This is a genomic window from Microbacterium sp. (assembly GCF_047606385.1).
Lineage (GTDB): Bacteria > Actinomycetota > Actinomycetes > Actinomycetales > Microbacteriaceae > Microbacterium.
This window is the reverse complement of record NZ_JASGEL010000102.1, coordinates 1-42,336: the sequence shown is the minus strand read 5'-3', so window position 1 is coordinate 42,336 and position 42,336 is coordinate 1. Positions and strand designations below refer to the sequence as shown.

Genomic DNA, 42,336 nt, shown 5'->3' with positions numbered 1-42,336 from the left:
GGTGCGGGCCGGCATCCGGCAGCCCGACCCGGGCGAGCAGCCCCTCGGCCCGCGCCGCGGCGGCCCGCCGGTGCACGCCGTGCACCCGCAGTCCGAACGCGACGTTCTCGCGCGCGCTCAGATGGGGGAACAGGCGCGGATCCTGCCCGAGCAGCACGGTGTCGCGGCGGGCCGCATCCACCGTCCCGTCGGGCGTCGACAGCTCGCGGTCGCCGAGCCGCACGTGCCCCTCGTCGAGTCCCACCTGTCCCGCGAGCGCGCCGAGCAGCGTGGACTTTCCCGCGCCGCTCGGCCCCATGACCGCGACCGTCTCGCCGGGTTCGGCGCGCAGCGAGGCGTCGAGCGTGAACCTCTCGCCCCGCCGGACGACGACCCGCGCGTCGAGGCCCCGCGCATCCTCATCGGATGCCGCGCTCACCGCACGGCCTCCGGCCGCCAGGCGCGCACGAGCAGCAGCACCGCGATCGCGGTCACCAGCAGCATCAGCGACAGCGCGACGGCGGTGCTCTGCGACACCCCGCTGCCGTTGAACGCGGTGTAGATCGCCAGCGGCATGGTCTGCGTGACCCCGGGAGAGTTGCCCGCGAACAGCGCCGTCGCACCGAACTCGCCGATCGCGCGCGCGAAGCACAGCACGGTCCCGGCGATGAGCCCGGGAGCCGCCAACGGCAGCGTGACCCGGCGCAGGATGGTCCAGCGTCCGGCGCCGAGCGAGGCGGCCGCCTGCTCGTACCCGGTTCCGGTCGAGCGCAGCGCGCCTTCGACCGAGAGCACGAGGAACGGCAGCGCGACGAAGGTCTGCGCCATCACCACGGCGGTGGTCGTGAACGCCAGCCGGATGCCGACGGCGCCGAGCGCCTCCCCGATCCAGCCGTTGCGCCCGAACAGGAACAGCAGCGCGACGCCGCCGACCATGGGCGGCAGCACGAGCGGCACCGTCACCAGCGCGCGCAGCACGGACGCGACACGCGATCCGCTCCGTGCGATCAGCAGTGCGAGCGGCACCCCCAGCACCACGCAGACGAGCGTCGCGCCGATCCCGGTCACGAGCGAGAGCCAGAGCGCCGACAACGACTCCGGCGCGGTGATGTCCGCCCAGAGCGTGTCCCACGACACCCGGCCGACGAGGGCGGAGAGCGGCAGGAGGAGGAAGGCGAGCCCGATCACCGCGGGCACGGCGAGGACGCGCGGCGCGTAGCCGCGCATCCCGCCGGCACGGCTCACGGCTTCGCGAAGCCCAGCTCGGACAGGATCGCCTGGCCGTCCTCGCCGAGCACGTACGCCACGAAGGCCGCGGCGACCTCCGCATCCGGCGCGTCGTCGAGCGCGACGATCGGGTAGTAGTTGACGACGTCCGCCGCGCCTTCGGGCACGATCGACTCGACGTCGTCGTCGCCGATCACGTCGGTGGCGTAGACGAGGCCGGCGTCGGCCTCGCCGGCGGCGACCTTGGTGAGCACCGCCGTGACGTTCTGCTCGTAGCTCGCGGCGTTCACCGTCAGCCCCGCGTTCGACAGCAGCGTCTGGGCGGCGGTCCCGCAGGGGACGCCGACGGCGCACAGCACCACGGTGTTGTCCGGGTCGGCGAGGTCGGCCAGCGAGGTGATCCCGGCCGGGTTGCCCTTCGGCACCGCGATCACGAGCGTGTTCGAGGCGAACAGCTGGGCGTCTTCGGCGAGCCCGGCGTCGGTGACCTTGGCCATGTTGGCCTCGTCGGCCGAGGCGAACACGTCGACGGAGGCGCCGCCGAGGATCTGCGTGGCCAGCGTCGACGACCCGTCGTACGAGATCGGCTGCACGGTGACGCCCGGGTTGTCCTCTTCGAACGCGTCGGCGATCTCGTCGAACGCGGTCTTCAGGGATGCCGCGGCGTAGACGGTCAGCGTGCCGCTGAGGGCCGACTCGGTCGCCGACGACGAGCCGCCGGTGACGGTCGGGCTCGTGGTGTCGGTGCCGGAGCAGCCGGCGAACAGGGCGGCGGCGGCGAGTGTCGCGGCGATGGCGACGGCGCGGCGTGCGGTGAGGCGCATGTGTTCAGTCCTTCGGGGTCTCGATGATGACGGTCGTGGCCTTCACGACGGCCACCGCGAGCGATCCGGGCTCCAGCCCCAGATCGCGCGCCGCCTCGGCCGACATGAGGGAGACGACACGGTGCGGGCCGGACTGGATGTCCACCTGCGCCATGACGCCGTCCACCTGCACTCGCGTGACGAGTCCGACGAACCGGTTGCGCGCGCTGGAGAGCACATCGGTCGGATCGGCGACGGAGGCAGCGATGTCCACAGCGCGCTGCGCGAGCGCGGCTCCGGGGATCTCGGTCGGACTCGCATCCGTGACCGGGAGGATCCCCTGATCGACCCAGCGACGCACGGTGTCGTCGCTGACACCGAGCAGGCGGGCCGCCTGCGACACCTTGAAGCTCTGCATCTCGTCACTCTATCGCCGCGGGTGCGCACCGAAAGTTGCGATCGTGCCGCATCTGCGTTTCCGGCGCCGCACACTCGACAGACGCCGGGTGTGAGCGGATCCACGGTGGACAACGCCGGGCTAGCCTGGATGGATGCCACTGCCACCGCTGGTCGAGCCCGTCGCCGCGCTGTCGCCGGCCGAGCGCGAACGAACTGCGCGGCACACGACGCTCGCCGGCTTCGGCGAGCTCGCCCAGCGCCGGCTGGCGGCCTCCCGGGTCGCGATCGTGGGCGCCGGCGGACTCGGCTCGCCCGCCGTGCTGGCCCTCGCCGCCGCCGGGGTCGGCGAGCTGATCGTCATCGACGACGACGACGTCGAGGTGTCCAATCTGCAGCGGCAGGTGATCCACCGTCGTCGGGATGCCGGATCCCCCAAGGTCGACGGTGCGGTGCGCGCGGCGTCCGATCTGTCCCCGGAGACGGTCGTACGGCCGGTGCGCGAACGGCTCACGGCCGCGCGCGCCGCCGACCTGCTGTGGGGCGCCCACCTCGTGCTCGACGGCACCGACACCTTCGAGACGCGGACCGTCGTCGCCGCCGCCTGCGAGGCGCTCGGCGTGCCGCTGGTGTGGGGCACGGTGCAGGAGTTCGATGCACAGGTCACCGTGTTCTGGTCGGATCCCCCCGCCGGCGTCGAGCCGGTGGTGCTCGCCGACCTGTACCCGCCGCAGGCGGTCGGCACGCTGCCGACCTGCGCGGAGGTCGGGGTGCTCGGAGCGCTCTGCCTGCAGGTCGGATCGCTCATGGCGACCGAGGCGATCAAGCTCCTGACGGGTGTCGGCGAGCCGCTGCTCGGTCGCGTGCTGCTGATCGACGCGCTGCGCGCGCGGACGCGGGAGGTGCCGCTGCGGCCGAGCCTCGCCACCGGAGCGGAGCCGCACCGCGAGCGGCGCGCCGTGCCGGGCGTCGGGGATGCGGGCGACCCGGCCGTTCCGCACCTGCCGGCCACCGAGTTGTCCACCGCTCTCGCGACGGGCCTGACCGTCCTCGACGTGCGGGAGCCCGCCGAGACCGCCGCCGGCACGATCGCGGGCGCGCTGCGGCATCCGCTCGCCGAGGTGCTCGCCGATCCGGGCGCGCTCGGCACCGGCCCGTTCCTCGTCGTGTGCCAGGCGGGCGTCCGCGCCGAGCGCGCCGCCCGCGCGCTCATCGCGGCCGGGGTCACGGCGACCGTGCTCGAGGGGGGCATGGACGCCCTCCCCCACCTCCAGGACGGAGCGCACGCGTGCTGAGCGTCGAGGAGCAGCAGGCGGTCGTGCTGGCCGCCGCCGGCACGACGGAGGATGAGACGGTCGCCATCCCGGATGCCGCCGGCCGCACCCTGCGTGCACCGCTCACCGCGCGCGTGGACATCCCGGTGTTCGACAACTCCGCGATGGACGGCTTCGCCGTCCGCTACGAGGACGTCGCCGCCGCCTCGCCGGAGAACCCCGTGCCCCTCACGGTCGTCGCGGACCTGCCCGCGGGCAGCGGCCTCGACCCCGAGCTCGGCCCGGGACAGGCCGCCCGCATCATGACCGGCTCCGCCGCGCCGACCGGCGCCGACGCGATCGTCCCGTTCGAGGACACCGCCGCAGGGCTGGCGGACTCGCTCGGCGAGATCACCGTGCTCATCGCCCCCCGGCCCGGCGCGCACATCCGCCGGCGCGGCGAGGATCTGCGCACCGGCGACGTGGTCGTCCCCGCCGGCGTGCTGCTCACGCCGCTGCAGCTGAGCGCGGCGGCCGCCGCCGGTGTCACGCACGCCGTCGTCGCCCGTCGCCCGCGGGTCGCCGTCGTCTCCACCGGCGCAGAGCTGGTGCCGCCGGGACGGCCGCTGCGACGCGGGCAGATCCCGGAGTCCAACGGCGAGCTGCTCGCCGGGCTCGTCCGCGACGCGGGCGCGGAGCTCGTGCTGCGCACCACGGTCGACGACACGGACGCCGCCTTCCTCGCCGCGCTCGAGCGGGCACGCGCGGCGGGCGCCGAGATCGTCGTCACGAGCGGCGGCGTCAGCGAGGGCGCGTTCGAGGTCGTGCGAGGCGCCCTCGCCGGCAGCGACGTCTCGTTCGTGAAGGTCGCGATGCAGCCGGGGAAGCCGCAGGGCTTCGGCCGGCTCGACTTCGGCGCGCTGCTGTTCGGCCTGCCCGGGAACCCCGTCAGCTCCGGCGTCTCGTTCGAGGTGTTCGTGCGGCCGGTGATCCTGCGGATGCTGGGGCGCACCGGCATCCATCGCCCCCTGCTGCGCCTGCCGGCCGCGGTGGCGTGGAAGACCCCGCCGATCCGCCGTCAGTACCTGCCGGCGGCGATCGACCGCTCCGACCCCGGCCGGTGGACCGTGCGCCCGGCGACCGCCGGCGGATCCGGCTCGCACCTGGCCGGCGGCCTCGCCCACGCCGAGGCGTATGCGGTCGTACCGGGCGAGATCGACCGGGTCGAGGCCGGCGACCTCGTCGATGTCATGCTGGTCTCATGAGCTTCACCCATCTGGATGCCGCGGGCCACGCCCGGATGGTCGACGTGACGGCGAAGCAGCCCACCGTCCGCGCCGCCACCGCACGCGGGTTCGTGCGCTGCGCGTCCGAGGTCGTGGCGGCCCTGCGCGACGGCAGCGTGCCCAAGGGCGACGTCCTCGCCGTCGCGCGCATCGCCGGCATCCAAGGCGCCAAGCACACGCCCGCCCTGCTGCCGCTCGCGCACGTCATCGGCGTGCACGGCGCGGTGGTCGACCTCGCCGTGGTCGACGACGGGGTCGAGATCGAGGCGACGGTGCGCACGGCGGACCGCACCGGCGTCGAGATGGAGGCGCTCACGGCCGTCAGCGTCGCCGCCCTCACCGTGGTCGACATGGTGAAGGGCATGGACAAGGGCACCTCGATCGAGAACGTCCGTGTCGTCCGCAAGGAGGGCGGTCGGTCCGGCACCTGGACCCGCCCCGGCGAGGAATGACTCCCTCCGCCGTGTCGTCCTCCCCCGGCTCTCCGCCCCCTTCGGCGGTAGATGTCCCACTTCGGCGCGGTAGATGTCCCACTTCGGCGCGGTATGGATGGCTCATACCGCGCCGAAGTGGGACATGCTCACGACACCGGGCCCGAACACCCCGGACATGCCGGACGAGGACCTGCCGGGTGGAGCGATGACCCTCGGCGCGATCCTGCTCGCGGGGGGCCGCGCCACCCGGGTCGGCGGCGCGGACAAGGCGCTGTTCGAGGTCGGCGGACGGACGCTGATCGAGCGCGCGGTGACGGCGGTGACGGATGCCGGCGCGACCGGCATCGTCGCGGTCGGACCGGCGCGGGATGCCGACCTGCCCGGCGTGCGCTGGGTGCGCGAGGACCCGCCCTTCACCGGCCCGGCCGCAGCGATCGTCGCCGCCCTCGACGCCGCCGCGGCGAGCGAGTGGACGCTGGTGCTGGCCTGCGACCTGGCCCGGCCGGATGCCGCGGCGGCGCGTCTGGTCGCCGATCTCCCTCTGCTGCCGGCCGACGCCGACGGTGTCTGCCTGGCCGACAGCACCTCGCGTCCGCAGTGGCTGACCGGCGCCTACCGGACCGCAGCCCTGCGGCGGGCGGCCGCTGCCCTCCCCGACGCCGCGCGCCAGGCCTCGGTGCGGGCGCTGCTCGACGACCTCGCGATCGCGGTCGTGCGCGTGCCCGATCCCGTGGTCGCCGACGTCGACACGTGGGAGGATCTGGAACAGGCGCGCGCCGCCCACCGGCGCAGCGAAGGAGAAGAGACATGAGCGAGCACCTTCCCCCGGAGGCCCTCGACGAGTGGGGGGCGGTCCTGCGCGAGCGCCTCGGGCTGGGACCCGACGACCTGCCGATCGACGTCATCCTCGACCTCGCCGCCGACGTGGCGCGCGGCGTCGCACGTCCCGCGGCCCCCTTCAGCGCCTTCGCGGCGGGGCTGGCCGCCGGCCTGGCCGGCGGCGGAGCGGAGCACATCCGCGACGCCGTGGCCGCCGTGACGCAGCTGGCCGCCGACTGGCACGCGTCCTGATGGCGCGAGTGCGCTATTTCGCGGCGGCCGAGGAGCTGGCCGGCCGTGCCGAGGAGACGCGCGCCGAGGCGACGCTCGGCGGGCTGCGCCGGGCGCTGGCCGCCGAGCATCCCGGGCTCGGCGGCATCCTGCCCCGGTGCGCCGTGCTCGTCGCCGGCTCCCGCGTCGACGACGACACGGCGCTGGACGCCGACACGCTCGTCGACGTGCTGCCGCCGTTCGCCGGCGGGTGACCGCCGCCCCCTTCGGTTTCATCTCCGTGGAAGGGCACGGCGCGACGTGTCGCACACGCATGTCGACGGAGACGAGCCGGGTCAGCCCCCGAGTCCCTTCCAGGCGGTCGTGCCGTCGGCCTCGACCTGGCGCTTCCACACCGGCAGGGATCGCTTGATCTCCTCGATGACCTCGCGGCACACGGCGAACGCCTCGCCCCGGTGGCCGGCGGCCACGGCGATCACGACGGCCGCGTCGCCCACGGACAGACGCCCGATCCGATGGCTCACCGCCACCCGCGCGCCGGTGTCCCCGATCGCCCGCGCGGCGAGCTCGCCGAGGACCCGCTCGGCGTCGGGATGCGCGGAGTACTCCAGCGCGACGACGGCGGACGCCGCATCCGGATCGTGATCGCGCACCCGGCCGACGAAGCTCGTCTCCGCCCCGCAGGTCGCGTCTGTGACGAGCCGCAGATGCGCGGCGAGGTCGAGGGGCTCCGCGGTGATCGCCACCTGCACGACCGGCATCAGTGATCGCCCCCGGCCAGCTGTGAGACGACGTGACCGGCGATCGACAGCACCACCGGGACGCCGGATGCCACGGCCGCGGGCGATCCGGGCAGGTTCACGATCAGCGCGCCGCCGGCCACGCCGGCGAGCCCGCGGGAGAGCATGCCGGCGGGCTTCTCCGCCGCGCCGATCCGCCGCAGCTCCTCTGCGATGCCGGGCACCGTGCGTCCGATGACGCGCGCCGTCCCCTCCGGGGTCTCGTCGCGCGGCGAGAGCCCGGTGCCGCCGGTGGTCACGACCAGCTGCGCGCCTGTCGCGAGCACCGCTCGCAGCGCGGCCTCCACGCTGTCGGCGCCGTCGGGCACGACGACCGCGTCCGGGCATTCCCACCCGGCATCGCGCAGCAGCGCGACCGCGGCGGGTCCCGACGTGTCCTCGCGCCTGCCCACAGCCGCGCGGTCCGAGACCGTGATGACCGTGGCGAGCCGCATCGCTCCAGCCTAGGCCGTGTCATAACTCCGCCTCTCCCAGCGAACCGGCGCGCGAACCGCCGTGATCCCGCCGCGCCCCGCACACACGACGGCGTCCAGGAGGAGTTATGACACGCCTCGCGCCGCCGCCTCGGCGGCGCGGGTGATCCGCAGCGCCATGCCGCGGAAGATGAGGCCGTGGAACGGCAGCACGCTCCACCAGTACAGCCGCCCCGCGAGCCCGCGCGGGAAGAACACGGCACGCTGCTCGTACACCGATCCGTCGCCCTCCGGCCGCACCCACAGCTCGAGCCAGGCCAGGCCCGGAACGCGCATCTCCGCCCGCAGCCGCAGAGACCGCCCCTCGTCGAGAGCCTCGACGCGCCAGAAGTCCACAGCGTCGCCGACGGTGACGCGGGAACGGCTGCGACGTCCCCGCCGCAGCCCCACGCCGCCGACGAGCCGGTCCATCCATCCGCGCAGCGCCCACAGCACCGGCGGCGAGTACCAGCCGTTCTCCCCGCCGATGCCGACGATGACCGACCACACCCGCTCGGGCGGCGCGGTCGTCTGCTGCGTCCGCACATCCGTGAACACCGTGCGCCCGGCCCAGTCCGGATCGCTCGGCAACGGATCCGAGGGCGCACCGCCGACCTCGGCGTCCTGCCAGCTCGTCTCCACGTCGTCGGCCTCGACCCTGCCCAGCGCGAGCCGCACGGCGCGGTCGTAGGGGGTGAGTCCGCCCTCCGGTCGCGGGATCAGGGCGTCGACGTCGTGGTCCGTGATCACGCACTCGTTCTCCAGCGAGGCGATCAGCGGCCGGGCGATCGCGGCGGGCACCGGCGTCACGAGTCCCACCCACAGCGAGGCGAGCCGCGGCGTCAGCACCGGGAGCGCGGCGATCGCCCGCTGGCGCAGGCCGGCGGCGAGCGCGTACCCGTTCATCATCTGCCCGTAGCGCAGTACGTCGGGACCGCCGATGTCCACCGCGCGGTCGACATCGGCGGGCACACGCGCCGCTCCCAGCAGGTAGTGCAGGACGTCGCGCACGGCGATCGGCTGGATGCGGTTGCGCACCCACCGCGGGGCCGGCATGTACGGCAGCACCTCCGTGAGATGCCTCACCATCTCGAACGACGCCGAGCCCGATCCGATCACGACCCCGGCCTGCAGCACGAGCGCGGGGACGGGGCCGCGCAGGAAGACCTCGCCGACCGCCACGCGCGAACGCAGATGCGGTGACAGCCGCACCCCGTCGGGGTGCAGGCCCCCGAGATAGACGATCCGGCCGACGGTCCCGGCCGCGGCGGCGCCCTCGGCCACGGTGACGGCGATGCGCAGGTCGGTCTCCTCGAACCCGCGTCCGGCGCTCATCGAGTGGACGAGGTAGTACACGACGTCGACGTCCGCGACCGCGCGGGCGACGGCATCCGGGTCGTCCGCGGACCCTTCGATCGTCTCGACCCCGTCGTGCCACCCGAACGCGGCCACCCGCGCGGCGTCGCGCACGAGCACGCGCACCCGGTAGCCGGCGGCGAGCAGGCGCGGCGTGAGGCGGCCGCCGACGTATCCGGTCGAGCCGATGACGAGCACTCGCGGCGTGACGCCGTCGGCGCCCGCCTCGGCACGCAGCTCCGGTTCGACACCCGTGGGCGCGCTGAGAGTGGTCATCCGCCCACGCTAGGCGGTGTCCCGTGACGGCTCAGGGGGCTTGCGCTCCGCGCGACGAGACGCTCAGGCGTGGATCGGCGACCGCTCCAGGCGCACGATCACGCCCTTCGAGGTCGGGGTGCCGGAGACGTCGGCGACCGAGTCCAGCGGGACGAGCACGTTCGTCTCCGGGTAGTACGCCGCGATGTTGCCGCGCGGCGTGGCGTAGGCGACGAGCCGGAACACGTCGGCACGCCGCTCCTGCAGCCGCCCGTCGGGCCCGGTCCACTCCGAGACGAGGTCGACCATGTCACCGTCGGCGAAGCCGAGCGCGGCGATGTCCTCGGCGCTGATCAGCACGACACGGCGGCCGTCGTGGATGCCGCGGTAGCGATCGTCCTTGCCGTAGATGGTGGTGTTGTACTGGTCGTGCGAGCGCAGCGTCTGCAGCAGGAGACGACCGTCGGGGATGCGCGGATACTCCAGCTCGTTGACGGTGAACCGCGCCCTGCCGTCGCTCGTGGCGAACCGGCGGCCGTCGCGCGGGCCGTTGGGCAGGAAGAACGTGCGGCCCTTGTCGATGCGCCGGTCGTAGTCCTCGAAGCCGGGGATGACGTTCGCGATGTGCGCGCGGATGAGCGCGTAGTCGTTCTCCAGCGCCGCCCAGTCGGCGTGCGGGATGTTGGCGGGATGGGTGAGATGTGCGGGATCGGGGAGCCCGGTAGCGTCCACCGGGTCGCGCTCGACCTGGTGCCTGTCGACGTCCCCGCCGTGGGAGACGGCGGAGTCGGGCACCCGACCGGAGTCGCCGAACAGCAGCCCGCAGATGCGGGTGATGATCGCGACCTCGCTGAGCAGGTCGCCCGGGGGCGGGCTGAGCCGCCCGCGCGAGGAGTGCACCGCCCCCATCGAGTCCTCGACCGAGATGCGCTGCTCCTTGCCGCCGCGCACGTCACGGTCGGTGCGGCCGAGCACCGGAAGGATGATCGCGCGCTTGCCGGTGACGACGTGCGAGCGGTTGAGCTTCGTGGAGACCTCCACCGTGAGGTCCAGCTTCGCCCGCGACCGTTCGACCACCTCGGTGTCGGGGGTGGCGGAGACGAAGTTGCCGCCCAGCGCCATGAAGAACCTGGCCCGGCCGGCATCCATCGCCCGGATCGCGGCGACCACGTCGTAGCCGTGCTCCCGCGGCGACGCGAAGGAGAACTCCGCGTCCATCGCCTGAAGGAACGCCTCTGACGGCTTCTCATAGATGCCGACGGTGCGGTCGCCCTGCACGTTGGAGTGGCCGCGCACCGGGCAGACGCCGGCGCCCTCGCGGCCGATGTTGCCCTGCAGGAGCAGCACGTCGACGACGTCGCGCAGCGTCGGCACGGAGTGCTTGTGCTGGGTCAGGCCCATGGCCCAGCACACGATCGTCGACGGCGAGGTGCGCACGGCTTCCGCGATCTCGCGCAGCTCCGCCTCCGCCAGCCCGGTCGCCTCCTCGAACGAGGCCCAGGACGCCGCGGCCATCGCCCGCCGATATGCGTCGAAGCCGCTGGTGTGCGCGGCGATGAACTCACGGTCGAGCACTCCGCCGGAGCTCTCCTCGACCTCGAGCAGGTGCTTGCCGATCGCCTGGAACAGGGCCTGGTCGCCGCCCAGCCGGATCTGCACGAACCGGTCGGCGATGGGGGTGCCGCCCAGCAGCGCGCCCTTGACGGTCTGCGGGTTCTCGAACCGCATGAGACCCGCCTCGGGCAGCGGGTTCACCGCGATGATCGTCGCGCCGTTGTTCTTCGCCTTCTCGAGCGCGCTCAGCATCCGGGGATGGTTCGTGCCGGGATTCTGCCCGGCGACGATCAGCAGCTTCGCGTTGTGGATGTCCTCGATCGAGACGGTGCCCTTGCCGATGCCGATCGTCTCGGTCAGGGCCGACCCGCTGGACTCGTGGCACATGTTCGAGCAGTCGGGGAGGTTGTTGGTGCCCAGCCCCCGCACCAGCAGCTGGTACATGAACGCCGACTCGTTGGAGGCGCGGCCGGAGGTGTAGAAGATCGCCTCGTCCGGGTCGTCGAGGCCCCGCAGCGTGTCGGCGATCTCCCGCAGCGCATCGTCCCAGGAGATCGGGCGGTAGTGGGTCGCCCCCTCGTCGAGGATCATCGGGTGCGTGAGCCGCCCCTGCTGACCCAGCCACCAGTCGTCGTGCTGGCGGAGCGCGGCGATCGAGTGCTCGGCGAAGAACTCGGGCCCGACCCGGCGGAGGGTCGTCTCCTCGGCGACGGCCTTGGCCCCGTTCTCGCAGAACTCGGCGATGTGCCGGTGGTCGGTCTCCGGCCACGCGCACCCGGGGCAGTCGAAGCCGTCCTTCTGGTTGACGCGCAGCAGGGCGCGGGCGCTGCGCACCACACCGGCCTGCTCGTAGGCGATCTCCAGCGCATGCATGACGGCGGGGATGCCGACGGCGACCTTCTTCGGGTCGCCGACGCGGAGCTTGCCCTCGTCGATGTCGTGGGTCGGTGCCTTCATCGCCATGCTCCGATGGTATGCCGGCGGCGGCCTGCCTCGGCGGTGCGAAGAACGCAGAAGCTGCCGCCTTACGATGCAGCGTGGTCCGCGGTGCCCGACCCGGACCGGCGCGCGAACGCCGCCGCGACCGCCAGCGCCACCCCCGCTCCCACGAGCGCGCCGCCGAGCGTGTCGCTGGCCCAGTGCGCATGCAGGTAGGTGCGACTGAGCGCCATCGCCACCACCCACACGGTGCCGAGCAGCAGCACCCACCACCGGCGGAGCAGCACCACGGCGACCGTCGCCAGCGTCGCCGCCGCCGCGGTGTGCCCGGACGGGAACGACCCGTAGTCGCTGAGCACGAGGATGTCCTCGGGCCGCGCCCGCCCGAACAGGTGCTTGAGCACCTGCACGGCGAGCGCCGAGCCGGCCTGCGCCGCCATGAGGTACAGCGCCGCGCGGAACCGGTGCCGGACGGCCAACGCGATCGCGCCGAGCAGCGTGACGACGAGGCCGCTGACCCAGAACCCGCCGACGAGGTTCAGCGCGTCGGCGATGACGTCGAGCGCAGGATGCCGCCAGTCGCCGGCGACCGCGTTCCACCAGACGTCGACGACGAACGGCTCCGCACCGCGGGCGAGCGTCCATGCGCCGAGCGCGAACGCGAGGCCGACCAGCACCAGCCCGGGCAGCAGACGCCGCAGCGGGCGGGCGAGGGCATCCATCGCCTCATTCTGCCCGCGACGGGTCACGGGGTGAGCAGGGCGACCGTCCGCGGGCGCACGATGAGCCACAGCGCCAGCACCGCGATGACCGCGCAGCCGACCATGACCGAGGCCATCGAGGTGGCCGTGATCCCGGCATCCGCGGCGAGCCAGCCGACGAGCGGCGAGACGAGCCCGGCGACGCCGAAGTTGACCGCGCCGACGATCGACTGGGCGGTGCCGGCGGCGTTGCCGTGCCGGTCCAGGGCGAGAACCTGCACGCACGGCATCGTGAACCCGCAGCCGGTCATGAACACGAACAACGGCACGATCGTGCCCCACAGTCCCCAGCCCGCCTGGTCGGCGACGATGATGACGGCGCCGGCGACACCGAGCGCCACGGTCGAGAACGCGAGCACCCACTGCGGGCCGAAGCGCGCGGCCAGGCGCGCGGCGCTCTGCACGCCGATGATCACGCCGACCGAGTTCGCCGCGAACAGCAGCCCGTACTGCTGCGCGTCGAAGCCGTACGTCTCCTGGAACAGGAACGAGGACGCCGACAGGTAGGAGAACAGTCCGGAGAAGGCCATTCCGCCGATCACGAGCACGCCGACGAACACGCGGTCGCTGAACACGCTGCGGTATCGCTGCCAGACGGTGGTCGTGCCGCGTTCGCGTCGGCGCGCCTTCGGCAGCGTCTCGGGCAGCAGGACGATCGAGCAGGCGAGCATGAGCGCGCCGTAGACGGCGAGCACGACGAAGATGCCGCGCCACGGCATGACGCCCAGCAGCCACGACCCCACCAGGGGCGCGAGCACCGGGGCGACTCCGGTGACCAGCGCCAACCGCGAGAGCATGACGACCAGACGCTTGCCGCCGAACAGATCCCGCACGATCGCGGCGGCCACGACGCCGCCGGCGGCGGCACCGGCACCCATGAACACGCGAGCGATCCCCAGCAGCAGCAGGTCCGGGGCGATCGCCGCGGCGACGCTGGCGAGGATGTGCAGCGCGGTCACCACCAGCAGCGGCATGCGTCGCCCGATCTTGTCGCTGAGCGGGCCGACGATCAGCTGCCCCACGGCGAAGCCGATCATCGTGCCGGTCAGCGTCAGCTGGATCGCCGCGGCAGTCGTGTCGAAGTCGGCCTGCAGCACCGGGAACGCGGGCAGATACAGGTCCGTCGTGAACGGCCCGAGCGCGGTGAGCGTTCCCAGCAGGACCACCGAGACGACCCGGCGCCACGTCGGCATCGCGTCACCGGGATGCAGCATGATCGGCGCGGTCCGGGGGTTCGCGCCGAGGGTGCGGATCGCCCCGGTCACGGGGCGCGGGGCGGATTCGAGCACGACGAACACCATTCGGAAGCAGCGGGCGGAGGAGCGGTCGAAACGATTCGACAATACATCTCCGATGCTACCCGATCGCGCGCTAGGGTGGTCGCGTGACCGGGGACGAACGCCGCCGACGGCCCGTCGTGGTGACTCTGGCGGTGATCCTGGTGACCATCAGCGGCGTCATCGACACCGGCATGGGCATCCTCATCCTGCTCAGTCGTTACCAGGTGGACGCAGACGACGTGCTGACCGTGTCGCTGCTCGGGGCTGGCGTCATCCTGTTCGGCCTGCTCACCCTCGCGGTCGCATCCGGCATCGCTCGCGGCAGCCGGCTGTCACGCCTGCTGGTCACGCTGTACCTGGCCGTCGAGCTCCCGCTCCACCTGATCACGATCATCGCGACCGACCCGTGGGACTGGTCCTCGACGCTCGACATCGTGCTCGATCTGGCGCTGCTCGCTCTGCTGTGGGTGCCGCCGGGCTCACGTCACTTCACGTCTCGCGCGCCGGCGCCCGATCCGCTCACGGCCTGATCGCCGCGAGCGCGCGCCGCACGAAGCGGAGGTGGAGCAGACGCACCACCTCGATCAGCGCGATGGCCAGGATCGTGTAGCCGGTCAGTGCGTACGCCGCCGGTTCGCCGGGGTCGGTGAGCTGGAAGAACACTGTCGCCAGCGGGATCGTGAACAGCGCCGTCAACGCGATGAACATGCCCCCGATCACGATCACCTTGTAGCGGTTGAGGGGGCGGGACAGGATCGAGAGGATCCAGATCCCCACGATCGCCAGGATGATCGTCGACCCGGTGCGCAGCTGGTCCATGTCCACGTCGAGCGAGCGAGCCGTCAGCGTGTACGCCGTCAGCGTCAACGCGATGACGACGCCCGCGGGGATCGCGAACGACAGCGACCGCCGCAGGAACCCCGGGATGTACCGCCGCGCGTTCGGCATGAGCGCGAGGAAGAACGCGGGGATGCCGATCGTCAGGCCGTCGGTGATCGACAGCTGTCGCGGCAGGAACGGGAACTCCAGCACCAGCGCCCCGAACAGGATCGCGAGCCCGGTCGCGTACGCCGTCTTGGTCAGGAACAGCATCGAGACCCGCTCGATGTTGGCGATGACCTGGCGCCCCTCGGCGACGACGTCGGGCAGGTGCGAGAACCGGCCGTCCAGCAGCACGAGCCGGGCGACGGCCTTGGTGGCCGCGGCCCCGGAGTTCATGGCGATGCCGATGTCGGCGGTCTTGATGGCGAGGGCGTCGTTGACGCCGTCGCCGGTCATCGCCACCGTGTGGCCGCGGCTCTGCAGAGCGGTGACCATGTCCTTCTTCTGCTCCGGCGTCACCCGGCCGAACACGGTGTGGGTCTCGAGCACGTCGGCGAGGGCTTCCGGGTCGGCGGGCAGCGTGCGGGCGTCGTATCCCTCGTCGACCGCCACGCCGACCTGCCGCGCGATGGCTGCGACCGTACGGGGGTTGTCGCCGGAGATGATGCGGATGCCGACCCCCTGCGCGGCGAAGTAGGCGAGCGTCTGCGCCGCGTCGTCACGCACCTGCTCGCGGAAGGTGACGACCACGGCGGCCACCGTGCCGGGCGGCAGCCGCTCGGCCGCCACGTCGTCGTCGGTGAGCTCCGCCGGGCTGTGACCGAGAACCAGCGTGCGCAGCCCGCTGGCGGCCAGGACGGTGACGGCCGCACCCAGCGGGTCGCCGGGGACGGTCGCGCGCGCGCCGAAGACCATCTCCGGCGCACCGAGCACCCAGGTGCCGACGCCCGCGAACGACACCGCGCTCCACTTCCGCGCCGACGAGAACGAGATCGTGCGCACCGTGGCCAGCCCGGGGTCGGCGAACCCGTCGCGCAGGCAGCGCGCCGTCGCGTTGGCGTCCGGAGCGGCCCCGTACCAGCCGAGCACGTCCCGCCAGCCGGCCGTCGCACCGGGGAGCTCGTGCGTGTCGTCGAACTCGATGTCGCCACGGGTGAGCGTGCCCGTCTTGTCCAGGCACACGACGTCGACGCGGGCCAGCCCTTCGACGGCGGGCAGCTCGTTCACCAGCACCTTCTTGCCCGCGAGCTTGGCCGCCCCGACCGCGAACGCGATCGAGGTCATGAGCACGAGGCCCAGCGGGATCATCGCGGTCAGCGAGGCGATGGTGTTGACGACCGCCTGCACCCACGTGCCGTCGGCGAACACGCGCTGCCAGCCGCCGGCCACCTGCACCTGGGCGTTGAGCACCAGCAGGCCGATCGGTCCGATCCCCCAGCTGACCCACCGCAGGACGCGGTTGATCGAGGTGCGCAGCTCGCTGCCGACCATCGAGAACCGCTTGGCCTCCGCCTGGAACGCGTTCGCGTAGGAATCGGCGCCGACACGGATCACCCGCGCCGTCCCCTCGCCGGCGACGACGACCGAGCCCGACAGCGCCTCGTCGCGGGGTCGTTTGTCCACGGCATCCGATTCGCCGGTGAGCATCGACTCGTCGATCTGCAGGCCGTGCGAGTGCACGACCTGGGCGTCGGCGGGGACCTGATCGCCCGCGCGCAGCACGAGCAGATCGTCCATGACGACCTCTGCGGGGGCGATCTCGGTCTCCGCGCCGTCGCGGCGCACCCGCGCCTGCGGAGCGTTCAGCAGGGCGAGCCGGTCGAGCGCGAGCTTCGCGCGGAACTCCTGCACGCTGCCGATGATCGCGTTCGCGACCGCCGACAGGCCGAACAGCGCGTCCTGCCACCGGCCGACCAGCAGCAGCACGAGGAAGCACGCCCCCACGATCCCGTTGAACAGGGTGAACACGTTCGCGCGGACGATGCTGCCGATCGAGCGGCTGGTGTCCGAGCGGAACTGGTTCGTCCGCCCTTCGGCGGTGCGAGCCGTCACCTCCCCCGCGGTCAGGCCCTCGGCGTCCGCATCGGTCGTGCGCACCCCGGCCGACTCCCCCGCACCCATGCGCACACCCTATCCAACGACCGGGACGCCGCCCTGGCGGCCCTCGCCGCTGCGACGGGGACGCCGCGTCTCAGCCCTTCGTCGCGCCCGAGAGCAGACCGCGCACGAAGAACCGTTGCAGCGCGAAGAAGACGATCAGCGGCACGACGATCGAGATGAACGCGCCCGCGGACTGCAGGTACCACTTGTTGCCCCACGATCCGGACAGCGAGTTCAACGTCTGGGTCAACGGCAGCGACGAGCTCGGCGCGAAGATCGTGGCCACGAGCAGGTCGTTCCACACCCACAGGAACTGGAAGATCGCGAACGAGGCGATCGCCGGCATCGCCAGCGGCACGATCATGCGGAAGAAGATCTGGCCGTGGCCGGCGCCATCGACGCGCGCCGCCTCGATGAGCTCGCCCGGGATCTCGCGGATGAAGTTGTGCAGCAGGAAGATCGCCAGCGGCAGCGCGAAGATCGAGTGCGCGATCCACACGGTGGCGAAGCTGTGGTCGACGTCGCGCAGCCCGAACCCGGGGAAGATGTTGACGTCGCCGATCGTCAAGCCCTTGGAGAACAGGCTGAGCAACGGCACGAGCGCCATCTGGATGGGCAGGATCTGCAGCGCGAAGACCGCCACGAACAGGAAGCTGCGGCCGCGGAACGGGATCCAGGCGAACGCGTAGGCGGCGAGGGACGCCAGCGCGATCGGGATGACCGTGGCCGGGATCGAGATCGCCAGCGAGTTGATGAACGACTGACCGAGCGTCAGCGCGGTGCCGCCGGCGGTGAGGGCGTCGACGTAGTTCTGCAGCGTGAAGCTGGGATCGACGAAGACCGTCCACCACCCCGTCGAGTTGGAGTCGGCGCCGGGGCGGAAGGAGGTGACGAACAGCCCGAAGGTGGGAATCGTCCACACGACCGCGATGATGACCGCGATGAGGGTCGCACGCCTGGAGGTGAGCCGCTTGTGCGCCTCGCTCTCGCTGCGGCGCGCGCGCCGTGCCTCGTCGCGGACGGCCTTGCGGCCGAGCGTGGGGACGGTGTCGATGGAGGCCATCAGCGGATCTCCTCTTGCTTGCGCATCTGGCGCACGTTGTAGACGATGAGCGGCACCACGAACAGGAACAGCACCACGGCCAGCGCCGAGGAGTGCCCGTAGCTCTGGTAGCGCTGCTGCTGGTTGACCATCTCGAACGCCAGCACCGTGGAGTTGGAACGCCCGCCGGTCATCACGGCCACGATGTCGTAGACCTTCAGCGAGGCGATGGTGATCGTGGTCACGACGACGATCAACGACGAACGGATGCCGGGGACGGTGACGCTGCGGAACCGTTCCCAGGCGTTGGCGCCGTCGAGCTGCGCCGCCTCGAGCTGCTCCGTGGGCACCGCCTTGATGGCCGCCGACAGCACGACCATCGCGAAGCCGGTCTGGGTCCAGATGAACACGGCGAGCAGGCAGAAGGTGTTGATGAGCGGCTGCGCGTCGAGCCAGCCGACCGGCTGCCCCCCGAACATCGTGATGATCGCGTTGAGCAGGCCGATCTGCTGGCCCTGCCGGTAGTCGTAGATGAACTTCCAGATGATGCCGGCGCCCACGAAGGAGATCGCGTACGGCATGAAGACGAAGACCTTCAGCACCTTCTCCCCTCGGGCCCGGTCGATGAAGGCGGCGTACGCGAGACCGATCGTGGTCGAGAAGACGGGCGCGACCACAGCCCAGATCAGCGTGTTGATGACCGACCAGAAACCGTCGGCGTTGGTGAAGGTCCAGATGTAGTTGTCGAGCCAGACGAAGGTCGATCCGGTCTTGTCGAAGAACGACTGGAAGATCGTGGAGATCGCCGGATAGATGAGGCCGACCAGCAGCAGGGTCGCCGCGGGGGCGAGGAAGACGATCAGCTGGAACACGTAACCCGCTCCGCCGCGTGCGCGATAGTCGGCGAAGAAGAGCAGCACGCCCGCGAACAGACCGATTGCGACGACGTAGACGACGGCGTTCTGGTACGGCCGCAGCAGCAGGAAGGCGAGCACCGGGATCAGGATGCTGGCTGCCAGGCGCAGCCAGAAGTACCCGCGTCCGGCGCGCGGCGCGTACTCGATGAGCACGAGCACCGCGGCGACGACGACGGCGAACACCATGAGCACGATCGGGATCTGCAGCAACGGGTTCAGGTCGCCCAGCCAGATGAAGAAGCTGTTGAGCGAGAAGCCGATCGTGGTGGGCGAGGCGTTCGGGTTGCCGGTGCCGGTCAGCAGCAGCACGAGCGTTGCGACCAGGCCCACCGCGCCCACTATCGCGACGATTCCCGCGGCTCGACGGCCCCCACGCGAGGCCACTGCATTCGCCGCGGTCTGAGTGACCGGCGGTGCGTCCTTGGATGTCGATGTCGTCGTCGACATGTCCTCCCCTTGTCTCGAGAGCCCCGGCTCGCCGGGAGAGCGGTGAGGCCGCCCGTCACCGGGCGACCCCACCGTCCGTCACCGGATCAGTTGTCGTACCCCGCCTGGATGGCGGCCAGCACATCGTCGGTCGGTGTGCCGTCGATCCAATTGACCATGCCCTTCCAGAACGATCCCGACCCCACCGTCGCCGGCATCAGGTCGGATGCGTCGAAGCGGACGACCGTGTTGGGATCCTGCAGCGTCTCCATCGCCTCGGTGAGGAACTCGCTGGACGCCAGCGACGCGTCGGCGTTCTTGTTGGCCGAGATCACTCCCCCGAGCTTGACGCGGGCGTCGGCGAAGTCGGGGCTGGACATGTACTCCAGCACCTGCTCCACCGCATCGGAGTCGGTGAAGGCCGCGACGAACTCCCCACCGGCCTCCACGTAGGTCTGGTCGCTGTCGCTGAAACCGGGCAGCAGGAAGGCGTAGACGTCGCCGTCAGGCGCAACCGTGGGAGTCTGCCCGTCCGCGGTGGTCACGTCGAGGAAGTTCGACGAGAGGAACGACGCCTGATGCGTCAGGGCGCACGTGCCGTCGGCGACCTTGGCAGCGACGTCGGCGAAGGCGGTGGAGTTGATGCTCTTCACGTCGCCGAAGCCCGCGTTGACGTAGTTCGGGTCGAGCAGGATGGTGCCCAACGTGTCGAACGCCTCCTTGATCGGGGCATCGGTGAACGTCACGTCCCCGGCGACCCACTGGTCATAGACGTCGGGGCCCGACTGGCGCAGCACCAGGTCCTCGATCCAGTCCGTGCCCGGCCAGCCGGAGGCATCGCCGGAGCTGAATCCCGCACACCACGGCGCGGATCCGGTCTTCTCCTGGATCGTCTGGGTCAGCGTCATCAGCTCGTCCCAGGTCGTCGGCACCGAGACGCCCCATTCCTCGAACTTCTTCGGCGAGTACCAGACGTAGCCCTTGACGTTGGCGAGCATCGGCGCGGCGTAGAAGGTGCCGTCGACGGTGCCGTACGTCTTCCAGTCGCTGGACCAGTTCTCGTCGACGTTGTCCTCGACGGCCTGCGAGGCGGGGAGCACATCGCCGGTGGCGACGAGGCTGGCCAGCAGGCCGGGCTGGGGCACGATCGCGATGTCGGGGGCCGAGCCGCCGGTCACCTTGGTGACGATGTTCCCTTCGAAGCTCTTGTCGCCGGTGTACACGACGTTGATGCCGGTGTCGGCGGTGAACTGCTCGAAAGCCTGATTGAGCAGGTCGGCCTCGGAGCCGGTGATGCCGCCGGAGATCTCGACGGTGTCGCTCCCGGTCGAGCTGCTGCTCGAGCTCTCCGCGCATCCCGCGAGCGCCAGCCCGGCGACGCCGGCGAGGGCGATCGGGGCCAGGAGGCGGCGTTGCTGTGTTCTGAGCATGTGATTCCTCTCTTCATTGAGTGTCGGAGTGCATATCCGTCACATCAGATCCACTCAGGAACCGATTCCATGTAACGGTATTGGAACCGGGCAGCGATCACAATACAGAGGGATCACAACTCGGTAAAGGCCGATATGGGAGCGCTCCCGACCCAGTCCTCAGCGGTGGGAGCGCTCCCGCAAATAGACATCAAGAATGGAACCGGTTCCCGATATGTCGACGAGAGCGCTACCATGTGTCCAGCGGATCCGGCAACCGCTGACAAGGGGCATGCGATGAGCGGGATCGCCGAGGTGGCGAGGCTGGCAGGCGTGTCGAAATCGACGGCGAGCCGAGCCCTCAGCGGAGCCGGTTACGTCTCCGCGCAGACGCGGAGCCGGGTCGCCGATGCCGCGTCCTCACTGGGATACGTGCCCTCCACCGCCGCGCAGAGCCTCGCGACCGGACGCACGCAGAACGTGGGCGTCGTGATGCCCTACGTCACGCGATGGTTCTTCGCCGAGGTGCTGGAGGGCATCCAGTCCGCCCTGCTCCGCCGGGGCTACGACCTGACCCTCTACAACGGGTCTCCGGGATCCGCGAGCCGCCGACGAGCCTTCGACGAGGCGCTGATCCGCAAGCGGTTCGATGGTCTGATCGCGGTCGGACTCGAGCCCCCGGGAGACGAGCTCGACCGACTTCTCGCCCTGGGCAAGCCCGTGGTCCGAGTCGTCGGCACGGACGATCGCGCCCTCACGGTGGGTCTGGACGACCTGGATGCCGGCCGGCGGGCCACCGAGCACCTGCTCGCGCTCGGCCACCGCCGGGTCGTCTTCGTCGGCGCGGCCGGCACCGCTCGCCGGCCGCACGTCGAGTCGGCCCGGCTGACCGGATACCGGGACGCGATGGCCGAGGCGGGGCTCGACGACGAGATCCGCCACGTCCCCTCGGCGCTGTCGATGCCCGACGGCTATGCGGCCGCGGTCGATCTGCTCAGCGACGTCCGCTCGCGCCCCACCGGCATCGTCGCGGTGTGCGACGAGGTCGCGGTCGGCACCATCGTCGCCGCGCGACGCCTCGGCATCCAGGTCCCGGCAGCGCTGAGCGTCATCGGCATCGACGATCACGAGTACGCGGACATGTTCTCGCTGACGACGCTCCGTCAGGTCCCGCGCGAGCAGGGCACACAGGCGGTCGACCTGTTGATGGCGCGTCTCGACGACGCGGACGCCGCCCTGGCCTCGATCAGCCTCAAGCCGCGGCTGATCGTGCGCAGCTCGACCGCGGCGCTCGGCCGCGGGGCGATCCCCCGTCCCGAAGGCTCCTGAGCCCCGGGACGAGGGATCGCCCCGCTCTCTCAGCTACGACGGCGACCGACCGTCAACGTGCGCGCACCCGCGCCGACCGCCAGCAGCAGCACCGCGAGAGCCAGCGTCCCAGAGAGGTCGCCGTAGGCGCCGCCGGTGGCCGCCAGCTGGCCGATCGTGATCGTCTCCCAGCCGATGACGTTGCCCGACGCGTCCTGCACGACCAGGCGGTGCGTGCCGGTGACGCCGGCGGGCAGAGTCACCCGGATGTCTCCCGTCACGTCCACCTGCTGCCAGCCCAGCGAGATGGGATCGGAGTGCAGCCACGCCGTCACCCACTGGCCGCTGTACTGCGTGCCGACGTGGACGGTGAGCACCCCGCCCGGCACGAACTCGCCGGAGACCACCGTGATGCCGTGCTCGAGGTCGGAGGTCAGGTCGGCGTCCGCCGCCGGCGACTCCACGCCGTCGGTCGGCGCGAGCGAGCCGCCGTCGGTGTCCGTACCGGAACCGGAGTCACCGTCCGAGTCTCCCGGCTCCGTCGGTTCCGCGGCTGCGGCTGTCACGGTGACCGGGACGTGGATCTGGGTCCCGCTATCAGGAGCCGTCAGCAGCACCTCGATCTCTCCCGCCGCCTCGGTCGGAACGGAAAGCTCCACCGTGGCGGCGCCGTCGGTGACCGTGAGGGGAGCGTAGACCGTGTCGCCGATCGATGCTTCCAGCGTGGTGTTGGCCGGCGAGCCCAGCGAGGTCAGGTTCAGACCCGACACCTGGAACGTCAGCGTCGAACCGGCCCCGACCGAGTCCGGCACTCCGGTCACCTGCGCGCTCCTGCTCGAGAAGTCCGGCGAGATGCCCGGGTTCTCCTGCAGGTACGAGATCCAGGCGTCGCGATCGATCAGACCCGAGTCGCGGGTGTCGGTCCCCTCCGCCAGCACGGTGAAGTTGTCGCCGCCCTGCAACAGGAAGCTGAACGAGCCGACCCGGTAGTCCGCATCCGCTTCGATCGGCACGCCGTCGACCCAGATGCCTGTGATCCGCGAGCCGCGCTCCGCCGACGCGTCATAGGTGTACGACACGTTCGACGACAGCCCCAGCGCCAGATACGGCCGCGACGAGCCGTCCGGCTGCCACTGCTGCTCGAGCACCTCCTTGAACTGCGCGCCCGTGATCGTGGTCGTCCACAGGTTGTTCACGAACGGCAGCACCGCATTGGCCTCCGCATACGTGATCACGCCGTCCTCGCCGTACAACAGCTCGGCACGCAGGCCGCCCGGGTTCACGATGCCGATCTCGGCCCCGCCACGAGACGAGTCCGACAGGCTGGACACGAGGGAGTCGGCCACCAGGTTGCCCAGCGTCGACTGGCTCGCGCGGTCGTCGCGGCTGCCGCCGGTCCACACGCCGTCGACGTAGCTGCCGCCGGCGTACGCGGTGGTGATGTCCGAGGTCACCGAACCCACGGGGGTGTCGCCGACCTCCGACGCCTCGGCCAGCGCGGCGTCCACGATCTGCGCGACCTCGGCGACCCGCGGATATGCCGCCGTCAACGACGCGTCCTCGGTCGTGGTCCGGGCGACGTTCTGCGCCGCGTACGAGACCACCTCGCCGGTACCCGAGTCCACGGTGAGCACGATCTGACCGATGTTCTCGCCGTAGCTGCCGGTCTGCAGCACCGGACGGGTCTTGCCGTCCTCGCCGGGCACCGGCGCGTCCCACACGTACTCCTTGTGGGTGTGCCCGTTGAAGATCACATCGACCGCGGCGGACGTGTCGGTGACGATATTCGCGAACGCGCCGCCGGCGGCCACCTCTTCGTCCAGGGTCGCCCCTTCCGGCGTCCCGTCGACGGCGCCCTCGTGGTACTCCGCGATGATGACGTCGGCCTCCCCGTTCGACGCGTCCCCGTCGCTCAGCTGCGACGCCACGCGATTGACCGCCTCGACGGGATCGCCGAAGTCGATGTCGGCGATGCCGCCCGGCGACACCAGCGATGCCGTCTCCTCCGTGACCGCGCCGATCACCGCGACCGTGAGGCCGTCGACCTCGAAGGTCGCGTACTCCGGCAGCACCGGCGTCGTCGTGCCCTTCGCATAGACGTTCGCGCCCAGGTACGAGAAGTCCGCCTCATCCGAGACGCGGCCCAGCAGATCGTCCAGACCCTTGTCGAACTCATGGTTGCCCACCGCCGAGGTCTGCAGATCCAGCGCATTCAACACGTCAAGGGTCGGCTGGTCGTCGGCCACGGCCGAGGCGAACAACGACGCCCCGATGTTGTCGCCATCGGAGAGGAACAGGGTGTTGTCCTCGCCGTACTCCGCACGCAGCTGCTCGATCGTGCCGGCGAACTTCACGGTGTCGCTGTCGATCCGACCATGGAAGTCGTTGATGTTCAGCAGGTTCAGCTCGACCGTCGATGCGTCGTCGGCGCCGAAGTCGACGCCGACGACCACGGGGTCGTGATCGCTGGAGCGGTACGGCGACTCGTCGTAGAAGCTCGTGACGTTGTAGTTGTACCGGCTGTACTCCAGCGCGATCGACTCACCCGAGTTGATGTTCCAGACGTCGGCGCCGGTCACCAGCCCGGCGGCATCGGCGGAGGCGAGGATGTGGTCCAGTGAGCCGCTCTGGCCGTCGTAGGAGTAGGTGTGCTCGTCGGTGTACGTGGAGCCGAGGTCGATGTAGCCGGCCTCGTAGAGCACCTGCATCGGGTCTTCCTCGGTGTAGGAGTTGAAGTCGCCGAGCAGGAACACGTCGTCGGTGCCCATGTCGTCGGTCAACTGGTCGGCGAAGGCGACCAGGGCCGTCGCCTGCCCCACGCGGGCAGCGTTGGACGCACCCTGCCCATCGCCCTGATCCGCGTTCTCACCGGTGCCCGAGCCCTTCGATTTGAAGTGGTTCACGATCGCGATGAAGGCGTCGTCATCGCTGCCGCCGGCGGGTTCGAATGCCTGCGCCAACGGATACCTGGCGTTCTCGAACGCCGCGTCGACGTCGATCACGGACTCACCCACCGGCTCGACCGCGGCCTTCTTGTAGATGAAGGCGGTGCGGATCACGTCTTCGCTGGCCGGCAGCGTGGTCGGCGAAGGCACATACGCCCACTCGTCGGATCCCAGCGCGGCATTGAGCGCGTCGACCAGTGTCGCCAGGGCCGCGTCGCGGGACTGCCCGTCGACGATCGCCGAGTTCTCGATCTCCTCCAGCGAGACGACCTCGGCGCCGAGCGCATTGATCGCCGCGACGATCTTGGCCTGCTGCCTGGCGAGGCTCTCGGCATCGGCCGCGCCCCGCACGGCCGGGTCGGAACACGTGTTGACCGTGATGTGGTTGCCGTCGCGGTCGTCGTAGTAGGAGCACGTGGCGCCGGCGGCGACCGCGTCCTCGCCGGTCGTGGTGAAGTAGTTCAGCACGTTGAAGCTGGAGATCTGGATGTCACCGCCCACGTCTTCGGGTGCCGCGGTGCGCGTGTTCTCGAATGTCGCGGGCTGCACCGTAGCGGCGTTGTCGACCGTGAGCCGCTGGGTCGGCTGGAAGCTCCATGCGCTGTTGCGGTACTCGACGATCACGGGCTGGGTGAAGGTCACCGCAGCGCCGACACGGACCGGATCGGCGGTGGACAGGTAGGGCAACGCGATCGATTTGTTGGCCGCGGAGTTGAAGTTGAGGGAGGAGCCGTCATCGAGCGTGACCTGTCGCGCCGCGTTGTCGGCCACGACGGCGTCATATTGCTCGGTACCCGGCTGCGCGACGTCGGTCGGGGTCAGCAACGGCGAGGTTCCCGCCGCCAGGCCGATCGAGCCGTAATAGTTCGTGTCGTAGGTGTCGCTGACGGTGAACTCGCCCTGCGGCGCGACCAGCATCCCCTCGAGCGTCTCGCGCTGGGCATCGGTCGTCGGCCAGGCGACCTCGGCTGCCGTGACGGCTGCCGCATCCTCGGCCAGAACCGTCACGTTCGCGGCCGTCGGGCTGATCTCCGTCGTGCCGTTGTATTCGCTGACCGGTCCGGTCACCTCGACGTAGTCGCCGATCTGCACCTTGGCGACGGCGGACGATCCGTACACGAAGATCGCGTCGGACGAGGTGTGTGTGTCGAGATCGAGGTCCGACCCGGTTCCCGGGGTCTGGATGTAGAAGCCGTTGTATCCGCCGGAGGGGTACGCCGCCGTGACGATGCCCCGCGTGGTCACGGTCTGCCCGGCCAGGGGGCTGGTCTCGCCCGTTCCCTGGATCTCGGAGATCGCGGTGACCGTGCCGTCGCTCGGATCCGTCGTCTCCGGACTGCTCGGATCCGTCGGCTCCGTCTCCGAGGTCGCGCTCGATGCCTGCGGGGTCACCTCGGTCGCGTTGCTGAAGTCGGCGGAGTTGTCGTCGGTGTCGGCGAATTCGGTGCGCACGAGCGAGTTGGGCACGCTGTTGGCCCCTTCCACGGTGGCTGCCGCGGTCTCGAAGGTGTTCGACGTGCCGTAGCCGAGCAGATCGACGACACCATCCGCCCCGACGCTCGATCCGGCGGCGAGAGCCAGACCGGTCGTGGTGCTCGCCAGGATCAGCGTGCCGGTGGTGCCTGAGGGGTTCAGGCTCGTGCTCGACAGATCGGCGTCCGGCAGTTCGGCCCCGTTGGAGCCGTTGCCGGGCAGGCCGATCAGGTAGTGGTCGCCGGCTTCGATCGTGCCGCTGAGCGCCAGGATGTTGGCCGAGCTCGCCGCTGCGGTGCTCGTCGCCGAGCGATACTGCAGCGACCAGCCGTCGAGGCTTTGCGCGGCGTCTCCCGCGTTGTAGAGCTCCACGAACTTGTTCGTGTAGACAGCGTTGGCGCTGCCGCCTTTGAGGTAGGCCTCGTTGATGATCACGTCGGCGCCGCTCGCGGCGGCTGCAGGCAGCGGCGCGAGCACCGCCGCGCCGATGACCGCGCCGAGAACGACGGCGAGGCGCGAGCGAAGGCGTCTTTGCTGGGAAGCAAACATGAGTCTCCTGGGGATTCCTGATGTGGGCGTTCCCGAGCGTAGGAGACCGAATTTTGCGGACGTGAACACGGGTGTGTCCGGGAGATGAACACTGTCGCGCGCGCGTCCTGGACGCCGACGGGGTATCCGGACGCTCGAAGGCCCCCGGATGCACGCGGCATCCGGGGGCCTTCGAGGAAGGAACGAGCCTTACTTGAGGGTGACCGTCGCGCCGGCCTCTTCGAGAGCGGCCTTCGCCTTGTCGGCGGCCTCCTTGTTCGCGCCCTCCAGGACGGCCTTGGGGGCACCGTCGACGACGGCCTTGGCCTCGCCGAGGCCGAGCGAGGTGAGCTCGCGGACGACCTTGATGACCTGGATCTTCTTGTCGCCGGCGGCCTCGAGGATGACGTCGAAGGAGTCCTTCTCCTCGACCTCTTCGGCGGGGGCGCCACCGGCCGGGGCGCCGGCAGCGGCGACCGCGACGGGGGCGGCAGCGGTGACCTCGAAGGTCTCCTCGAACGCCTTGACGAACTCGCTGAGCTCGATCAGCGTGAGCTCCTTGAACGCGTCGAGCAGCTCCTCGGTGCTGAGCTTTGCCATGATGATTCTCCTTGATTGGGGTTTTCGTCAGCCGGGCCCGATTCAGGCCGCGGTCTCCTGCTTCTCGCGCAGCGCGTCGACCGTGCGCACGGCCTTCGACAGCGGGGCGTTGAATAGATAGGCAGCGCCGAACAGCGAGGCCTTGAAGGCGCCGGCGAGCTTCGCCAGCAGGACTTCACGGCTTTCGAGGTCGGCGAGCTTGTTGACCTCATCCGCGCTCAGAGCGGCACCGTCGAAGTAGCCGCCCTTGATCACGAGAAGAGGGTGTGCCTTGGCGAAGGCACGCAGACCCTTCGCGACGGAGACCGGGTCACCGTGCACGAACGCGATGGCCGACGGACCCTTCAGGTCCTCGTCCAGCGCCGTGATCCCCGCGTTGTTCGCGGCGATCTTGGTCAGCGTGTTCTTCACCACGGCGTACTCCGCGTCCTGACGGATGCTGTTGCGGAGCTCCTTGAGCTCGGCAACCGTCAGCCCGCGGTACTCGGTCAGCAGAACGGCAGTCGAGTCCTCGAAGTTCTTCGTGAGCTCGGCGACCGATGCGTCCTTCTGCGCCATGGCCACTCCTTGTGTATACGAGGCGCACCGCGGTGGCGGCGCGCCGGCCGGGACCAGGTGCTCCGCAACGAGAAAAGCTCCGGCGCAAGCGCACGGAGCTTCGGCCCGGAATCCCGGAGAATCGTTCGTGTCACCTGCGCGGGCCCCTGCACTGCAGAGCTTCGATCGTCGTCCGCTTGCGCGCACGCCGATGACCGGCGGTCTTTGGCTTCCCCCATTCTAGCCCGCCCCAGCCGCATCCCCAAATCCCGCGGGGGTGTCGCGCGGAGCGAGGCGGCACGGCGCGCGTATGGTCGGAGGGTGACCCCGGAGTTGACCGCCCGCATCGTCGCGGACTCGCGCGACAGGGTCGCCTGGCTGCGAGCACGCTCGCGCGGGATCACCGCGACCGACGTCGCGACGCTCACCAGCGAGCGCGCGATCGGGCGTGCGGCCGATGCGAAGCTCGGCGGCACGCGCTTCGCCGGTAACGCCTACACCGACCACGGGCGGCGGCGCGAGCCCGAGATCGCCGCGTGGGTGGCGGCGACGCACGGCATCCACCCCTCGAGCGCGCTGTTCCACGCCGTGGCCGAGAAGCGCCACCTCGCGACACCCGACGGGATCGGGATGGATGGCGAGGGCCGGCTGACCCTGGCAGAGATCAAGACGACGAACAAGGCGTGGCGCTCGATCCCCCGCGGCTACCTGCGACAGGTGTGGTGGCAGCAGTACGTGCTCGGCGCGGAGCGCACGCTCGTCGCCTGGGAGCAGCACGACGGCTTCGTGCCCGTCGACGACGAGCCGCGTTGCGCCTGGGTCGATCGAGACGACGCCGAGATCGCGTCTCTGGTGACGCTGGCGACCCGTCTCATCGACGAGCTCTACCGGCGGACGCAGCTCGCCCGGCAGACGGCGCCCCCGCGGCGTTCCGAGGGGTACCGGGCGCTCGCTCTCGCCGACTGAGCCGTCTTTGGTTGACAGTCATCAAACATCGGTCATATAGTTGACCTAATTCAACTTTTGACTCTCGTCAACTTCGAAAGGCCTCCATGTCCTCCTCCGCCGCCACGGCCGTCGCCCCGGCGAAGACGACACGTCACGTGCTCGAAGCGCTCGTCGGGCTCCTGCTCGGCATGTTCGTCTCGATGCTCGCCTCGACGGTCGTCTCGTCCTCCCTGCCCGTCATCGTGCACGACCTGTCGGGCTCGCAGAGCTCCTACACCTGGGTCGTGACGGCCACGCTCTTGACCACGGCGATCTCGACGCCCGTCTGGGGCAAGCTCGCCGACCTCTACAACCGCAAGTTCCTGTTCCAGCTGGCCATCGTCGTCTTCGTGGTCGCGACGGCGGTCGCCGGCTTCTCGCAGACGCCCGAGATGCTCATCGCCTGCCGCGCGGTGCAGGGCCTCGGCGCCGGTGGTCTCGCCGCCCTCAGCCAGGTGCTGATGGCGGACATCATCAGCCCCCGCGAGCGGGGCCGGTACATGGGCCTGTTCGGCGCGGTCATGGCCGTCGCCACCGTCGGCGGCCCCCTGCTGGGCGGGGTCATCACCGACGCCTGGGGCTGGCGCTGGAACTTCTTCGTCGCCCTGCCCTTCGCCGTCGCCGCGCTGATCATCGTGCAGCGGACGCTGAGGCTGCCGACGCGCCCGAAGCAGAAGACGAGCATCGACTACCTCGGCATCGTGCTGCTGGCCGCAGCCGTCTCGCTGCTGCTCATCTGGGTCACCATGGCCGGCTCCGAGTTCGACTGGTGGAGCGCGGCCACCGTGTGGATGGTCGGCGGCGCGATCCTCGCCACCGTGCTGTTCATCGTCGTGGAGCTGCGCTCCAAGGAGCCCCTGGTCCCGCTGACGATGTTCCGCAACCGCACCTTCACGCTCGCGGTCGTCGCCTCGATCTCCACCGGCATCGCGATGTTCGGCGCTGCCGTGTACCTCAGCCAGTACATGCAGCTGGCGCGCGGGGCGACACCGACTCAGGCGGGGCTCATGACGATCCCGATGATCGGCGGCCTGCTGCTGAGCTCGATCGTGGTCGGTGCTCTGATCACGCGGTGGGGACGCTGGAAGCCGTTCCTGATCGTCGGTTCGCTGCTGCTGATCGCCGGCTCCTCGCTGCTGTCCACCATCCACTACGACACGAACTTCGTCGTGGTCTCCGTCTACATGTTCCTGCTGGGAGCCGGCGTCGGCATGACGATGCAGAACCTCGTTTTGGTGGTCCAGAACACCTCGAAGCCGACCGAGATCGGCGTCGCGAGCTCGGGGGTCACGTTCTTCCGGAGCCTCGGCGGCACGATCGGCACCGCGCTCATGGGCGCCGTCGTGGCGGCCATGGTGCCCGACCTGCTCAGCCAGCGCGCCTCCGACGTCACGGCAGCGCTGGCCACGCTCGGCGACCAGGCGCAGACCTGGGCGGCGACACTGCAGTCCGGCTCGCTCCCCGAGGTCTCTGCGATGCCCGACGCGCTGCGGGTCATCTTCGAGGACGTCTACGCAGGCGGCATCTCGCACGCGTTCCTGATCGCGGTGCCCTTCGCTATCCTGAGCCTGATCGCCATCCTGTTCCTGCCGAACAAGCCGCTGACCCGGATGACCACCAGCGAGCGCGTCGCCGCCAGCGAGGCCGACCTCGCGACGGTCTCGGTTCCGGAGGCGATGGAGACGCTCACCGCGACCGGCAGCGTACGGATCCCCACAGACGAGAAGCGATGACACACACCCGCGCGGACCGGCCCGGCGACGACACCCGTCGCCGGGCGGTCCGCGAGCTCGAAGAGGCGTTCTCCGAGTTGATGGGCGAGTTCCGACGCGTCTACACGCAGGCCGCGGCCGCCGCCAGCCCCGGGATGCTGCCGGGCACGTTCAAGGCACTGGGAGCGATCGCACGACTGGGCCCGGTCACGCTCTCCGCCCTGGCAGACCGCCTCACCGCCGACAAGGGCCTGCTCAGCCGTCAGGTCACCGAGCTCGAATCGGTCGGGATGATCGAACGGCGCGCGGATCCGGATGACGGACGCGTACGCCTGATCGAGATCACGCCGCACGGCCGCGAGCGGCTGGCCGCCGCCCGCGAGCCGTACCAGGCGATGCTGCTGGAGACGCTCGACGACTGGCCGCTGTCGTCGATCGATCGGCTCACCTCCCTCATCCACGCACTCGCCTCCGGCGTGGTCCCCCACGCGGACGACGTGTTCGAGCCGGCGCCCGACTCCACGTCTTAGCGATGGTGTAACACCGTCGAGACAATGGCACGCTTGACTGAAGCTGTTCTCAGGCACGCGCTGCCACCGTCGACCGCACGTGGAAGGAGCGTCCGATGCGATTCCGGCCGCTGCGATCCGCCGGCCCGCTGGGCACGGGCGAAGACGTCCCGCCCCCGCCGGAGGTCATGCAGGCTGCCGTCATCGACGGCATCGGCGCGTCACCTCGGCTGGCCGAGCTGCCGGTTCCCACTCCGGTGCTCAGCGAGCTGCTGATCCGCGTGGTCGCGGCCGGCGTCAACCCGATCGACGCCAAGACGCGAGCCGGTGCCGGCGTCGCGACGCAGATCCCCGGGTTCCCGGTCGCGCTCGGCTTCGACTTCAGCGGCGTCGTGGTCGCCTCGCCCTATGAGGCGCATCCGCTGCGCCCCGGCGCGGAGGTGTTCGGCATGGTGCCGTTCCCGCGGACCGGTGGGAGCTTCGCCGAATACGTCATCGTCCCCTCGCAGTCGGTGGCCCGTAAGCCGGCGTCGCTCTCCCACGCCGAAGCCGCCGGGGTTCCCCTCGCCGCGCTCACCGCGTGGGGCCTGGTCGTGGAGACCGCGCACGCGCACGAGGGGCAGCGGATGCTGATCCACGCCGGCGCGGGCGGAGTCGGCCACTTCGCGGTGCAGCTGGCGTCGTACTTCGGTGCGCGCGTGACGGCGACGGCATCGGCCGGCAACGCCGCCTGGCTGCGCGAGCTGGGTGCGGCGACCGTGATCGACTACACGACCACCCGCTTCGAGGAGGTGCTCGGCGACATGGACGTCGTCATCGACCTCGTCGGAAACGCTAACGGCGGCGACACCGGCAGCCGCTCGCTGCAGGTGCTGCGCCCGGGAGGGCTGTACGTGCTCGTGCCGACCGGCTCCTGGCCGGACTACGCGGACGCCGCCGACGCCGCGGGCGTGCGGGCGACCTCGTTCAAGGTGATCCCCGACGGCGACGTGCTGGCCACGCTGGCCCGGCTGCTCGACTCACGCGCCATCCAGGTGTACATCGACGCCGTCCACCCCCTCGCGGAGACGGCCCAGGCCCTCGCCTCGCTCGAGGGGGGTCACACCCGCGGCAAGACGGTGGTGCGCATCAGCGAGGACTGAGGGGCGCCGCCACGGCGCCCCGGGGCGAGAATGGGTGTCGTGCGCAGGGTGCGAGTCGTCGTCGAGGGCCGGGTGCAGGGCGTCGGATACCGATTCACCACGGCGACGGTGGCCGCGCGCGAGAACGTGGGCGGCTGGGTGCGCAATCGCGGTGACGGCACCGTCGAGGCCGAGCTCGAGGGCGAGGATGCCGCCGTCGACGCGGTCTGCGCATGGATGGCCGATGGCCCGCCGTCCGCACGGGTCACCGCCGCGCGCGTCGAGGAGCTCGCGCCCGCGGGTGCGGAGAGCTTCGACATCCGTCCGGACGCGTGAACGCGGAGGACCCCCGCGACGGTGCGCGGGGGTCCTCCGGAACGCGGGGCTCAGACGAGAGCGTTGACGTCCAGCGGGATGCCGGGACCGAACGTGGTCGAGACGGCGCCCTTCTGGATGTAGCGGCCCTTCGAGCTGGACGGCTTGAGCCGGACGATCTCGTCGACCGCGGCCGTCAGGTTCTCGTGGAGCTGCTCGGCCGTGAACGAGGCCTTCCCGACGACGAAGTGCACGTTGGCGTGCTTGTCGACCCGGAACTCGATCTTGCCGCCCTTGATCTCCTCCACGGCCTTGGCCGGGTTGGGGGTCACGGTGCCCGTCTTCGGGTTGGGCATCAGGCCGCGGGGACCGAGCACCTTGCCGAGCCGACCGACCTGGCCCATGAGCTCGGGCGTGGCGACGGCCGCGTCGAACGCGGTCCAGCCGCCGGCGACCTTCTCGATGAGCTCGGCGCCGCCGACCTCGTCCGCGCCCGCCGCGATGGCGGCCTCGGCGGCCGGGCCCGTCGCGAAGACGATGACGCGGGCGGTCTTGCCCGTGCCGTGCGGCAGGATGACGGTGCCACGGACCATCTGGTCCGCCTTGCGCGGGTCGACGGCGAGCTTGAGCGCGACCTCGACGGTCGAGTCGAACTTCTTCGAGCCGGTCTCCTTGGCGAGCTCGACGGCCTCGCTCGTGGAGTAGAACTTGTCGCGGTCGATCTTCGCCGCGGCGGCCTCATAGGCCTTGGACTTGGTAGCCATTGTCGTTATCCCCCTCAGTCCTCGACCGTGATGCCCATGGAGCGCGCGGTGCCGGCGATGATCTTCGAGGCGGCCTCGATGTCGTTCGCGTTCAGGTCGGGCTGCTTCGTCTCGGCGATCTGGCGCACCTGCTCCTTGGTGAGCTTGGCCACCTTGGTCGTGTGCGGGGTCGGCGAGCCCTTGGCGACGCCGGCGGCCTTCTTGATGAGCTCGGCGGCCGGCGGGGTCTTCAGGATGAACGTGAAGCTGCGGTCCTCGTAGACGGTGATCTCCACGGGGATGACGTTGCCGCGCTGCGACTCGGTCGCGGCGTTGTACGCCTTGCAGAACTCCATGATGTTGACGCCATGCTGACCGAGCGCGGGGCCGATCGGCGGCGCCGGGTTGGCGGCACCGGCGTTGATCTGAAGCTTGATCAGGCCGGTCACCTTCTTCTTCGGTGCCATTTCTTCTCTTCCTTTTCGAGTGCCCGTCCTCCGGTGGAGTGCGGACCCGCTTCCACGCGCCAGGCCTCTCCTGGCGGTGGTGGGGATGTGCCGCGCGATGCGCGCAACCTCTTGAGTCTACCGGATGCCGCCGCTCACTGCCGCGGACTCGGATGGGTCGACGAGCTCCGGCGTGACGGGGTCTCCCGCGTGGGGTCTGGAGCGACGGACGGCCCGCGCCGTCACGACGCCCACCACCAGCACCCACAGCGCCAACACGGCCCACCCGCCGTACCCGCTGAGGCCGTCGGCGAGTGCGGCGAGCGGATTCGGCGCGCCGAGCCGGGCCAGCAGCCAACCCACGGCGCACACGCCGGCGACGACGGCGACACCCACTCGCACGACGGCGTAGCCGCGCCAGGGAGAGAGCAGCATGAGGGCCGGCAGCACCGCGAGGACGACCGCCAGCTGCATCAGCTCGATGCCGATGTTGAACCCGAGCAGGCTCACGACGAGCTGCGTGCTGGACAGGCCGAGCTCGGCCAGCGTGAACGAGAAGGCCATGCCGTGCACGAGTCCGAAGACCCCGGCCACGACAGCCTCCCGACCGGGGAACAGCGGTCTGATCGCGTGGGCGGCGCTGACCAGGATGCTGACGGCGATGAGCGACTCGATCGGCGCGGCGGGGACGTCCAGGTGCGTCAGCGCGCTGACGGCCAGCGACACCGAGTGGCCCACGGTGAACGCGAGGGTGATCGAGACGATCCGTATCGACGACCTGCGCACGCCCGCGGGGCGCCGCCACCGGCCGCCGATGGCCAGCAGCGGCGCCGGCAGCAGCAGCACGAGCAGGAACAGCAGATGATCGGTGCCCTCGAGGATGTGCGTGCCGCCCAGATGCACCATCGCGGCGAACCCGCTCCACGGGCTGCCCTCGCCCAGGTCCACCTGCAGCGGTGCGATCTCGCCGGTGGCGGTGTCGACGGCGATGACGCCGACCTCCTGCGCGTCGCCGTCCACCGCCCCGGCGGACCAGTCCTCGCCGACCACGACGAGGATCTTGTGGGTGATCACCTGATGGATGATCACGTCGTCATCGAACACGAACGACCGGGTGCTCCCGCCCGGGGGCGGCGTCATCGTGAGCTGCACGATGAGCTCCTGGTACACCCCGGTCGAGGTCTGCTCCGCGTCCGAGGTCGACATGCCGGTGACGATCGCCGTCCACGCCTGCCCGTCGTCCGTGGTCGGCGCGACGTGCTGGAGGATGTAGTCCTCGAGCGCCGCACGCTCCGAGCCGAGCACCGAGTCCTCGTCGATCGACAGCCCGGTGGCCAGTCGCAGGTCGTCGAAGGGCAGCTCCATCGTGGCGTCGACCGACTCCTCGTGCACGTCGAGGGTCACGACGGAGTGCGGCATGGGGTGCGCCTGGGCGGCAGGAGTCCCCGCCGCCCAGGCGCAGACGAACACGATGACGGCGAGGGCCGCGAGGGCGAGGCGCCGGACGAGCACGGAGGCCATGGGACGTCTCGTGCGCTCAGAAGCTCAGCTGGCTGCCGTAGTCGCGCGTGTGGTCGCGGTAGACGGTGTGATAGTGGATCTGGTTCTGGAGGACGACGCCGTTCTGGCAGACGAACTCGATCCAGACGCTCGGTCCGTCGATGCGCACGTAGTCGCCCTGCGCGGTGAGATCGGTGCTGCCCGAGTAGGAGATGTAGGTGTCGTCGAGCTCCGACTCGTAGACCGTCATGAGGTCCTCGGCCGTGGCGTCGTCCGCGATCGCCACCCATGGCGCCATCGCAGCCAGCACGAGAGCCTTCTGGTCGTCGCTGAGATCGCCGACGCGGACGCCCGACTTGGTCTCCGGGAACGCGCCGTCCTCATCCGGACCCAGCAGGACGTCCGTGAAGGACTGCGACAGCTTCGCCGTGGCCAGCTGGCTCGCGTCGAGCGAGGTGATCGCCGCCTGGACGGCGTCCTTCATCACGTCCAGCGGCGCGTAGGCGGTGCCGTCATCGGCGGTCCATGACGTCGGCTCGACGCCGATGAAGAACGGGCTGGCCCCCGCGACGGCGCCCTCGCTGTAGGTGAGGTTCACCGCCAGGTGGTGACCGCCGAAGTGCAGCTGCCAGGTGCCCGTGGTCGAGGGCGTGCCGAGGAACGCGAGGTAGTAGTTTCCCGAGGAATAGCCGCCGCCTCCTCCTCCCCCGCCGGTTCCGCCACCCTGAACCGACCCGAGATAGTCGTCGGCGAGCAGGATCTGCATGGCCTGCTGGTATCCGGTGTCGTCGCTGGTTCCCAGCGCCGCCTGGAGCACGGCCTTCGCCGCGGTCAGCTGCGCATCGCTGAGGGTGGAGAACTGGATGCCGACCCGGCAGCTGGAGCCGCAGGGCAGATTCGACCATGCGGTCGCGTTCGCCTCGTCGAAGTCGAGGAGCACCTCGGACGACTGATCGGCGGAGAGGGTCGCCACGAACGCGTCGGCGGCCGACACCACGTCGGCGACGGTGGTGCTCGTCGTCTCGGTCGCCGACGGCGACTCGGTGACGGACGTCGTCGCGGAAGCGGTGTCGTCCGTGGTGGTCGAGGTGCAGGCGGTCAGGCCGAGAGCCAGAGCTCCTGCCGCGACACCCGCCCAGATCCGGATGGTCGACGGCCGAGGGCTCGGCCTGGTCATGCTGCGCATGCGGTCCTCCTCAGGTGCGGCCGACCGTCGTCGGCCGGTCCGGGTCCAGACACACTAGCGTGTGCGCAGACCCCGTGGCACCCTTGCGTCCGCCGACCGTCGGGCCAGCGCCGGGATCCGTCAGAGCTTGGTGACCTGGTCGAACGACAGCTCGACCGGCGTCTCGCGCTCGAACAGCGAGACGAGGACGGTGAGCTTGCCGCTCTCCGGCTTGATCTCGCTGATGGTGCCGGGAAGGCCGGCGAACGAGCCCTCCTTGATCGTGATCGTCTCGCCGATCTCGTAGTCGACCTCGGCCGGGATGACGCGCGCGGCCGCCGGGGCGCCCTTGGTGCCCGCCGCCTTCGCCGGTGCCGGCTCGGCGACCTGCACGAGCGACTTGAGCATGGTGAAGGCCTCTTCGAAGCGCAGCGGCGTCGGGTTGTGGGCGTTGCCGACGAACCCGGTGACGCCCGGCGTGTGGCGCACGACCGACCAGGTGTCCTCGTTGAGCTCCATGCGCACGAGCACGTAGCCCGGGATGCGGACGCGCGTGACCATCTTGCGCTGCCCGTTCTTGATCTCGACGACGTCCTCCATCGGGACCTCGATCTGGTAGATGTCCTCCTCGACCTCGAGCGTCGACTTGCGCTGCTCGATGTTGGCCTTCACCTTGCGCTCGAAGCCCGCGTAGGAGTGGATGACGTACCACTTGCCGGGAAGCTCGCGCAGTTCGGCGCGGAAGGCCTCGTAGGGGTCGACCTCGGCGTCCTCGGCGTCCTCGACCTCGGCTCCGGCGTCGGCGACCTCCGCCACGAGCTCGGGGTCGAGCGCCGGCTCGTCGGGCTCGCCGTTGACGTCCGGGCCGTCGTAGGGGGTGACCTCGTCGGCCGCGGCGGCGGCGCGCTCAGCGGCTTCTTCGGCGAGGGAGTCGTTGAGCACCTCGGCGGCGGCCTCGGCCTCGCTGGTCTCGTCGATCTCGAGCGCGTCGTTCACGATGGCGTCTGCCTCCGGGTCGTCGATGTCGATGTCGTCGCTGTCGTCCGTGTCGTCGTCCTCGCCCTCGACGTGCACGGCGAGGTGCTCGGCCGGCTCGGAGCCACGCTCCTGCGCGGCGAGGATGTCGCCCTCCTGCGCCTCGTCGTCCTCGCTGGACTGCTCGGCGGCCGTCGCCCAGTCGACGTCATCGTGATACTTCTCAGACACGTGCTACTTCTCTCGTTCGTGATGCGTCAGCGGCGTCAGGCCGCGGTCACCGGGGTGCCGAAGACCACCGTCGTGAACCAGACGAACAGGGTGTCGAGGCCGTAGACCACGGCCATCATCACCAGGACGAAGCCCAGCACGACCGCCGTGAACTTCAGCAGCTCCTTGCGGGTCGGAGTGACCACCTTGCGGAGCTCCGCGACGACCTGACGGATGAAGACGACGATGCGTGCGAAGACGTTCGGCTTCTTCTCACGCGCGCCGCCGCCGATGGCGACGACTTCGCCCTTCGAGGCGTCCTGGACCATGAACCCACCTGAATCGCTTGACGTGTGCCAGCATGCGCTGACGCGCAGGGCGGACAGGAATCGAACCTGCAACCTGCGGTTTTGGAGACCGCTGCTCTGCCAATTGAGCTACCGCCCTAGAGGCCTGACGGCCTCGCAGCCCGCACTCCAGCCGTGAACGTGGTGGGGGATTCCCGATCGCGGGCACGGCGAAAGAATGCAGTTTTCAGCTGCTCGTTCCAGTGTACGGCATGCCTCCGACGGTGGCGAACGCGCTCAGCCGGTCTGCACCCCGTAGCGGTCGGGCTCGGGCAGGCGGCGGAAGGCCCGACCGGAGAGCTCGGTGGGCACGATCCTCACGTAGTTGTACTTGATCGTGGGGATCCACGGCCGCAGCGGCAGCTCATCGGCGGCGTCCACCTCGGCACTCGTGGCGAGGCGGGTCGCCGTGCCTCGTACGACGACGCTCCACGCCTCGTCGTCGGTGTGGTCGTCGATCTCGAACAGCACGTCGTCATTGGCGGTGAGCTCGAACAGCTTGCTGCCCTCGGCCGTACGGAACAGCAGGCTGCGGCCGTCGACGACATAGTTCACCGGGAAGATGTCGATGACATCGCCCACCCGCGTCACGAGCCGGCCGAGCTCCTGCCCCGCGGCCTTCTCCCAGCATTCCTCGTCGTTCAGGCGGATCACCGCGTCCGCCGTCGCCCCGTCCTGGCTCATCCCTTCATCCTGCCCCTGCCGGCGTCGGTCCGCCAGCGGTGCGGCGGGTCAGCCGGCGACGCGGACGAGCTTCTTGTTGACGAACTCGTCCGCCGCCAGCAGCCCCATCTCGCGGGACGTGCCCGAGCGCTTCACCCCGCCGAAGGGCAGCTCCGGCGAGTCGGCGAGGACGCAGTTGACGTACACCATGCCGGCATCGATGAGGTCGGCCACCCGCTCCGCCTGCGCCGGATCGGTGGTGAACACGTAGGAGCCGAGGCCGAAGCTGGTGTCGTTGGCGATGCGGACGGCGTCCGCCTCGTCCTGCGCCCGGTAGACGACGGCGGCCGGTCCGAACAGCTCCTCGCGGTACACGTCCATCTCCGGCGTCACGTCGGCGAGCACGGTGGGCGGATAGAAGGCGCCGTCGCGGGCGCCGCCGGTGATCAGGGTCGCCCCCTGCGCCACCGCGGCGTCGACCTGCGCGGCGAGCCGCTCGGCGGCGGCGAGCGAGGACAGCGGCCCGAGGTCGGTGCCCTCGGCGAACGGGTCGCCCATCGTCTGCGCCGCCATCGCGGCGGCGAACCGTTCGAGGAACGACTCGTACAGCGCATCGGCGACGATGAACCGCTTGGGCGCGTTGCACGACTGGCCGTTGTTGTCCATGCGACCGGCTACCGCCGCCCCGACCGTCGCGTCGAGGTCGTCGGTGGACAGCACGATGAACGGGTCCGAGCCGCCGAGCTCGAGCGCGACCTTCTTCAGGTTGCGGCCGGCGGCCTCGGCCACGGCCGCGCCGGCGCGCTCGGAGCCGGTGACCGACACCCCCTGCACGCGCGGGTCGGCGATCACCGCCGCCGACTGCTCGTTGCTGATGCGCAGGTCGGTGTAGACCCCTGCGGGCAGGCCGGCGTCGCGGTGGAGCGTCTCGATCGCCGCCGCCGACTCCGGGCATTGCGGCGCGTGCTTGAGCAGGATCGTGTTGCCCAGCACGAGGTTCGGCGCGGCGAAGCGGGCCACCTGGTAGTACGGGAAGTTCCACGGCATGATGCCCAGCAGCACCCCCAGCGGCGCCTTGCGGATGACCGCGGTGCCCGACCCGAGGATCGGAAGCTCCTGGTCGGCGGTGATGCGCTCGGCGTTGTCGGCGTAGTACTCGGTGATGTCGGCGGCGAAGTCGACCTCGCCCACGGCCGCCGCGAGCGGCTTGCCCATCTCGCGCACGATGATCGCCGCGAGCTCGTCGCGCCGCTCGCGGTAGAGCTCCGCGACGCGGCGGATCAGCGTCGCCCGCTCCGCCACGGGAACCTCGCGCCAGCGGTGGTACGCCGCATCCGCCGCCTGGATCTTCTGGGCCAGTTCCGCGTCGCTGTGGCGCGGGTAGGTGGCCAGGGTCTGCCCGGTGGCGGGGTTCACGACCGTGTATTCGCTCATCAGTCCTCCGTAAGATGCCGATCGTCTCAGTCTGCCGCGACCACGGCGCGCCGGCGCCGGCCGGGCGGGGCGTCGATGGCCAGCGTCGTGCCGCGGAAGAAGGCGGGCCGGCGGATCGCCTGCCAGACCATCACGGCCACGCCCACCAGGATCACGCCGACGCCGAGCACGAACACCAGCCCGACGCCGAACACGCTCGAGCCGCTGCCGTAGTCCGGGTCCATCGAGTCGATCAGGGTCGTCACGAACAGCACCGCGAGCACCGCCCCGCCGATCAGCGGGAACAGGAACGTGAAGAAGACGTTGCGCACCGAGTCGAGCCACTGCTTGCGGAAGTACCAGACGCAGGCGAACGCGGTCAGCCCGTAGTAGAAGCAGATCATCATGCCGAGCGCCGTGATCGTGTCCCACAGCACGTTCTCGCTGACGAATCGCATGACCGCGTAGAACACGGAGGCGACCAGCGCGGAGACCAGGGTCGCGTGGCCGGGAGTGAAGAACCGCGGGTGCACCTTCGCGAACGCGGGCGGCAGCGCACCGTAATGGCCCATCGCCAGCAGCGTCCGCGCCGGCGAGACGAAGGTCGACTGCAGGCTGGATGCCGAGCTGGTCAGCACCGCGAGCGAGACGAGGGCGGCGAGCGGCCCCAGGATCTTGCCCGACAGGGAGAAGAACACGTTGCTCTGGATGTCCGGGTTGCCCAGGCCGTACTCTCCGTCCCCGACGCCGGCGAACATGATCAGGGCGACCGAGAGCAGCAGGTACAGGCTGACGATGATGATGACCGTGCCCGTCGCCGCCCGACCGGGCGTGCGGTCGGGGTCCTTGGTCTCCTCGTTCATCGTGAGGGTGACATCCCAGCCCCAGAAGATGAAGATCGACAGCGACAGTCCCGCGGCGAACGCGCTGAACGACGACACCGCGAACGGGTTGAACCAGCTCCAGTCGAACGCCGTGGCGTCGAAGCCGTGGCCGCCGACCGCCTCGACGATCGCGGCGATCGCGAACAGCAGCAGCACGAGCACCTGGAAGCCGACGAGGAAGTACTGCAGCTTCTGCGTGGTCTGCATGTCGCGGTACGAGATGAAGGTGGCCGCGGCCATGAACGCGAGGCACACCGCGACGTTGATGAGCGGGTTCGCGGAGAGGTCGGCGATCGACTCGTTGCCGGAGATCTGGGCGATCAGCAGGAAGAGGAAGTCGACCGCGATGCCGGCGAGGTTGGAGAGCACGAGGATCGTGGCGGCGACCAGGCCCCAGCCGGCCATCCATCCGATCCACGGGCCGAAGGCACGGGCGGCCCAGGTGAACGAGGTGCCGGAGTCCGGCATCCGGTTGTTCAGCTCGCGGTAGCCGAACGCGACCAGCAGCATCGGGATGAAGCCGACGATGATGACCGCCGGCACCTGGAGCCCGACGGCCGAGACCGTGGGTCCCAGTGCCGCCGTCAGCGTGTACGCCGGGGCGATGCAGGAGATGCCGATGACGATGGCGCCGATCAGGCCGACCGTGCCGGCCGACAGGCCCTTCTGCGAGAGTCCGCCGGTGACCGGATCGGCCTGCTGTTCGGGTGCGCTCATCGTCCTCCCCCTTCTGTGCCGCGGGTGCGCGGGACCACGGCCAGCGGCACCGGCAGCGCGTGCAGCATCTTGGATGCGGTCGATCCCAGGAACAGGCGCCGAGGCTGGGCGAGCCGGCTCGAGCCCACCATGGCGATCTCCGCGCTCTGCCAGTCGAGCCCCCTGACGGCGTCCTCGATGCTCTCCCCCGACCCGACCAGGACGTCGGCCTCGACCCCCTCGGGCAGCGCCGCCTTCGCCCGCGAGAGCACGTCGTCGGCGTGGGCGGCGCCCATGAGGCGGATGACGCCGGTGTCCGCGGCGCGGGGAAGGTCGACGGTGACGAGGGACACGAGCCGCAGCGGCGCGTGAGCAGCCGCGGCGAGAGCGACCGCCTCCGCCAGCAGCAGGTCGCCGCCGGGACGGGTGCCGACGGCCGCGGTCACGCGGGAGACGCCGGCGTCCACCGGCACATCCTGCGCTCCAGCCGGCGCGAGCACGACCGGCACGTCCGAGAAGTGCATGAGCTCGCTGGCGATGGTGCCGACGCGATGACGTCCGCGCCCTGCTCGGGCGCCGACGACGATCAGATCGGCGCCGAGCTCGTCCGCCGCGGCGACGATCCCCTCGGCGAACGACTCCGCGCTGCGCACGTGCGCGCGCGGCGAGAGCGCCGCCACGCGGGCGGCGGCGTCGCGCAACCAGCCCTCGGCGGTCG

At 70.6% G+C, this 42,336-nt stretch carries 40 protein-coding genes and 1 tRNA gene; 13 read left to right on the top strand and 28 right to left on the bottom strand.

Annotated elements, in window-relative coordinates:
* The 4 genes from QM626_RS10200 to QM626_RS10185 form a co-directional block, all read right to left on the bottom strand.
* Window positions 1-418, bottom strand: a 418-nt coding sequence (locus QM626_RS10200; RefSeq protein ID WP_415076622.1) for an ATP-binding cassette domain-containing protein, incomplete at its 3' end; no start/stop codon positions are given.
* Complete coding sequence (locus QM626_RS10195; RefSeq protein WP_415076626.1) at window positions 415-1,206, bottom strand: ABC transporter permease; 792 nt, start codon at window positions 1,204-1,206, stop codon at window positions 415-417. The genes QM626_RS10195 and QM626_RS10200, both read right to left, overlap by 4 nt.
* Window positions 1,207-1,220: 14 nt before the next feature.
* Complete coding sequence (gene modA / locus QM626_RS10190) at window positions 1,221-2,030, bottom strand: molybdate ABC transporter substrate-binding protein (protein WP_415076620.1); 810 nt, start codon at window positions 2,028-2,030, stop codon at window positions 1,221-1,223.
* A 4-nt stretch (window positions 2,031-2,034) separates the two neighbouring features.
* Window positions 2,035-2,427, bottom strand: a complete 393-nt coding sequence (locus QM626_RS10185) for a TOBE domain-containing protein (protein WP_415076618.1) — start codon at window positions 2,425-2,427, stop codon at window positions 2,035-2,037.
* 133 nt (window positions 2,428-2,560) lie between these two features.
* Here QM626_RS10185 and QM626_RS10180 point away from each other — a divergent pair, with 133 nt between their 5' ends.
* The 6 genes from QM626_RS10180 to QM626_RS10155 all read left to right on the top strand — a co-directional run bounded on the left by QM626_RS10180 (window position 2,561) and on the right by QM626_RS10155 (window position 6,682).
* Window positions 2,561-3,700, top strand: a complete 1,140-nt coding sequence (locus QM626_RS10180; protein WP_415076616.1) for a ThiF family adenylyltransferase — start codon at window positions 2,561-2,563, stop codon at window positions 3,698-3,700.
* Window positions 3,694-4,923, top strand: coding sequence for a gephyrin-like molybdotransferase Glp (gene glp / locus QM626_RS10175; protein ID WP_415076614.1), 1,230 nt, complete (start codon window positions 3,694-3,696; stop codon window positions 4,921-4,923). Before QM626_RS10180 ends, glp begins: the two co-directional genes overlap by 7 nt.
* Window positions 4,920-5,396 carry a cyclic pyranopterin monophosphate synthase MoaC gene (moaC, locus tag QM626_RS10170; RefSeq protein ID WP_415076612.1) on the top strand — a complete coding sequence of 159 codons (477 nt, stop codon included), beginning with the start codon at window positions 4,920-4,922 and terminating at the stop codon, window positions 5,394-5,396. The genes glp and moaC overlap by 4 nt, the downstream gene beginning before the upstream one ends.
* A gap of 124 nt (window positions 5,397-5,520) precedes the next feature.
* Window positions 5,521-6,189 carry a molybdenum cofactor guanylyltransferase gene (locus tag QM626_RS10165; protein WP_415076610.1) on the top strand — a complete coding sequence of 223 codons (669 nt, stop codon included), beginning with the start codon at window positions 5,521-5,523 and terminating at the stop codon, window positions 6,187-6,189.
* Window positions 6,186-6,449, top strand: coding sequence for a DUF6457 domain-containing protein (locus tag QM626_RS10160; RefSeq protein ID WP_415076608.1), 264 nt, complete (start codon window positions 6,186-6,188; stop codon window positions 6,447-6,449). The genes QM626_RS10165 and QM626_RS10160 overlap by 4 nt, the downstream gene beginning before the upstream one ends.
* Window positions 6,449-6,682, top strand: coding sequence for a MoaD/ThiS family protein (locus QM626_RS10155; protein ID WP_415076606.1), 234 nt, complete (start codon window positions 6,449-6,451; stop codon window positions 6,680-6,682). The genes QM626_RS10160 and QM626_RS10155 overlap by 1 nt, the downstream gene beginning before the upstream one ends.
* An 81-nt stretch (window positions 6,683-6,763) precedes the next feature.
* On the opposite strand, the gene QM626_RS10150 is transcribed toward QM626_RS10155, so the two are convergent.
* The 6 genes from QM626_RS10150 to QM626_RS10125 form a co-directional block, all read right to left on the bottom strand.
* A complete protein-coding gene (locus QM626_RS10150) occupies window positions 6,764-7,189 on the bottom strand; it encodes a molybdenum cofactor biosynthesis protein MoaE (RefSeq protein ID WP_415076604.1) in 426 nt (141 codons plus the stop codon).
* A complete protein-coding gene (locus QM626_RS10145) occupies window positions 7,189-7,662 on the bottom strand; it encodes a MogA/MoaB family molybdenum cofactor biosynthesis protein (protein WP_415076602.1) in 474 nt (157 codons plus the stop codon). Before QM626_RS10145 ends, QM626_RS10150 begins: the two co-directional genes overlap by 1 nt.
* A 105-nt stretch (window positions 7,663-7,767) precedes the next feature.
* A complete protein-coding gene (locus QM626_RS10140) occupies window positions 7,768-9,312 on the bottom strand; it encodes an SDR family oxidoreductase (protein WP_415076600.1) in 1,545 nt (514 codons plus the stop codon).
* A gap of 63 nt (window positions 9,313-9,375) precedes the next feature.
* Window positions 9,376-11,808, bottom strand: coding sequence for an FdhF/YdeP family oxidoreductase (locus QM626_RS10135; protein ID WP_415076598.1), 2,433 nt, complete (start codon window positions 11,806-11,808; stop codon window positions 9,376-9,378).
* A 62-nt stretch (window positions 11,809-11,870) separates the two neighbouring features.
* Window positions 11,871-12,506: a phosphatase PAP2 family protein gene (locus tag QM626_RS10130; RefSeq protein WP_415076596.1), complete on the bottom strand. Its 636-nt coding sequence runs from the start codon at window positions 12,504-12,506 to the stop codon at window positions 11,871-11,873.
* 23 nt (window positions 12,507-12,529) lie between these two features.
* The gene (locus QM626_RS10125) at window positions 12,530-13,759 is read right to left on the bottom strand and encodes a multidrug effflux MFS transporter (protein ID WP_415076624.1); all 1,230 of its coding nucleotides are present in this window, start codon (window positions 13,757-13,759) and stop codon (window positions 12,530-12,532) included.
* Between the two features lie 170 nt (window positions 13,760-13,929).
* Between QM626_RS10125 and QM626_RS10120 the strand changes: the two genes are divergently transcribed.
* A complete protein-coding gene (locus QM626_RS10120; protein ID WP_415076594.1) occupies window positions 13,930-14,355 on the top strand; it encodes a hypothetical protein in 426 nt (141 codons plus the stop codon).
* Here the strand turns inward: QM626_RS10120 and QM626_RS10115 are convergent.
* The 4 genes from QM626_RS10115 to QM626_RS10100 all read right to left on the bottom strand — a co-directional run bounded on the left by QM626_RS10115 (window position 14,345) and on the right by QM626_RS10100 (window position 20,562).
* Window positions 14,345-16,768, bottom strand: a complete 2,424-nt coding sequence (locus QM626_RS10115; RefSeq protein WP_415076592.1) for an HAD-IC family P-type ATPase — start codon at window positions 16,766-16,768, stop codon at window positions 14,345-14,347. The genes QM626_RS10120 and QM626_RS10115 overlap by 11 nt on opposite strands.
* Window positions 16,769-16,838: 70 nt before the next feature.
* Window positions 16,839-17,810, bottom strand: coding sequence for a carbohydrate ABC transporter permease (locus tag QM626_RS10110; RefSeq protein ID WP_415076590.1), 972 nt, complete (start codon window positions 17,808-17,810; stop codon window positions 16,839-16,841).
* Window positions 17,810-19,153 carry a carbohydrate ABC transporter permease gene (locus tag QM626_RS10105; protein WP_415076588.1) on the bottom strand — a complete coding sequence of 448 codons (1,344 nt, stop codon included), beginning with the start codon at window positions 19,151-19,153 and terminating at the stop codon, window positions 17,810-17,812. The genes QM626_RS10110 and QM626_RS10105 overlap by 1 nt, the downstream gene beginning before the upstream one ends.
* 86 nt (window positions 19,154-19,239) lie before the next feature.
* Entirely contained in the window at window positions 19,240-20,562 is a 1,323-nt protein-coding gene (locus tag QM626_RS10100; RefSeq protein ID WP_415076586.1) for an ABC transporter substrate-binding protein, read from the bottom strand.
* A 276-nt stretch (window positions 20,563-20,838) separates the two neighbouring features.
* Between QM626_RS10100 and QM626_RS10095 the strand changes: the two genes are divergently transcribed.
* Window positions 20,839-21,870, top strand: coding sequence for a LacI family DNA-binding transcriptional regulator (locus tag QM626_RS10095; RefSeq protein WP_415076584.1), 1,032 nt, complete (start codon window positions 20,839-20,841; stop codon window positions 21,868-21,870).
* 29 nt (window positions 21,871-21,899) lie between these two features.
* Here QM626_RS10095 and QM626_RS10090 read toward each other — a convergent pair whose 3' ends face one another.
* From QM626_RS10090 to rplJ, 3 genes are all read right to left on the bottom strand, one after another.
* Window positions 21,900-26,816 carry an ExeM/NucH family extracellular endonuclease gene (locus QM626_RS10090; RefSeq protein ID WP_415076582.1) on the bottom strand — a complete coding sequence of 1,639 codons (4,917 nt, stop codon included), beginning with the start codon at window positions 26,814-26,816 and terminating at the stop codon, window positions 21,900-21,902.
* Window positions 26,817-27,005: 189 nt separating this feature from the next.
* The gene (gene rplL / locus QM626_RS10085; protein ID WP_415076580.1) at window positions 27,006-27,395 is read right to left on the bottom strand and encodes a 50S ribosomal protein L7/L12; all 390 of its coding nucleotides are present in this window, start codon (window positions 27,393-27,395) and stop codon (window positions 27,006-27,008) included.
* 42 nt (window positions 27,396-27,437) lie between these two features.
* Entirely contained in the window at window positions 27,438-27,953 is a 516-nt protein-coding gene (gene rplJ, locus QM626_RS10080; protein ID WP_415076578.1) for a 50S ribosomal protein L10, read from the bottom strand.
* 300 nt (window positions 27,954-28,253) lie between these two features.
* Here rplJ and QM626_RS10075 point away from each other — a divergent pair, with 300 nt between their 5' ends.
* The 5 genes from QM626_RS10075 (at window position 28,254) to QM626_RS10055 (ending at window position 32,597) form a co-directional block, all read left to right on the top strand.
* Window positions 28,254-28,898: a YqaJ viral recombinase family protein gene (locus tag QM626_RS10075; RefSeq protein ID WP_415076576.1), complete on the top strand. Its 645-nt coding sequence runs from the start codon at window positions 28,254-28,256 to the stop codon at window positions 28,896-28,898.
* 86 nt (window positions 28,899-28,984) lie between these two features.
* Complete coding sequence (locus QM626_RS10070) at window positions 28,985-30,652, top strand: MDR family MFS transporter (protein WP_415076574.1); 1,668 nt, start codon at window positions 28,985-28,987, stop codon at window positions 30,650-30,652.
* Window positions 30,649-31,161, top strand: a complete 513-nt coding sequence (locus tag QM626_RS10065; RefSeq protein ID WP_415076572.1) for a MarR family winged helix-turn-helix transcriptional regulator — start codon at window positions 30,649-30,651, stop codon at window positions 31,159-31,161. The genes QM626_RS10070 and QM626_RS10065 overlap by 4 nt, the downstream gene beginning before the upstream one ends.
* Window positions 31,162-31,256: 95 nt before the next feature.
* Window positions 31,257-32,282: an NADP-dependent oxidoreductase gene (locus tag QM626_RS10060; protein ID WP_415076570.1), complete on the top strand. Its 1,026-nt coding sequence runs from the start codon at window positions 31,257-31,259 to the stop codon at window positions 32,280-32,282.
* 30 nt (window positions 32,283-32,312) lie between these two features.
* Entirely contained in the window at window positions 32,313-32,597 is a 285-nt protein-coding gene (locus QM626_RS10055) for an acylphosphatase (RefSeq protein WP_415076568.1), read from the top strand.
* A 50-nt stretch (window positions 32,598-32,647) separates the two neighbouring features.
* On the opposite strand, the gene rplA is transcribed toward QM626_RS10055, so the two are convergent.
* The 11 genes from rplA to QM626_RS10000 all read right to left on the bottom strand — a co-directional run.
* Entirely contained in the window at window positions 32,648-33,340 is a 693-nt protein-coding gene (gene rplA, locus QM626_RS10050; RefSeq protein ID WP_415076566.1) for a 50S ribosomal protein L1, read from the bottom strand.
* Window positions 33,341-33,354: 14 nt separating this feature from the next.
* Window positions 33,355-33,786 carry a 50S ribosomal protein L11 gene (gene rplK, locus QM626_RS10045; protein WP_263797899.1) on the bottom strand — a complete coding sequence of 144 codons (432 nt, stop codon included), beginning with the start codon at window positions 33,784-33,786 and terminating at the stop codon, window positions 33,355-33,357.
* A 117-nt stretch (window positions 33,787-33,903) separates the two neighbouring features.
* Window positions 33,904-35,286 carry a HupE/UreJ family protein gene (locus tag QM626_RS10040; protein WP_415076563.1) on the bottom strand — a complete coding sequence of 461 codons (1,383 nt, stop codon included), beginning with the start codon at window positions 35,284-35,286 and terminating at the stop codon, window positions 33,904-33,906.
* A gap of 16 nt (window positions 35,287-35,302) precedes the next feature.
* Complete coding sequence (locus QM626_RS10035) at window positions 35,303-36,451, bottom strand: DUF3500 domain-containing protein (protein ID WP_415076561.1); 1,149 nt, start codon at window positions 36,449-36,451, stop codon at window positions 35,303-35,305.
* A gap of 120 nt (window positions 36,452-36,571) precedes the next feature.
* The gene (gene nusG / locus QM626_RS10030; RefSeq protein WP_415076559.1) at window positions 36,572-37,636 is read right to left on the bottom strand and encodes a transcription termination/antitermination protein NusG; all 1,065 of its coding nucleotides are present in this window, start codon (window positions 37,634-37,636) and stop codon (window positions 36,572-36,574) included.
* Window positions 37,637-37,671: 35 nt separating this feature from the next.
* Window positions 37,672-37,944 (bottom strand): preprotein translocase subunit SecE, encoded by a 273-nt coding sequence (gene secE / locus QM626_RS10025; RefSeq protein ID WP_415076557.1) that lies wholly within the window; start codon window positions 37,942-37,944, stop codon window positions 37,672-37,674.
* A 45-nt stretch (window positions 37,945-37,989) separates the two neighbouring features.
* Window positions 37,990-38,062 (bottom strand) — tRNA-Trp (locus QM626_RS10020).
* A gap of 137 nt (window positions 38,063-38,199) precedes the next feature.
* Window positions 38,200-38,646 carry a pyridoxamine 5'-phosphate oxidase family protein gene (locus tag QM626_RS10015; protein ID WP_415076555.1) on the bottom strand — a complete coding sequence of 149 codons (447 nt, stop codon included), beginning with the start codon at window positions 38,644-38,646 and terminating at the stop codon, window positions 38,200-38,202.
* Window positions 38,647-38,694: 48 nt separating this feature from the next.
* The gene (locus QM626_RS10010) at window positions 38,695-40,059 is read right to left on the bottom strand and encodes an NAD-dependent succinate-semialdehyde dehydrogenase (RefSeq protein ID WP_415076553.1); all 1,365 of its coding nucleotides are present in this window, start codon (window positions 40,057-40,059) and stop codon (window positions 38,695-38,697) included.
* Window positions 40,060-40,085: 26 nt separating this feature from the next.
* A complete protein-coding gene (locus tag QM626_RS10005; protein ID WP_415076551.1) occupies window positions 40,086-41,639 on the bottom strand; it encodes an APC family permease in 1,554 nt (517 codons plus the stop codon).
* On the bottom strand, window positions 41,636-42,336 hold a 701-nt coding region (locus tag QM626_RS10000), incomplete at its 5' end, for a universal stress protein (protein ID WP_415076549.1). The genes QM626_RS10005 and QM626_RS10000, both read right to left, overlap by 4 nt.

Bases quoted from the DNA above. Each gene is read 5' to 3' on its own strand.
- QM626_RS10195 (WP_415076626.1), bottom strand. From the start codon at position 1,206: ATGCGCGGCTACGCGCCGCGCGTCCTCGCCGTGCCCGCGGTGATCGGG.
- modA (WP_415076620.1), bottom strand. From the start codon at position 2,030: ATGCGCCTCACCGCACGCCGCGCCGTCGCCATCGCCGCGACACTCGCC.
- QM626_RS10185 (WP_415076618.1), bottom strand. From the start codon at position 2,427: ATGCAGAGCTTCAAGGTGTCGCAGGCGGCCCGCCTGCTCGGTGTCAGC.
- QM626_RS10180 (WP_415076616.1), top strand. From the start codon at position 2,561: ATGCCACTGCCACCGCTGGTCGAGCCCGTCGCCGCGCTGTCGCCGGCC.
- moaC (WP_415076612.1), top strand. From the start codon at position 4,920: ATGAGCTTCACCCATCTGGATGCCGCGGGCCACGCCCGGATGGTCGAC.
- QM626_RS10165 (WP_415076610.1), top strand. From the start codon at position 5,521: ATGCTCACGACACCGGGCCCGAACACCCCGGACATGCCGGACGAGGAC.
- QM626_RS10160 (WP_415076608.1), top strand. From the start codon at position 6,186: ATGAGCGAGCACCTTCCCCCGGAGGCCCTCGACGAGTGGGGGGCGGTC.
- QM626_RS10155 (WP_415076606.1), top strand. From the start codon at position 6,449: ATGGCGCGAGTGCGCTATTTCGCGGCGGCCGAGGAGCTGGCCGGCCGT.
- QM626_RS10150 (WP_415076604.1), bottom strand. From the start codon at position 7,189: ATGCCGGTCGTGCAGGTGGCGATCACCGCGGAGCCCCTCGACCTCGCC.
- QM626_RS10145 (WP_415076602.1), bottom strand. From the start codon at position 7,662: ATGCGGCTCGCCACGGTCATCACGGTCTCGGACCGCGCGGCTGTGGGC.
- QM626_RS10140 (WP_415076600.1), bottom strand. From the start codon at position 9,312: ATGACCACTCTCAGCGCGCCCACGGGTGTCGAACCGGAGCTGCGTGCC.
- QM626_RS10135 (WP_415076598.1), bottom strand. From the start codon at position 11,808: ATGGCGATGAAGGCACCGACCCACGACATCGACGAGGGCAAGCTCCGC.
- QM626_RS10130 (WP_415076596.1), bottom strand. From the start codon at position 12,506: ATGGATGCCCTCGCCCGCCCGCTGCGGCGTCTGCTGCCCGGGCTGGTG.
- QM626_RS10125 (WP_415076624.1), bottom strand. From the start codon at position 13,759: ATGCTGCATCCCGGTGACGCGATGCCGACGTGGCGCCGGGTCGTCTCG.
- QM626_RS10115 (WP_415076592.1), bottom strand. From the start codon at position 16,768: ATGGGTGCGGGGGAGTCGGCCGGGGTGCGCACGACCGATGCGGACGCC.
- QM626_RS10110 (WP_415076590.1), bottom strand. From the start codon at position 17,810: ATGGCCTCCATCGACACCGTCCCCACGCTCGGCCGCAAGGCCGTCCGC.
- QM626_RS10105 (WP_415076588.1), bottom strand. From the start codon at position 19,153: ATGTCGACGACGACATCGACATCCAAGGACGCACCGCCGGTCACTCAG.
- QM626_RS10100 (WP_415076586.1), bottom strand. From the start codon at position 20,562: ATGCTCAGAACACAGCAACGCCGCCTCCTGGCCCCGATCGCCCTCGCC.
- QM626_RS10095 (WP_415076584.1), top strand. From the start codon at position 20,839: ATGAGCGGGATCGCCGAGGTGGCGAGGCTGGCAGGCGTGTCGAAATCG.
- QM626_RS10090 (WP_415076582.1), bottom strand. From the start codon at position 26,816: ATGTTTGCTTCCCAGCAAAGACGCCTTCGCTCGCGCCTCGCCGTCGTT.
- rplL (WP_415076580.1), bottom strand. From the start codon at position 27,395: ATGGCAAAGCTCAGCACCGAGGAGCTGCTCGACGCGTTCAAGGAGCTC.
- rplJ (WP_415076578.1), bottom strand. From the start codon at position 27,953: ATGGCGCAGAAGGACGCATCGGTCGCCGAGCTCACGAAGAACTTCGAG.
- QM626_RS10070 (WP_415076574.1), top strand. From the start codon at position 28,985: ATGTCCTCCTCCGCCGCCACGGCCGTCGCCCCGGCGAAGACGACACGT.
- QM626_RS10065 (WP_415076572.1), top strand. From the start codon at position 30,649: ATGACACACACCCGCGCGGACCGGCCCGGCGACGACACCCGTCGCCGG.
- QM626_RS10060 (WP_415076570.1), top strand. From the start codon at position 31,257: ATGCGATTCCGGCCGCTGCGATCCGCCGGCCCGCTGGGCACGGGCGAA.
- QM626_RS10055 (WP_415076568.1), top strand. From the start codon at position 32,313: ATGGGTGTCGTGCGCAGGGTGCGAGTCGTCGTCGAGGGCCGGGTGCAG.
- rplA (WP_415076566.1), bottom strand. From the start codon at position 33,340: ATGGCTACCAAGTCCAAGGCCTATGAGGCCGCCGCGGCGAAGATCGAC.
- rplK (WP_263797899.1), bottom strand. From the start codon at position 33,786: ATGGCACCGAAGAAGAAGGTGACCGGCCTGATCAAGCTTCAGATCAAC.
- QM626_RS10040 (WP_415076563.1), bottom strand. From the start codon at position 35,286: ATGGCCTCCGTGCTCGTCCGGCGCCTCGCCCTCGCGGCCCTCGCCGTC.
- QM626_RS10035 (WP_415076561.1), bottom strand. From the start codon at position 36,451: ATGCGCAGCATGACCAGGCCGAGCCCTCGGCCGTCGACCATCCGGATC.
- secE (WP_415076557.1), bottom strand. From the start codon at position 37,944: ATGGTCCAGGACGCCTCGAAGGGCGAAGTCGTCGCCATCGGCGGCGGC.
- QM626_RS10015 (WP_415076555.1), bottom strand. From the start codon at position 38,646: ATGAGCCAGGACGGGGCGACGGCGGACGCGGTGATCCGCCTGAACGAC.
- QM626_RS10010 (WP_415076553.1), bottom strand. From the start codon at position 40,059: ATGAGCGAATACACGGTCGTGAACCCCGCCACCGGGCAGACCCTGGCC.
- QM626_RS10005 (WP_415076551.1), bottom strand. From the start codon at position 41,639: ATGAGCGCACCCGAACAGCAGGCCGATCCGGTCACCGGCGGACTCTCG.